The sequence below is a fragment of the Falsibacillus albus genome, assembly GCF_003668575.1.
GTDB classification, from domain to species: domain Bacteria; phylum Bacillota; class Bacilli; order Bacillales; family DSM-25281; genus Falsibacillus; species Falsibacillus albus.
Genome location: NZ_RCVZ01000005.1, coordinates 115,344 through 173,014, shown reverse-complemented (window position 1 = coordinate 173,014; position 57,671 = coordinate 115,344). Strand labels below are relative to the sequence as shown.

Sequence of the window (57,671 nt, the reverse complement as noted above, 5' to 3'; positions counted from 1 at the left end):
TGATGTCAGCGGGTCGGGAGATAAAGTCATCAAACAATCGCCTCAACCAGGTACGAAGGTGGAAGTGGGCTCGACAATCAGAATCTATATGAATTGACGATGGATGTATAATGGCTTTCCCATGGAGTGCCTGGCTCTTCTCATCATGCTATATATAGTAGGATTTTTCGGTTTTTCTGCTGTATATGGTATGCGGGGGCCCGGCACTTTCCTCATGATGGATAAGGACGATCCAAATCGATAAAATTTTTGACAGAATGCAAAAAGGCTGATAGCATCAGAATGATTTTTTATGTAAAATAAATATGATTGCTTTCTTATCTATAGAGGGGATTGAAAAGATGAAATTACATACATTATTAAATTTTTTACCGATGAAAATAAACAAGCCAAATGAGAACCCTGAGATTCATTCGTTGGAGAATGATAATCGAAAAGTTGAAAAGGGAAGTTTATTCATTTGCATTAAAGGGTTTACAAATGACGGGCACAATTTTGCCCAAAATGCTGTAGAATCTGGAGCAGCTGCCGTTTTGTCCGAGCGTCCGCTTGATCTCAATGTGCCTGTCATTGTTGTGAAGGATACAAAACGGGCCATGTCAGTGCTCGCTGACGGCTTTTATGGCCAGCCGACTAAACAGCTTCACCTTATAGGTATAACTGGTACGAATGGCAAGACGACAACAAGCCATCTCATTGATGCAGTGTACCGGCATGCGAAGGTGCCGACCGGATTGATCGGCACGATGTATGTGAAAATGAATGAACGCATCATTGAAACAAAAAATACGACACCAGAAAGCTTGACGCTGCAAAAAACGTTTCATCAGATGAAGGAAGAGAATATTGAAGCGGCCATCATGGAAGTTTCTTCTCATGCTTTGGTACAAGGCAGGGTTCATGGCTGCGACTATAACATTGCCGTTTTTACGAACCTGTCCCAAGATCATCTCGACTACCATAAGACGATGGATGAGTATAGGCATGCGAAAGGACTATTGTTTTCACAGCTTGGAAACACTTATGATCATAAAAGGCCAAAATTTGCAGTGCTGAATGCAGACGATCCTGCATCAGAGTTTTATTTGCAGGACACAGCCGCCCATGTCGTTACATTCGGAATCGAGCATGATGCCGACTTTCAAGCAGTCAATATCCGCATGAACGGCCAGGGGACTACCTTCCAGTTGAAATACCCGGATGGCGAAAGGGAAGTTTCATTAAAGCTGATCGGTAAATTCAGTGTATACAATGCACTGGCTGCCATTGCAGCATGCTATGCATCCGAGCTATCCATTGAAACAATTTTGTCGGCTCTTCAAAAAGTCGAAGGGGTGGCTGGAAGATTCGAATTGGTGGATGAAGGGCAGGATTTCCCGGTGATTGTTGATTATGCGCACACACCCGACAGCCTGGAAAATGTATTGAAGACTGTTAAACAGATTGCAGATAATAAGGTTTTTGTTGTTGTAGGCTGTGGAGGCGACCGGGATAAAACGAAGCGTCCATTAATGGCCAAGATTGCTTGCAAATATGCGACAGATCCGATTTTCACCTCCGACAATCCTCGAAGCGAAGATCCAAATGCGATTCTTGCCGATATGATCGAAGGTGTCAAAGGTAAAAGATATGAGGCCCTGGTAGATCGAAAGGATGCAATCCTGAAAGCTATTGAATCAGCTGAGAAGGGTGATGTCGTCCTGATTGCCGGGAAAGGCCATGAAACTTATCAAATAATTGGGGATGCAGTCCATGACTTCGATGATCGAATAGTAGCAGCTGAAGCAATCCGGAAGAAGTAGTTGTGATGCTGAACTATGGATTTATATATGACTTATATCCAAAGTCGATAGGGATTCAAGATAAAATCATGACGTTCAATACCGTCACCATTTCGGAATCCCATCCTTGCAGCAGGTGCCTTTTCATCCCATTTGATGAATCGCAGTCCTTGCTGACCGCAATCGGGAATGGAGCGATTGCAGCTGTTTGGCAAGAGGAGTGGCCAATACCGGCCTATACGCCCAATCATTTCCCGATGTTTATAGTAACGAACACCAAATGTGCGTATCAGCAGATTTTCGCCGAATACGCAAAGCTTATTGACAAAAATAGAAAAAAAGAGTGGGAAAACATGACTAATTTCGTTTTTTATGCATCAAATCTTCTTAAAGAAGAGATTAAAACATATGATATTGCTGTACAAAAAGATCGTGATAAGCTGATGAAGCTTATTGATGAAAATTGTAGTGAAGGGACGGGGAAATGATGCTGCAACAATTCTTGTTTTTTACAATCCTGATGGGATTCTTAATAACCGTCTTATTATCCCCAGTCTTCATACCGTTCCTGAGAAGGTTGAAGTTTGGTCAGAGTATACGTGAAGAAGGGCCCAAGTCGCATCAAAAAAAATCCGGCACCCCTACGATGGGAGGGATCGTTTTCCTGATTTCGATCACTGTCACCACGTTGGTGATGTCCGGGAAGTTTGCTGAACCGAGTTCAAAAACATTGATGCTTTTGCTTGTTACACTCGGTTTCGGAGTGCTGGGATTCTTGGATGACTTCATAAAAGTCGTCATGAAGCGGAACCTGGGGCTTACATCCAGACAAAAGCTCCTGGGTCAGATTGTCATCGCCGTAATTTTCTATTTGATTTATCGTCAAAGCGGCCTTTCATCGGATTTATCCATTCCATTCACCGATATCACCCTGCATTTAGGATGGTTTTACATCTTCATCGTCATTTTCTGGCTCGTCGGCTTTTCGAACGCTGTCAATTTGACGGATGGCTTGGATGGCTTGGTATCTGGTACGGCTGCCATTGCATTTGGGGCCTTTGCCATCCTGGCGTGGAATTTATCACAATATGATGTAGCCATCTTTTCTGTATCGGTCGTTGGGGCAGTCCTTGGTTTTCTGGTTTTCAATGCACATCCTGCAAAAGTTTTTATGGGGGATACCGGTTCACTGGCATTAGGCGGCGCCATCGCAACCATTGCGATTTTGACAAAGCTGGAGCTTCTGCTTGTCATCATCGGGGGAGTATTTGTAATCGAAACCCTCTCGGTGATCATGCAGGTCATCTCTTTTAAGACGACAGGGAAAAGAATTTTTAAGATGAGTCCATTACACCATCATTATGAGCTGGTTGGCTGGTCTGAATGGCGTGTGGTAGTAACGTTCTGGAGTGTTGGAGTAATCTGTGCCATCCTGGGCATTTATATCGAGGTGTGGATGTAAGTGGAAATGATAACGAAATACAAATATAAAAAAATATTGGTGTTAGGGTTGGCTAAAAGCGGAGTCAGTGCTGCTTCACTTCTTCATAAGCTTGGTGCATTTGTGACGGTAAATGACAAAAAGCCCCTGGCAGAGAATCCGGCGGCGCAAAACCTCCTAGACCAGGGAATAAAGGTTATTTGCGGAGACCACCCGATTGAGCTATTGGACGAAGGCTTTGAATTGATCGTGAAAAACCCTGGGATTCCATATTCAATCCCTCTTGTAGCCGGTGCATTGGAACAGGGGATCCCTGTCATTACGGAAGTAGAGCTTGCCTATGAAATTTCCGAAGCAGATTTTATTGGAATCACCGGAACTAATGGGAAGACAACGACGACCACCCTCATTTTCAATATGCTGGAGAAAGGCGATCTGAACCCTTTGATTGCGGGGAATATCGGGACGGTTGCTTCTGAGGTTGCCCAGAAGGCTGATCGTGATAATCAAATCGTCATTGAATTATCATCCTTTCAGCTGATGGGAATCAGAGAGTTCCGTCCGAAGATCGCTATCATTACCAATCTTTATGAGGCCCATCTTGATTATCATGGAGGACTTGAGGACTATTGGAGAGCAAAGGTTAATATTACGATGAATCAAACAGAAGATGACTTTTTGATTGTCAATGCCGAACAGCCTCAGCTGATGGAAAGGATCAAATCATCGAAAGCGCAAATCGTCCCATTTTCCACTAAGAAATATCTTGAGAAGGGCTGTTCCGTTCATGAAGGAAATGTCATGTTTGATGGTGAGGCCGTCATTCATCTTCATGACATCGCGCTTCCGGGAGAGCATAATCTGGAAAACGTGTTGTCAGCCATTGCTGCAGCAAAGCTAAAGGGAGTGGACAATGAGGCAATCAAGTTCATCCTTTCTACATTTACTGGCGTAAAACACAGAACCCAGTTTGTTTCCGAGTTAAATGGAAGGAAATTCTTCAATGATTCGAAAGCCACGAATATTCTGGCGACCCAAAGTGCTTTGAAGGCATTCGATCAACCGATCATCCTTCTCGCCGGTGGACTTGATAGAGGCAACGATTTTGACGATCTTCTTCCTTTTATGAAAAATGTGAAAGCATTAATTACCTTTGGACAAACAGCTCCAAAGATAGAAGAGATTGGCAGGAGAGCAGGAATAGAAAAGATTCAGCGTGTCGATAATGTTGAAAAGGCAGTGCCTGCAGCCTATGAATGCTCGAATGAAGGGGATGTGATCTTGCTTTCCCCTGCATGTGCAAGCTGGGATCAATATAAAACTTTTGAAGTTCGCGGTGATATTTTCATAAATGCGGTGCATAAGCTTATATAAGAGCTTGGCTAATAGGATGGGCAAAGGGATCATCAATCGCTCCATATGTGCTCAAGCAGGCTCAAAATATAGTCTGTAGAGGTGTTGACAGTTGCCGTTAAAAAAATCGACCCCGGATTTTATCTTGATCATCGCAACGCTTTTCTTGTTAGCAATAGGATTGATCATGGTCTATAGTGCAAGCGCCGTTTGGGCCACATATAAATTCGACGACTCTTTCTTCTTTGCCAAAAGACAATTGTTGTTTGCAGGTGTCGGCATCATTGCCATGTTCTTTATAATGAATATCGATTATTGGACATGGAGAACTTGGGCGAAAATCATTTTGATTATATGCTTTGTCATGCTTCTGATGGTGTTGGTTCCCGGAGTGGGTATGGTCCGGAATGGTTCCAGGAGCTGGATCGGCGTCGGCGCTTTTTCGATCCAGCCATCGGAATTCATGAAGCTTGCCATGATTGCATTTTTAGCAAAATTTTTAGCAGAACGGCAGAAATATATTACATCCTTTAAAAAAGGTCTGGTACCGTCACTTTCCCTTGTATTCATCGCATTTGGCCTGATCATGCTGCAGCCTGACCTTGGAACTGGCACGGTCATGGTTGGGACATGTATCATCATGATTTTTATTTCCGGTGCAAGAATCAGCCATTTTGCTGGTTTGGGCATTCTCGGTGTCCTAGGCTTTGTAGGTTTGATTCTTTCAGCACCATACCGAATCAAGCGGATTACATCATTTCTGGATCCGTGGTCAGATCCCCTGGTCAGTGGATTTCAGATCATCCAATCTTTGTATGCCATCGGTCCAGGAGGGCTATTTGGACTTGGCTTGGGCCAAAGCAGGCAAAAGTTCTTTTATTTGCCAGAGCCGCAAACGGATTTTATCTTTGCCATCTTATCCGAAGAGCTGGGCTTCATCGGGGGGACGCTCGTCTTGCTGTTGTTTGCGCTTCTTCTTTGGAGGGGGATTCGAATCGCACTTGGGGCACCGGATTTATATGGCAGCTTTCTAGCTGTCGGAATCATTTCCATGATTGCGATCCAGGTCATGATCAATATCGGGGTTGTGACCGGGCTGATGCCGGTAACGGGCATAACACTTCCTTTTCTAAGCTATGGAGGTTCTTCGCTTACTCTCATGTTAATGGCGGTTGGGGTATTATTGAATATCAGCCGCTACTCAAGATACTAAAGAAAAAAATTGCCAAGGGAACCCGAAATTGGGTTTCCTTTTCATCTTTTTAAGGATAAAATAGAAAAATATGGTCGAGTGATATTACATTTCAATGACATTCCTATGTGATTAGAACAATGCTGTTTAGAATATAGTAAGATAGGGTAACGGTAAAACGTTGCTCATATACATAGTGCATCTTTGTTTAACACTTAATGAGGTGAAATCATGAAAATTATTGTGAGTGGCGGGGGGACAGGCGGACATATCTATCCTGCCCTGGCTTTTATCAGAACGATTAAACAAAAACATCCAGACACCGAATTCTTATATATCGGCACATCTAAGGGTCTGGAGTCAAAGCTGGTAACCCGCGAGGAGATTCCGTTTAAGTCCATTGAGATCACAGGATTTAAACGATCAATTTCATTTGAAAATGTCAAGACCGTTCTCCGCTTTCTTAAGGGCGTCAAGGAGAGCAGGAAAATAATAAGAGAATTCAAACCTGATATGGTGATCGGGACAGGCGGATATGTTTGCGGTCCTGTCGTTTATGCAGCGGCAAAAGAAAATATCCCATCCATCGTACATGAACAAAATAGTGTGCCGGGCCTGACGAACAAATTCCTGAGCAAGTATGTAGATAAAGTGGCAATCTGTTTTGAATCTGCCACAGGGTTTTTCCCAAAGGAAAAGGTCGTCCTCACAGGAAATCCAAGGGCTTCCGAAGTTGCCGGGATTAAAAAAACAGATATACTTGCAAGGCTTGGATTGACGGATCTAAAACCTTCAGTGCTAATCTTTGGAGGGAGCAGGGGCGCGCGTCCCATCAACGAAGCTGTTGTTGCATCACTTGAATCCTTTGCTCAAAAGCCTTATCAGGTGATCTATGTAACAGGAGATGTCCATTTTGACAAGGTGAAGAAGGAAGCGGAAGCAGCCGGTGAATTGAAAAATGTCGTCATCACTCCATTTTTGCATAATATGCCTGAAGTATTGCGTTCTGTCGATGCAGTCGTTTCCAGGGCGGGTGCGACGTCCATTGCAGAGTTCACTGCATTGGGAGTACCGAGCTTATTAATCCCGAGTCCATATGTTACAAATAATCATCAAGAAAAAAATGCAAGGGCATTGGTTGAAAAAGATGCTGCGAGTCTTTTATTGGAAAGTGAACTGACTTCAGAGAATCTGGTTCGGCATATTGACCAGATCGTTTTGGATGCGGAGAAAAAGAAAAGAATGAGCGAGTCAGCAAAACAGCTTGGCATGCCGGATGCTACATCAAGGCTGTACAATGTCATGCTCCAGCTCACTGGAAATCGTCAAGCGAGGGAGAAATAGACACAATCTGCGATTTTAATGCTCACAATGAAAGCATAAATGGTGGTGGATAAACAGAAAATTATGGATTTCATTCTTTTCTGTTTATAGTCTATAAGCTAAAATAGAGATAAGAGAGCCTTTCTTAATCGTTTTGAATGGAAGGATTTCTGCTACTCCATTCTTTATGTAAGTGAAAAGGTGGATTGTTATGAAAAAAGGAAATATTGTTTCACTGGAAGACCGCATTCCAAAAATAAAGCAGCAAAGGAAGCGAAAAGCAAACCGAAGACTCATTCTACTGCTTTCCATATTCTTTCTGTTGATCGTATGCGTTGCTTATTTTCAATCTCCCTTCAGCAAGGTGAATAAGATTGAAGTAACAGGGAACAGCCTGTTAAGCAATCAGACAATCTTAAAGAATAGCAAAATAAAAAAAGGCATGAATGTCTGGGGCATTAATCGGAAAGAGACGCAAAAGAGATTGACTGAAATGCCTGAAGTAAAAAAAGCAAAAGTAAGTGTCCACCTTCCAAATAATATTACAATACATATTAGTGAATATGGAAAAATTGCTTACTTGGCAAAGGGGACAAGCTTTTTGCCAGTTTTAGAAAATGGGAAGATTATCAGGGATGCCCCTATGAAAGGAATCCCCGTTAATTCTCCTATTCTGTCGGATTTTTTACAAGGAAATGTATTGAATGAAATGGTTAAGGAATTAGGCAAAGTGCCCGATGAAATTGTCAATTCCATCTCGGAAATTCAATACACCCCTAAAAAAACCGATAAATATCATATCACGCTATTTATGAATGATGGATTCGAAGTCAGTGCGACCATCCGTACGTTTGCCGGAAAAATGGTACATTACCCTTCCATCATAAGCCAATTGGATCCAAATAAGAAAGGTGTCATCGACTTGGAAGTCGGCTCCTTTTTCAAAGCTTATGACTCCGAGGGAGAGAATCAAAATGAAAAAAAAGAAGATAAAAGGTAAGCAAGTCGTCCTCTCTCTTGTCACGCTTGTACTCGGGTTTATTCTTGCTTTCTCATACAGCTTAGCAAATAAAGAACAGGCAAAGAATAAAATTACCGATCGGCAATGGGAGCGGGAAGATCAATTGAGAAGCCAGCTGATAGAACAGCAAAAAGCCAATCGAAAGCTTCAGAAAGAGCTGTATGCCAAGCAATCGAAAGTGCTTGACAGTGAGAAGGAGCTTTCCAAGGAAGAACAGGTATTTTACAATTTGGCGGAGGATGCTGAAAAGTATCGGATGTATCTCGGGAAAGTGAAAGTAAAGGGTAAAGGAATCGTCGTCACATTGGAAGATGGTGATTATAATCCAGATGAAGAAAATGTCAATAATTATCTTGTGCACGAACACCATATTTTCAGTGTAATCAACGAACTGTATATTGCAGGGGCTGGTGCGGTGGCGATCAATGGCCAGAGGCTGCAGCATGATTCCTATATATTATGCAATGGTCCAGTCATCACGGTGGACGGGGTTCAACATCCTGCCCCATTCACCATCTCGGCAATAGGGGATCCGGATGTTATGGCTTCAGCGCTGAATATTACAGGAGGCGTGAAAGACCAGCTTGTGAACGATAATATTATTTTCAAGCTGGAAAAGAAAGATCAAATAGTGTTAGAACCTATCCTTGGGGAATCTTCCTAAGGTAGGGTCTTTTCCTTTAAACTAGAAGGCTAGGTGAAAAGGAGTGGCCAAAAGAGTCAAAGTCAGCTTCACATTGATTACAATCATTATCGGTTTCATGCTGGCCATACAATTTCAAACCGTGAAGAAACCTGTAGTCAGAGACACCCGGGATATCTGGGAATTAAGGGAAGCGTTGTTGAAAGAAAAAAAATTACAATCAAATTTAATCAATGAAATTAGATCCAACGAGGAAAAATTGGACAAGTATGAAGCCAATAAGAAGGTGAGCAAGGAAGAAGCCTTGCGGGAAACCCTTGATGAGCTGAAAAAAGAAGCAGGACTAACAGACATAAGCGGTCCCGGGATTGTCCTGACGATCGAACCTGTATACGAAGACGGGCTCCTCGGGAAGAACCTGAAGTCCGTTTCGCCGGATCTTTTGAAAAGAATGGTGAATGAGCTGAATATGTATGACGCCAAGTATATTTCCATCGACAATCAGCGGGTTGTCAATAATACAGTCATACGCGACATCAACGGTGAAACGAAAGTCAATGGCCATACGGTCGGCAAAGTGCCGATTGAGGTCAAGATCATTACCGACGATTGGGAAACGGCCCAGAAGTTGTACAATAGAATGCAGGTATCTCAATCAGCAGATGAATTTTTCCTCGATGATCTGAGGATCAACATTTCTAAACCGAGCAAAAAAGTAAAAATACCTGGCTATCAGGATACAATTAGGATTCGCTACATGGAGCCTGTCAAAGAAAAAGGAGAGAATTAGTATGTGGCTTCCAGTTTTAGGGCTTCTAGTTGGGGTAGTTCTTGGCCTGTTGACCGATATACGGATCCCGGAGGAATACTCTAACTACCTTTCCATCGCAGTTTTGGCTGCACTTGACACCCTTTTCGGGGGAATTAGGGCTCATTTGCAAAATATTTATGATGATCGCGTTTTTGTTTCGGGCTTCTTTTTTAACATTTTGCTAGCCGCAAGTTTGGCTTTTCTAGGTGTACATCTTGGTGTAGACTTGTATTTAGCAGCTGTTTTTGCCTTTGGCGTCCGTCTATTTCAGAACATCGCTGTCATCAGGCGGATTTTGATTAGCAAATGGTCTTCAAATTCTAATGAAAAATCTGAAAAAAATTGATTTTTTAAAAGGGAAAATGTGAGTTTTGCCGAATTACATTATAAGATATATTCAATTTAACGTTAATCATTACAATTGTTGTTCAAAATACGAAAAGTAATGTAGATTTGTTGAAGGAGGTGCCATAGAATGAACAGCAATGAAATATATGTGAGTCTTGACATCGGTACATCCACTGTAAAAGTGATAATTGGAGAAATGGTCAATGATTCCTTAAACATTATCGGTGTTGGAAACGTCCTTTCAGAAGGGATTAGAAAAGGGTCTATTGTCGATATAGACGAAACCGTTCATTCTATAAAAAAAGCAGTCGAGCAAGCAGAGAGAATGATAGGTATGAATATTAACAAAGTGATTGTAGGTGTAGCCGGCAATCACGTCACCCTCCAACCTTGTCACGGAGTAGTGGCAGTATCAAGTGAAAACCGTGAAATATCGGATGATGACGTAGCAAGGGTAATGGATGCGGCCCAAGTCGTTTCCATACCACCAGAACGAGAAATCATTAATGTCATCCCGAAGCAGTTCATTGTTGACGGGCTCGATGAAATAAATGACCCTCGCGGCATGATCGGTGTAAGGCTCGAGATGGAAGGCACCATTATAACAGGTTCCAAAACTATATTACATAATACTCTTCGCTGTGTGGAGCGCGCAGGGCTGGATATTACGGATATTGTTCTGCAGCCACTGGCAGCTGGAGCGATTGCATTATCGAAGGATGAACAAAATCTAGGAGCCGCCCTCATCGATATAGGCGGTGGCTCAACGACTCTTGCTGTTTTTGAGCAAGGTCATTTGAAGGTTACTTCAGTATTGCCGGTAGGCGGCGAGCACATTACCAAAGATTTATCGATTGGCTTGCGGACATCAACCGAAGATGCTGAAAGAATCAAGGCAAAATATGGACATGCATTTTATGACCACGCATCAGAGGAAGAAGTGTTCAGTGTTCCAATTATAGGAAGTGATCAACATCAGCAATTTAATCAATTAGAAATTTCTGATATCATTGAAGCAAGGCTTGAAGAAATCTTCGACCTGGTTCAACATGAATTAAAAAGATTGGGTATTAGAGACTTACCCGGCGGCTATGTCCTTACCGGCGGGATGGCTAACCTCCCAGGAGTTCTTGATCTAGCTCAGCTGGTATTCCAAAATCGCGTAAGAGTTGCGATTCCGGATTACATTGGTGTCCGGGAATCACAATATACTACTGCTGTTGGTTTAATCAAATACGCACACAAGAATGCTAGATTGCAAGGAAGAAACGTAAGTGCTGCTCCCGTTCCTTCTGAAAATGTCGAGAAGAGGCAAGCAAAACAACCACAGCCAAAACCAAGAGTAGAGAAGCAGCCAGAAGAAAAGATTTCGAATAAAATGAAAAAGTTTTTTGGATACTTTTTCGAATAAGACATCGTAGCGGAAATAGACGAATTAGGAGGATTTGTCATGTTGGAGTTTGATACTAATTTAGACCAATTAGCAACTATTAAAGTAATCGGAGTTGGCGGCGGTGGAAACAACGCCGTAAACCGAATGATTGAACATGGGGTTCAAGGTGTAGAATTCATTTCTGTTAATACAGATGCACAAGCATTGAATCTATCAAAAGCTGAAATAAAGATGCAAATAGGGGCCAAGTTGACAAGGGGATTGGGTGCAGGCGCCAATCCAGAGGTCGGCAAAAAAGCCGCTGAAGAAAGCAAGGAGCAAATCGAAGAAGCACTTAAAGGCGCAGATATGGTTTTCGTAACCGCAGGTATGGGAGGCGGAACGGGAACTGGTGCTGCACCGGTCATTGCTCAGATCGCGAAAGATCTTGGCGCTTTGACAGTTGGTGTTGTTACACGCCCATTTACATTTGAAGGCCGAAAGCGTCAAACACAGGCAGCTGGCGGAATTTCTTCCATGAAAGAAGCTGTCGATACACTCATCGTCATTCCCAATGACAGGTTGTTGGAAATTGTTGATAAAAGCACCCCGATGCTTGAGGCATTCCGTGAAGCGGATAACGTCCTTCGACAAGGTGTTCAAGGTATTTCCGATTTAATCGCTGTCCCAGGATTAATCAATCTGGACTTTGCCGATGTAAAGACAATCATGTCCAATAAAGGGTCTGCATTGATGGGAATTGGTGTTGCCACTGGTGAAAGTCGTGCGGCAGAGGCTGCGAAAAAAGCAATTTCCTCTCCGCTGCTTGAAACTTCCATTGATGGAGCACAAGGCGTGCTTATGAATATCACCGGCGGAACGAACCTTAGCTTATATGAGGTTCAAGAAGCGGCGGATATCGTAGCATCTGCATCAGACCAAGAAGTGAACATGATTTTTGGTTCTGTAATTAATGAGAATTTCAAAGATGAAATTGTAGTAACGGTCATTGCAACAGGTTTTAATGAAGAAGTCGTTCAGCCTAAGCAAGTCCGCCCTTCATTCGGTCAAATGAAACAAAATGCGAATCCAACAGTGAAAAGGGAGCCGAAACGCGAAGAAATTCAGCCGGAACCGCAAACACAGCGTTCTACTTCATCCCAGCCGATGGAAGAAACATTGGATATTCCTACATTCCTGCGAAATCGCAATCGACGCCGATAAGAATATGAAAACGAGTGGTGAATGCCACTCGTTTTTTTATTTAGGCTCTTTTCTCATACATTGTTGCTTCAGCTAATAAAGTATGATGGTTTAAACAAAGTTTCAACTTTAAAATAGCGTATATGGGAAAAGAGCTGGAAAACTTTCATTCATCGAACAAAATAGCTATTAAAAAATCAATATTAGAATGTAATAAACATTAATTTGAAAACATCTCCAATAAAATCATCATTCTTCTCCCACAATTTCTCTCAAAAAGATTTGACAAAATTCGAACGAAACTCCAAAAAAATCTTTCGTCCAGCATACAAGAACTGACACACTTCTGACCAGGAGGTGGGATATACTTTTTCTAACCACAAAAAGATAAGCGATAAGGGGGGGAATGGTTGGTAATTTATTTAGATGTGATCTGGCTATTGAATCTTTTAGTAGATAGTTTGATATTATGGATGACCTCTCTTATTTTGAAAAGGCATGTTCCTTGGTGGAGGGTCTTGCTGGGCGGGTTTATTGGCTCATTGATCATTTTACTTCCTATTACACCATGGGGCGGGATTGCAAATGATATCTGGCTGAAATTATCATTCTCTCTGATGATGGTATTGGCAGTCTTTGGCTTTAAACGGGCAAAGTATTATTTAAGCAATTTAATGACCTTTTATTTTTCCACCTTTTTAATAGGCGGCATCCTCATGGGGACTCATTATTTGTTATCTTTCCAGCTCGATTATCAATCTTCAATATTCTTGGCCAGTGTTCGGGGCTTCGGTGATCCGATATCTTGGTTGTTCGTGATATTTGGGATTCCAGCTGCATGGTATTTCTCCAAGAAAAGGATCGAGACCTTTGAAATGGCAAAAATTCAATACGATCAAATTGTATTGGTATCAATAGAACTTAATGGACTTAAGTTCACTTTAAAGGGTTTGATCGACAGCGGGAATAAATTAACCGATCCCATTTCTCAAATGCCTGTGATGATTGTTTCCATCAAGAGCTTACAAGAACATCTGCCTTCACCTATTGTTTCGATAGCCAGGGATCCGGACGCATTTATGGACGGGACCATACAGCTTCCTGATGAATGGCGAGATCGGCTTAGATTTGTGCCGGCACAGGTTGTTGGAAAACAGCATCAATTACTCAGTGCATTCAAGCCGGATTTCATCAAGATAAGCAATCAACAGGAGACATGGACCATAAAGAAGGCGCTAATCTCATTTACGGTGCAACCGTTATCGCAGGATGATGAATTTGACTGCATCGTCCATCCGAAAATGCTTACTGGGATCAGTGTAAAAACGGCCTCATAATGAGCGGTAATATAACTATACTCCGCATTTGTATAAAATAGAAGGAGGAAACAAGTTGAAAAGTTTAAAACTCAAGCTGTCTTATTATTGGTATAAATTATTGATCAAGCTCGGTATTAAATCGGATGAGATCTATTATATCGGCGGGAGCGAAGCACTTCCGCCGCCATTGACCAAAGATGAAGAGGAAGTGCTTCTGAAGAAACTGCCAAAAGGCGATAAAGCTGCACGATCCTTGCTCATCGAAAGAAATCTGAGGCTGGTCGTATATATAGCAAGAAAGTTTGAAAACACCGGCATCAATATCGAGGACTTAATCAGCATAGGAACGATTGGCCTCATTAAAGCGGTAAACACATTCAATCCAGAGAAGAAGATCAAATTGGCTACATATGCTTCCCGCTGCATCGAAAACGAAATATTAATGTATTTGAGAAGAAATAATAAAATAAGATCGGAAGTATCGTTCGATGAGCCGCTCAATATTGACTGGGATGGAAATGAACTTCTCCTATCGGATGTGCTTGGAACGGAAGAAGATATCATAACGAAAGATCTGGAGGCGACAGTCGATCGGAAATTACTCCTGAAGGCATTGCATCAACTATCCGATCGAGAGAAGCAAATCATGGAACTTCGTTTTGGCTTAATAGGGGGGGAAGAAAAGACACAAAAGGACGTTGCGGATATGTTGGGAATATCCCAATCCTACATCTCCCGTCTTGAAAAAAGGATCATAAAAAGACTAAGAAAAGAATTCAACAAAATGGTGTAAAGAAAAGCGGAGCCGGCTCGAACAGAGGCGAAGAGAAGGGAAAATTGGGGTTCGAATTTTTCTTGGACTAAGCAATAATCGAGTAAGGCTAATCTTTATTTTCTATATCGACAAAATAGGATTTCCTGAAAGTATCGATACTTTTAGGGGTCCTATTATTTTTTAAAAAAGATTGAGATGTTCTGGTGAAGCTGTTTTATATATGATTGTCGGTTTAAACAGTTTTTCTTAAAAGAATCATCAAATGAAGTTGATTGCAGCGGAAGGTGCGAGACTCCGGATGGATTAGCGGACAAGGTGAGACCCCGCAGCGGAGTGAGGAGAGGTTGGGCGGTTGTTCGATTAAGTTCGGCACGTCGTGTGCCAACATCGAACGACCTCATGAAAGCAACAAATTTTACCAAGGTAGAATTAGGAAAGATATATTCACAAAAGACTTGTGAAACGTCATTTCGCCATCTAATGTGGATTCGAGCCGGAGGTGCGGATAACGGGCGGATATCGAACTATACATTGGATTATTAGCAAGAACCATTACGGCGAAAAAAATTATAAAAAAATTAGAGGATTCATTACTTGATATGACTAGGTTTTTACATAAAATGGACGAATTGACAGTGTGAAATGGAATAGCTTCGTGCATAAATTTCCCTCCCAAGGAGATACTTAACTTTGTAACAGCAGCTCCTGATAGGAGGGAAAATACTTGACGCGTAATAAAGTAGAAATATGCGGTGTTGACACATCTAAGCTTCCAGTCCTTAAAAATGAGGAAATGAGAGAACTCTTCAAGCAAATGCAGTCTGGAGAACTTTCAGCAAGAGAAAAATTAGTAAATGGAAATTTACGATTAGTCTTGAGCGTTATCCAAAGGTTTAACAACCGTGGGGAATTTGTGGACGACTTATTTCAAGTAGGCTGTATCGGACTCATGAAATCCATAGATAATTTCGATTTGAGCCAAAATGTGAAATTTTCCACCTACGCTGTCCCGATGATCATCGGTGAGATTCGCCGTTATCTGAGGGATAATAATCCAATACGGGTTTCCCGCAGCTTAAGAGACATTGCGTATAAGGCACTGCAAGTAAGGGAGCGGCTAATGAGTGAGACATCTAGAGAGCCGACCGCTGAGGAAATTGCCAGAGTGCTTGATGTTGCCCATGAAGAAGTGGTTTTTGCACTTGATGCCATTCAGGACCCTGTATCATTGTTCGAACCCATTTATAATGATGGTGGTGATCCGATCTTTGTGATGGATCAATTGAGCGATGAGAAAAACAAGGATATCCAATGGATTGAGGAAATTGCTTTAAAAGAGGGCATGAGAAGGTTGAATGAAAGGGAAAAAATGATCATTCGCAAGCGATTCTTCCAAGGTAAAACACAAATGGAAGTGGCAGAAGAAATCGGCATCTCACAAGCTCAAGTGTCGCGGCTTGAGAAAGCTGCAATCAAACAAATGAACAAAAATATTCAATAAACACCAGCCAGCTGTCTTCCAGCTGGCTTTTAAACGTTCTAGACGCTTATCATCATTTTACACTCCGGAAGCATATAGTAGTTAGAGAAGATTCATTTGAGGGGAGAGTAATAAAGATGGTAAGAATATCTGAATTCCAGATAAAAGATGTCGTGAATATTTCTGACGGAAAAAAACTTGGGAATATCGCAGATATAGAAATTAATTTGGATACTGGAAAAATTGAAGCCATCGTAATCGGGACAGGAGGGAAATTGCTCGGTTTTTTTGGAAAGGAAGAGGATGTGGTCGTCCCTTGGAATAATATTGTAAAAATCGGAACCGATGTTATTCTTGTACGCTTCAAGGATCAAAAGTATTCCCAGCAGCAGCTGCAGGAACCTAAATAGTGATAAGAGCTGACCTTTCCCTGTCTCTTGTGTTAAACTAGAGAAAAACAAATGGAGGACCTTGGTAATGAGTGAACCATTTGTACAGGAAAGTACAGAATTCTACGGAATCAAAGAATGGACTGGGAAATATAACGGCCTGACCGCCGGGTTTTCAACAAGGATTGGCGGACATAGCCAAGGAGCCTATGAAGGGCTCAACTGCGGCTTCCATGTGGGAGATCACCTGGAGCTTGTGGCAGAAAACCGAAAGACCCTTTCCTCCTCGATCGGATTACCGGTGGATCATTGGGTAGGTGCTGAACAAACCCATGGCAGCCACATTCAGCAAATTGGGAAAGATGATCGAGGAAAAGGCTCTCTTGACTATGCTTCAAGCATAAAGGACACGGACGGCCTGTATACATGCGTTGAAGGACTTCTGCTCACTTTATGCTTCGCTGATTGCGTCCCGGTTTATTTTATCGAACCGGATAGCCGGATGATCGGCATCGCCCATGCCGGCTGGAAAGGTACGGTAAAAGGGATTGCGGCTGAGATGATCCTTCAGTGGGAAAAACATGGAATCAACAAGGAGAAGATCCAGGTCATGATCGGACCATCCATCTGTCAAGATTGTTATATTGTTGATGATAATGTAATAAAAGAAATTGAAAAATGGCTAGAAGTCAGCGATCAAAAGCCCTATAATGAAATCAGCTTCGCTCAATATGCATTGGATCTCAAAAAGATGAACAGAATCATCTTGGAAAAATCAGGTATTCCAGCCCGAAACATAATGAGTACAAATTATTGTACAAGCTGTCATTCAAAGCACTTCTTTTCACATCGGAAAGACGGTGGAAGTACGGGCAGAATGTTGAGTTTTATCGGCTGGAAAGGAGATTGACATCAATGAAGGTAACAGACAAAATGGCAGTCATACAAGAGGAAATAGATGAAGCATGCAGACGTTCCGGAAGAAATCCCGGAGAAATTGAGATTATTGCTGTAACGAAATATGTTTCCGTAGAAAGAGCAAAGGAAGCATTGTCCGCAGGGTTGAAAAACTTGGGTGAAAATAGGGATGATGGACTCTTGGAAAAATGGGATGCACTTGGGGAAGGGCCGATTTGGCACTTTATCGGGTCCCTCCAAACAAGAAAAGTGAAAAATATCATTAATAAAGTTCAATACATACATTCACTTGACCGTCTTTCATTAGCCAAAGAAATTAATAAGCGAGCGGACAAGCCGATGAAATGTTTTGTCCAGGTAAATACCTCAGGTGAAGAATCAAAGCATGGTTTGGATCCGGAGGATGTAATAAATTTTGTGGAACAGCTTATGGATTTTCCCAATATATCCATTGTCGGTTTGATGACGATGGCTCCATTTTCGGAGGACAGAGATGAAATAAGAAAATGTTTTGCTCAATTAAAGGACATTCAGACAGCCATCAAAAAGCTGCAATTAGCTAATGCACCTTGTGAGGAACTATCAATGGGTATGTCTAATGATTTTCAAATTGCCATCGAAGAAGGTGCCACATTTATACGGATAGGGACATCCTTGGTTGGCGAAAACTCATAGGAGGTGTTGGAAGTGGGATTAAAATCAAAATTTAAAACATTTTTTCTGCTCGATGATGAATATGATGATATGGAAGAAGAAATGATGGAAGAAGAAGAGGTAGAAGCAAGCAAACCTGTCAAACAGCCAGTGACGAACAAACAGAACATCGTGAGCCTCCAAAGTGTACAAAAGGCATCCAAAGTCGTTTTAATTGAACCAAGAGTGTACGCAGAAGCACAGGAAATTGCTGACCATTTAAAAAACAGACGGGCCGTCGTCGTCAACCTGCAGCGAATCCAGCACGATCAAGCTAAACGGATCGTCGATTTTTTAAGTGGCACAGTCTATGCAATCGGCGGAGACATTCAACGGATTGGTTCAAATATTTTCCTTTGTACGCCGGATAATGTGGAGGTATCAGGCAACATTTCGGAATTATTTTCTGAAGCAGATATAGATGATACGAGGTGGTCATAAAACAAATGGCATGGGTATTGGTTATTTTAGGAGACATAATTGAAATTTACTCTTGGGCATTGATTATCTACATATTGATGTCTTGGTTCCCTAATGCGAGGGATACGAGCATTGGCAGGGTATTGACGAAAATCTGCGAGCCTTATTTAGAGCCGTTCAGAAGGATCGTGCCCCCGCTTGGAATGATCGATATTTCTCCGATCGTTGCCTTTATTGTATTGAACCTTGCAAGGCAGGGGATATTCCAGCTGATTCATTGGACAATGTAAGTACGGAAGAGTAATGAACGGAACTAACAGGAAAAGGGTGATGATCTACAACTAGTAGAGATTCACCCTTTATTGATTTAGAATTCAATGAGGCATGAAAGGAAAAATTATGAACAGTCTTTATCAACATTTTCGTCCCGAGGAAAGAGAATTCGTCGATCAGGTGATGGAATGGAGGCAATTCGTCGAAGACAGCTACTCCCCGAAGCTAACGGACTTCCTTGATCCGAGGCAGCAAAAAATCACTGAATCTTTACTTGGTAAAAATCAAGAAATATTCGTACGCTTTAATGGCGGCAGTGCTTATTCTGAAAGAAAGCGCGCCATTATTTATCCTTCCTATTATGAACCACAAGAAGCAGATTTTTCTCTCGGTTTGGCAGAAATCGTCTATCCAAAGAAATTTGTAAGATTGGATCATCGTCAAATTTTAGGAAGCATCATGTCATTGGGGGTTCGACGCGACAAGTTTGGGGATATACTTGTGACACCAGAAAATATTCAGCTTGTTTTTGCCAAAGAGATCGCCGATTATCTGCAAATGCAATTTACACACGTTGGAAAAACGAAGATAGAAATTAAGAATATTGAGTGGGCGGATTTGTCCACCTCAACCGAGGAATGGAAGGAGTCCCAGACTACCGTAAGCTCATTGCGACTGGACGCCGTTCTTTCATCGGTGACCAATAGTTCACGCCAAAAGGTTCAGGCATTAATAAAGGCCGGGCAGGTCAAGGTGAATTGGCGGGTCGTCGAACAGGGGGCGTTTCAGTGTGAGGCAGGGGATATCATTTCTGCACGGGGCTTTGGCAGAAGCAAAATTATGTCGATTGAAGGCATGACAAAAAAAGAAAAATGGAGAATCGTCGTAGGAGTTTTGAAATAATTTTAGAAAATTGAAGGATTTTGCCCACAAACTGTCGAAATATCAGTATAATTAAAACAAATATGAGCAGATGATTTAGTGGAGGTGGCAGCATGCCTTTAACACCGTTGGATATACATAATAAAGAATTCAGCAAAGGATTTCGAGGGTATGACGAAGACGAGGTAAATGAGTTTCTTGATCAGGTCATAAAAGATTATGAATTGCTTATTCGTGAAAAAAAGGAATTAGAAGAAAAGCTTGAATCTATGCATGAGCGTTTAGGTCATTTCACAAATATTGAAGAAACATTGAACAAATCGATTGTTGTCGCACAAGAAGCAGCCGAAGAAGTAAGAAGGCATGCACAAAAAGAATCAAAGCTAATTATTAAAGAAGCAGAAAAGAATGCAGACCGAATCGTGAACGAGTCGCTTTCAAAAGCAAGGAAGATTGCCATTGAAATCGAGGATTTGAAAAAACAATCCAAAGTATTCCGCACACGATTCAAAATGCTGATTGAAGCTCAATTGGACATGCTAAAGAACGATGATTGGGACAAACTAATGGAATTTGAAATCGATGCATCCGAGCTTAAGGTGCTGCAAGAAGATACATTGACTTGACGAATTGAAACGTGTTCACATATAATTTACTAACAAATACTTTCTACTATTATGGAATACGATGAGAGGGACAGTACCATCCTTATCAACTTATATGCGTTTTCAACGCCAGCGAGCCGGAGAATTGGTGGAAGCCCGGTATAAGCAAGGTTTGGGAAAATCACCCTTGAGTGCCTGATATGAACGCTGAAGAAGCCAGTAATGAGGGCGAGTCATTCACGATACGAATGTCAGAGTGGATAAAGCCCTGTGCTTTATCTATTAGGGTGGTACCACGGGAAAAAACCTTCTCGTCCCTTTTGGGGATGAGAAGGTTTTTTATTTTGGCTTTTTTTCTAAAAGATTGTCGTTTTCAACACTTGAAAAGTCACCATGTGATTTTGATTGAAGCGGGTGGTAATCAACTTTGCAAAAAGAGCCATTATTTTTCCCGATGGTGGAAATCATGTATTTATAACAGCAGAATGTTTTTAAATTGTTAAGGAGGAAAGATGATGGAATATAAAGATACTTTACTAATGCCAAAGACTGATTTTCCTATGCGCGGCAATCTTCCAAAAAGAGAGCCTGAGCTTCAAGCGAAGTGGGAAGAGATGAACATATATCAAAAAGTCCAAGAAAGAACGAAGGAACGTCCGCTTTTTGTTTTACATGATGGACCTCCATATGCAAATGGCGACATCCATATGGGGCATGCCTTGAATAAGGTATTGAAGGACTTTATCGTAAGATATAAATCGATGAGCGGATATTCTGCACCTTATGTGCCTGGATGGGATACCCACGGATTGCCAATCGAACAGGCTTTGACGAATAAAGGGGTCAAGCGAAAAGAAATGACTGTGGCTGAATTCAGGAAGCTATGTGCGGAATATGCCTATGAGCAAGTTGACAGCCAGCGCGAGCAGTTTATGCGTCTAGGTGTAAGAGGAGATTGGTTCAACCCTTATATTACACTGGAACCACGTTATGAAGCACAACAAATCAAGGTATTTGGGGATATGGCTAAAAAGGGCTATATCTATAAGGGGCTAAAGCCGGTGTATTGGTCCCCTTCCAGTGAATCTGCATTGGCAGAAGCTGAGATTGAATACCAGGACAAACGATCACCTTCCATCTACGTCGGCTTTGATGTGAAAGATGGCAAGAACGTCCTTGAGGCCGGGACGAAAATGATCATCTGGACGACGACCCCGTGGACCATTCCTGCGAATTTGGGAATTGCGGTCCATAAAGATCTTGACTATGTTGTCGTGAACGAAAATGGCCAAAAGTATGTCGTTGCGAAAGAATTATTGGAGAACGTGACATCCGAGCTGGAATGGGAAAATCCATCCATTGAAAAAACGGTAAAAGGCTCCGAGCTGGAACGGATCACTACTAAGCATCCATTGTATGAGCGTGAATCCCTTGTCATTTTAGGAGAGCACGTAACAACTGATTCAGGTACGGGCTGTGTTCACACTGCGCCGGGTCATGGGGAAGATGACTTCCTCGTCGGAAAACAGTATGGATTGGAAGTCCTCTGCCCAGTAGATGATAAAGGGGTCATGACGGCTGAAGCACCTGGTTTTGAGGGAATGTTCTATGATGAGGCGAATAAACCTATTACTCAAAAACTTGAAGAAGCAGGTGCATTACTCAAATTAAAATTCATCACACACTCCTATCCACATGATTGGCGTACGAAGAAACCGGTCATTTTCCGGGCGACGGCTCAATGGTTTGCGTCCATCGATAAATTCAGAAAAGAATTATTGGATGCAGTAAAGGAAACGAAATGGGTACCGGCCTGGGGAGAAACAAGGTTGTTTAACATGGTCAGGGACCGAGGAGATTGGTGCATCTCCCGTCAACGTGCATGGGGTGTGCCAATCCCGGTATTCTATGCGGAGAACGGTGATTCAATCATTACGGATGAAACAATCGAACATGTATCGCAGCTTTTCCGTGAGCACGGCTCAAATGTTTGGTTTGAAAAAGAAGCAAAAGACTTATTGCCTGAAGGTTTCACTCATCCAGGAAGTCCGAACGGCAAGTTCACGAAAGAACAGGATATCATGGATGTATGGTTCGACTCAGGGTCTTCCCATCAAGCGGTGCTTGAAGAGCGCAGCGACCTTCAACGTCCGGCCGATCTTTACTTGGAAGGCTCAGACCAATATCGCGGTTGGTTCAACTCTTCATTGACAACAGGTGTTGCGGTAACTGGCAAGGCACCATATAAAGGTGTATTGAGCCATGGCTTTGCCCTGGATGGCGATGGGCGGAAGATGAGTAAATCACTCGGCAACGTCATTGTTCCTGCCAAGGTCATGAAACAGCTGGGTGCAGATATTCTCCGCCTATGGGTGGCGTCAGTTGATTATCAAGCAGATGTCCGTGTATCAGATCCGATCTTGAAGCAAGTAGCAGAAGTATATCGGAAAATCCGCAATACTTTCCGTTTCCTTTTGGGCAATCTTGCTGATTTTGATCCAACAAAAGATAAAGTCGCGTATGAGAATCTTCGCGAAGTGGATCAATATATGCTTGTTAAATTGAATGATCTTGTAAAGCATGTACATGATTCTTATGAGAACTATGAGTTTGCCAGCATCTATCATGCTGTAAATAATTTCTGTACATTAGACTTGAGTTCTTTCTACCTTGATTTTGCGAAGGATGTTTTATATATCGAAGCAACCGACAACCCTGAACGTCGTGCCATGCAAACTGTTCTGCATGAAGCACTGGTTGTATTGGCAAAGTTATTGTCTCCGATTCTTTCCCATACGACTGATGAGGTATGGCCATACATTCCAGGCGTTGCCGAAGAAAGTGTTCAGTTGACGGATATGCCAGAGGTGAAGGATCTGCCTGATAGTGAAGCATTGGTGAAGAAATGGGATCGTTTCCTTGATTTAAGGGACGACGTTCTAAAAGCACTTGAAGAAGCACGAAATGAAAAAGTCATCGGGAAGTCATTGACAGCCTATGTTCGTCTTTATGTCAATGGCAGTACAAAGGAATTGCTTGAGAGCATTTCAGAGAACTTGAAGCAGCTTTTCATCGTTTCAGGTTTTGAAATTGCAGGTGCAGTCGATGAGGCTCCAGAACATGCGCTTAAGCTGGATAATGCATCCATCGTAGTCGAGAAAGCTGATGGGGAAACGTGTGAAAGGTGCTGGGTGGTGACACCTGACGTCGGTCAGGATCCAGCTCATCCAACACTATGCCCGCGATGCGCAGAAGTGGTCAAAGAAAACTATTCTCATTTGGCATAAGAAAAGAAATCAAATAAGCACCGTGAAGGAGTGTGTATCCGGTAAGGATACACACTCTGTTTTTTTATGTTTGAACTGATAAAAATTCATCATCACAGGTTAATTGAAGCCAGCACCCTATAGCGAAAATCAACAATATTTTCTTGGAAGGATAGGCTAATTTTTGAAAAGAAATTTCCGGCGCACTTGATGACAAGGGATTTTCATGAGCAGCTGTGGATACAGGTCCATTATTTGTTACCTTTAACAATACTTTCGCTTCCTTCTTCTTTCTATTTCGGGAAACATACTCCCAAGGAGGGAACATGAATGGACAACCAAAAGCAGCAGGTATATCGACAATTGAAACAAGCCCATTTGGATTTGGAAGCCCATCAAACTTCAAATGTGCTGGTACGTCATTTCATTGAACAAGAAAAGTTGGATGTTGCATACGCCTTGGAAAAATGGGAAAAAGGTACGTTTGGAATATGTGAGATGAGCGGAGAGTTGATTCCTTTTGAAATGATCCATTTCTTACCCACAATCAGAACGAAAGATGAATGGACGTCCATTCAAGCAAAGTATGGGAAATCCCGATTGCCCATTTCCCCGTAAGATTCGTTGTTCGGACAGCTTTTATGTGCTAAAATGCAAAGGTAATCATTTCATTTAGAATTCGGAGGTTGCCTTTGTGTATTATATTGTCGCTTTGTTTGTATTACTATTAGATCAAGCAACGAAGTGGATCATCGCCAATAAGATGGAATATCATGAGAGCATTAAAGTAATCGATCACTTCTTGTATATTACGAGCCACCGAAATCAAGGTGCTGCATGGGGAATCCTCCAGGGGCAAATGTGGTTCTTTTATTTAATCACCGTAGTGGTGATCATCGGAATCGTATATTATATACAGAAGCACGCAAAAGGCAAGCCCCTTTTAGGGATGAGTTTAGGATTGATGCTCGGCGGGGCGATCGGAAATTTTATTGATAGAGCCATCAGGCATGAAGTCGTGGATTTTATTGATACATATATTTTCAGTTATGATTTTCCGATCTTTAATGTTGCAGATGCGGCTTTGACTGTCGGCGTCATATTGCTGATGATTTACATGTTCAAAGAAGAGAGAGAAACGAAGGAGAAATCGTATGGAGAAAGTGGAACACAGCATTCAGGAAAATGAACAAGGCGAAAGAATCGACAAGGTGATTTCTTCGATCGATAAAGAATGGTCCAGAACTCAGGTGCAGGCATGGATCAAGGAAGGCGTTGTCAAAGTCAACCAGCAAAAGGTAAAGCCAAATTATAAATGCATGAGTGGCGATCATATCGAGATTACCATACCTGAACCGGAAGTGCTGGACGTACTTCCTGAAGAGATGGAGCTAGATGTATACTATGAAGACACGGATGTAATCGTCGTCAATAAACCGCGTGGAATGGTCGTCCATCCTGCCCCTGGCCATATGAGCGGAACTTTAGTGAATGGCCTGATGCTCCATTGCAAAGATCTTTCTGGAATTAATGGGGTACTGCGTCCAGGAATCGTCCATCGAATTGACAAGGATACCTCCGGTCTTTTAATGGTGGCCAAGAACGATTATTCCCACGAACGGCTGGTTCAACAGCTTGTTGATAAATCAGTGACGAGGAAATATTATGCGATTGTCCATGGCGTGATCCCTCATGATTATGGCACGATTGATGCGCCGATCGGTCGCGACAGCCAGGACAGGCAGAGCATGACGGTCGTCGATGAAGGGAAAAATGCTGTCACGCATTTCAGGGTACTGGAGCGCTTTGACCACTATTCTTTTGTAGAATGTGAGCTTGAAACAGGCAGGACACACCAGATTCGCGTCCATATGAAATATATAGGCTTCCCATTGGCAGGAGATCCGAAATACGGACCGCGCAAAACATTGCCGATCAATGGACAGGCGTTGCATGCGGCTGTTTTGGGATTTGTCCATCCACGAACAGAACAATATATTGAATTTGAAGCCCCGTTGCCTGGAGACTTTCAAAATTTATTGGACAAATTGCGACATGATCGTTGACAACGGTCATGTTTCATATTATCCTTAGGATAACTTAATAAAGAACCTTTAATACAGTCCCGTGAGGCTGGGAAGGAAACGGACAGCTGCTCGAAAATTTCGAGTGCTATTTAGCTAAGGCTAACTATATCCTCTCATCTTTCGGTGAGGGGATTTTCGTTTTCTAGAGGACAATTTAACCATCCGAGGTGATAGAATTGGCACAAAAAGCAGTCGTTTTGGACCAACCTGCGATCAGGCGTGCATTGACGCGGATTGCACATGAAATTATCGAGCGCAATAAAGGCGTTCAGGAATGTGTACTGGTCGGGATCAAGACGAGAGGGATTTTCCTTGCAGACCGGCTAGCTAAGAGGATCGAGGAAATCGAAGGGGAACATGTTCCAGTCGGGGAACTTGACATCACACTCTATCGTGATGACTTGACCACAAAGACGAAGAATCACGAGCCAGAAGTAAAAGGAACAGACATTCCTGTAGATTTTACCGATAAAAAGGTCATCCTTATCGATGATGTGCTCTATACAGGCAGGACAGTTAGGGCCGCGATGGATGCCCTTATGGATATTGGCAGGGCTTCTCAAATCCAGCTTGGCGTATTGGTGGACAGAGGGCATCGTGAGCTGCCAATAAGAGCGGATTATGTGGGGAAGAACATTCCGACCTCAAGTTCCGAAAAGATCGTTGTCGAACTGATCGAATCCGATTCTGTCGACCAAGTAACAATATATGATAAGTAAATAGCGAGACCTTTTAATGTTAGTCCAGAGAGGCTGAAAAAGGGAGAAATTCTGATTCTATGTGCACTTATCACATGCACTCGACTACCCTTTTTGCACCTTCTGGAGCAAAAAGGGTTTTTTAATGAAATCGAAAGGTGGACAACAATCATGACAAAACCAATTTTGGACATAAACGAAAAGCCTTCATCCATACAATGGCTGACTTTAAGCTTGCAGCACTTGTTTGCAATGTTCGGCGCAACGATACTTGTACCTTATTTAGTGGGATTGAGCCCGGCCATCGCCCTGATCTCAAGCGGCATCGGAACGCTTGCTTTCATCTTGGTGACAAAGGGCCAAGTGCCAGCATACTTGGGATCATCATTCGCATACATCGCACCGATCATAGCAGCAAAAGATTTCGGGGGCCCCGGTGCGGCAATGGTCGGAACCTTCATGGCTGGCATTGTATACGGCATCGTTGCCCTGATCATTAAAAAGGCAGGCTACAAGTGGATCATGAGGCTGCTACCGCCGGTGGTCGTCGGACCTGTCATCATCGTCATCGGCCTTGCCCTTGCCAATACAGCGGTGGGGATGGCAATGAATGACCCGGCAAACGGAAAATACAGCATGCTCCATTTCTCGGTTGGACTTGTGACGCTTGCCGCTACCATCGTATTTTCGATCTACGGCAAAGGTATGTTCAATTTGATTCCGATCTTGATGGGCATCATCGTCGGCTACATCTATGCAGTATTCGTCGGGATTGTCGATTTTCAGCCTGTGTTGAAAGCAAGCTGGTTTGAAAGACCAGACTTCTTGATTCCTTTCGTGGATTACAAAATTCATATAAGCACAACAATCATCGCCTTGATGGTGCCTGTCGCAGTCGTGACCCTTTCAGAGCATATCGGCCATCAGCTTGTCCTAAGCAAGGTTGTCGGCAAGGACTTCATCAAAAAACCAGGCCTGCACCGCTCGATAATGGGAGACGGGATGTCAACCATCATCTCCGCGCTGATCGGCGGACCGCCAAAAACAACGTATGGTGAAAATATCGGTGTACTGGCCATCACGAGGGTATACAGTGTATATGTCATCGCAGGAGCGGCTGTATTAGCTACGGTCTTCGGTTTTGTAGGGAAAATTACAGCCTTGATTAGTACAATCCCTACACCGGTCATGGGCGGTGTATCCATCCTCTTATTTGGAATCATTGCATCATCAGGATTGAGAATGCTGGTTGACAGCAAAATAGATTTTGGAGATAAACGCAACCTTGTCATTTCCTCCGTCATCCTTGTCATCGGAATAGGTGGGGCTATGATTCAGATAAAAGGGATTCAGATTCAAGGGATGGCACTGTCCGCATTCGCCGGAGTCCTTTTAAACCTCATACTTCCAGGCAAGGCAAAAGTGGATGATAATTTATTCGAAGAAAATCAAAATTCAATAAAGAAAAGCGAGCATGCAAACGATCATGTCGCCTAGCACCACCTTTTAAAAAAAGTCCAGAGAGGCTTTCAAGGGTGTATGAACAATTAGTGCAGAAATTCTAGGGCAGGAGTGCATCCCCCTACATTCATGCTGCAGGAAATTGTTCACAAAACACCCTGATCCTCTCGATCAGGGTGTTTTTTTATAGGCTGTTTTCTCAAAGATTGTTGTTTTTAACAGGTTCTCTTTAAAATAACTCATCATATGAAGTTGATTGTAGCGGAAGGTACGAGACTCCGGAGGGAACAGCGGACCAGGTGAGACCCCGCAGCGAAACGAGGACCCTTTAGCGGAAATCAACCTTACACCAACCTATGATGAATAGCAATAAACTTTTAGAAATGAGCGTTTTTATAAGAAGCAGCCGAAATGATTTGACCACGAAGGGAGAATGAAAGGAATGGCAATGAAAACGGCAATGAAGCATTTACTGTCGATGGAAGAACTGGACAAAGATGAGATTATTTCAATATTACATGAAGCAAATCGGTTCTCGCTAGGTGAAACGTGGGAGCCAAAAGACAGAAAATTTGTTTCAAACCTATTTTTTGAACCAAGTACAAGGACCAAATGCAGCTTCGAAATGGCCGAAAGAAAATTAGGTTTGGATGTCATTCCTTTTGAAGCTTCTGCCTCAAGCATCTTAAAGGGAGAAACGCTCTATGACACGATCAAGACATTGGAGTCCATCGGGGTGGATGCGGTTGTCATCAGACATGACCAAGACCACTTTTATGAAGAGCTGGTAGGGAAGATAGATATTCCTGTCTTGAACGGCGGCGACGGCTGCGGCCAGCATCCCACTCAGTCGCTGTTGGATTTGCTGACCATCCAACAAGAATTTGGTACATTTCATGGATTGAAAGTCGCTATCGCCGGAGACATTTTACATAGCCGTGTGGCAAGATCAAATGCCCTGGTGTTAAAAAAGCTTGGAGCAGAGGTCGTCTTTTCAGGGCCAACTGAATGGTTCGATCAAGAATATTTGAACTCCGGGAAAGTATGCAGCATGGATGAGGCAGTGGAGTCCTGCGACGTGCTGATGCTGCTCAGGATCCAGCATGAGCGCCATGGAGCTACTTCACACTTGAGTCCGAATGAATACCATCAACAATATGGCCTCACATTACAACGGGAAAGAAGAATGAAAAAGAACAGCATCATCATGCATCCTGCCCCGGTCAATAGAGGGGTCGAGATCGATTCTGATTTAGTGGAATGCGGCCGCTCAAGGATATTCAAACAGATGAAAAATGGCGTCTTTGTCAGAATGGCCGTTCTAAAAAGGGCATTGGAAACAAACTAATAATGCAAAGGAGAGATCGCCGCAATGAACTTGCTAATCAAAAACGGTGCAAAATTGAATGAGGATAATTCTTTATCGCCATTAGAAATCAGGATAATCAATGGGAAAATTGCTGAAATGGGAGAGCGGTTGACCAATGAAGGTGAAAAAGAATGGGATGCAGAAGGGCAGCTCATTTCTGCTGGATTTGTCGATTTACACGTGCATTTACGAGAACCTGGCGGCGAGAAAAAAGAAACGATCGAAACTGGGACATCGGCAGCTGCCAAAGGCGGATTCACCACGATCGCTGCGATGCCGAATACACGTCCAGTCCCTGACCATCCTGAGCAAATGAAGAATTTAATGGAGAAAATTCAAGAAAAAGCGAGTGTAAGGGTCCTTCCATATGGGTCGATTACAATCAGGCAGCTTGGCAGGGAAATGACGGATCTGGAAGGTTTGAAGAGGGAAGGTGCATTTGCTTTCACCGATGATGGCGTCGGTGTGCAGACAGCCTCGATGATGTATGAGGCCATGCAAAAGGCCGCTGCATTGGACATGAGCATTGTCGCGCACTGTGAAGAGAATTCCCTTATTTACGGTGGGGCCGTACATGAAGGCAAGTTTTCCAAACAATACGACCTGCCGGGGATACCATCCATCTGCGAATCCGTTCATATTGCAAGGGACGTCCTTTTGGCAGAAGCTTCTGGCTGCCATTATCATGTATGCCACATTTCAACCAAGGAATCTGTCAGGGTCGTACGGGATGCCAAGAAAGCAGGGATCAATGTGACGGCAGAAGTGACGCCCCATCATCTGCTTCTTTGTGAAGAGGATATACCTGGTGACGATGCAAGCTACAAAATGAATCCACCATTGAGGAGCAGCGAGGACCGTCAAGCATTGATTGAAGGCCTTCTTGACGGGACGATCGATTTCATTGCAACGGATCATGCTCCGCATACGGATGAAGAAAAAGCAGAGGGAATGAAGCAGGCACCATTCGGCATTGTCGGTCTTGAAACGGCATTTCCGCTTTTATATACGAATTTGGTGGAAAAAGGACTTTGCTCACTGAAGCAGCTGATTGAATGGCTGACGATCAAGCCGTCCCTTGCATTCAAGCTTCCTTATGGAAAGCTTGATATCGGGGAAGGAGCAGATATCACATTAATCGATTTGAATAAAACAGCAAAGATTGATCCAGCAAACTTTTTATCAAAAGGAAAAAATACACCATTCAAAGGATGGAATTGCAAAGGATGGCCGACAGCTACTTTTGTGAATGGAGAAATGATCTGGAAAGAGGAGCGTGTTCAAGCATGAAAAGACAACTAATATTGGAAGATGGCACCGTCTTGATAGGTGAAGCTTTTGGAAGCGACAGAGATTCAGTAGGAGAAGTTGTTTTTAATACCGGTATGACAGGCTACCAAGAAATACTGACTGATCCATCATACTGCGGTCAAATCGTCACCTTGACGTATCCTCTTATCGGAAATTATGGGGTCAACCGCGATGATTTCGAGTCAGTTGAGCCAGCGGTAAAAGGCTTCGTCGTAAGGGAAGCAGCTGACTTTCCGTCAAATTGGCGCAATCAAATGAGCATTGATGAATTTTTGAAACTGAAAAACATCCCGGGGATTGCTGGTGTTGATACACGACAGCTGACAAGGATCATCAGGAAATATGGAACATTGAAAGGGGCGATCTGCGGCATTGAACAGTCGCCGGAAAAGGTGATTGAACAATTGAAATCAAGCTCACTGCCGACAGATCAAGTGAAGCAGGTTTCTACGAAGACTTCCTATAGAAGTCCAGGGAGAGGAAAGAGAATCGTACTTGTCGATTATGGGATGAAGCATGGGATTTTAAGAGAGTTGAACAAGCGCGGATGTGATGTGGTCGTCGTTCCATACCATACAAAAGCAGCGGATATTTTGGCGCTTAGCCCGGATGGGATCATGCTCTCGAACGGTCCGGGGGATCCAAAGGATGTGGAAGAAGGCAACAACATGATTCAAGAAATTTTGGGCAAGATCCCTCTTTTCGGAATCTGCCTGGGGCATCAATTATTCGCACTCGCATGCGGAGCGGATACGTATAAGATGAAATTCGGCCATAGGGGGTCCAATCATCCTGTGAAAGACTTGGAAACGGGAAAAATCGCTTTGACATCCCAAAACCACGGCTACTCGGTTAGAGAAGAATCCATCGAAGGGACACGGTTGAAAGTGACGCATACTGCCTTGAACGATGGTTCAATCGAGGGGCTTTTGCACAAGGACTATGCAGCCTTTACTGTCCAATATCATCCCGAAGCGTCGCCGGGACCGGAAGATGCGAACTATTTATTCGACCGCTTTATTGAAATGGTGGAAGCCAACAACAGAAAGGAGCATCAACATGCCTAAACGAAAAGATATTCACAGTATACTAGTCATCGGATCAGGTCCAATCATCATCGGGCAGGCAGCGGAATTTGACTATGCGGGGACGCAGGCTTGCCTGGCTTTGAAGGAGGAGGGATACCGAGTCGTCTTGGTCAACTCCAATCCCGCAACGATCATGACGGATACAGAAGTAGCAGATGCCGTCTATATCGAGCCTTTGACACTGGAATTTGTCAGCCGGATCATTCGTAAAGAAAGGCCAGATGCCATCCTGCCGACGCTTGGCGGACAGACAGGATTGAATTTAACAGTGGAATTATCCAACGCCGGCGTTTTAGAGGAATGCGGAGTGGAGATTCTTGGAACGAAACTTGATGCCATTCAGCAAGCCGAAGACAGGGATTTATTCCGAACACTTATGAATGAGCTCAATGAACCTGTACCAGAGAGTGAAATCATTCATACATTGGAAGAAGCGTTTCAGTTCGTTGAACGAGTGGGATACCCGGTCATTGTCCGTCCTGCATTTACAATGGGAGGAACAGGCGGCGGTATTTGCGAAACGAGGGAAGAATTGATTGAAACCGCAGGAAGCGGGTTGAAAAATAGCCCGGTGACCCAATGCCTTCTTGAAAAAAGCATTGCAGGATTTAAAGAGATAGAATACGAGGTTATGAGAGATGCAGGCGATCATGCCATTGTGGTCTGCAACATGGAAAACATCGATCCTGTCGGCATTCATACAGGCGACTCGATTGTTGTAGCACCAAGCCAGACGTTAAGCGACCGCGAATATCAAATGCTTCGCAATGTATCTCTGAAAATAATCCGAGCTTTGGGGATTGAAGGGGGCTGCAACGTACAGCTGGCGCTTGATCCGCATAGCTTCAATTATTACATCATCGAAGTGAATCCGCGTGTAAGCCGATCTTCTGCATTGGCTTCGAAAGCAACGGGCTATCCGATTGCAAAACTTGCAGCAAAAATAGCGGTCGGCTTGACACTTGATGAAATGATGAACCCCGTAACGGGAAAAACGTATGCATGCTTCGAACCTGCCTTGGACTATGTCGTCACCAAAATTCCCCGCTGGCCATTTGATAAGTTTGAATCGGCCAAACGAAACCTGGGGACACAAATGAAAGCAACCGGTGAAGTCATGGCGATCGGAAGAACGTTTGAAGAATCGATCCTCAAGGCCATCCGTTCATTGGAAAGCAATGTGTATCACCTTGAACTGAATGATGCAAAGCAAATATCGGATGAATTGATGGAAAAACGAATCAGGAAGGCTGGAGATGAGCGGCTGTTCTATATCGGCGAGGCCCTTCGAAGAGGCGCATCGATTGAAACCATCCATGAATGGAGCCAAATCGACCTGTTCTTCTTAAATAAATTCAGCAAAATCATCAAATTTGAAGAGCATGTGCAAAACCATCCTTTTGATGAAGACATTGCACTAGAGGCAAAAAGGCTCGGATTCACGGATTATATATTGTCACATCTATGGGAATGTGAAGAGCTTGAAGTGTATGAGTGGAGAAAACGAATCGATCTTATGCCTGTATATAAAATGGTCGATACATGTGCAGCTGAATTCGAATCTGAAACACCATACTTTTATGGGACATACGAGGAAGAAAATGAATCAATCTCCTCATCACGAAAGAAAATTGTGGTTCTGGGTTCAGGTCCGATCCGCATCGGCCAAGGTGTGGAGTTTGACTACGCGACTGTCCATTCTGTATGGGCGATCAAGGAAGCCGGATATGAAGCCGTCATCATCAACAATAACCCTGAGACGGTTTCCACTGACTTTAGCATCTCTGACAAATTATATTTTGAACCACTGACCATTGAAGATGTCATGCATGTAATTGATTTGGAAAAGCCTGAAGGAGTTGTTGTACAATTTGGCGGGCAAACGGCCATCAATCTTGCCTCGGAGTTAAGCAAAAGGGGAGTCAAGATCCTTGGTACATCCCTGGAGGATATCGATCGTGCCGAAAACAGGGATAAATTCGAAAAAACCTTATCACAGCTGAAGATACCACAGCCTGCCGGGAAAACGGCAGTTTCAGTAGAGGAAGCTGTCCAGATCGCAGAGGAAATCGGCTACCCGGTATTAGTGAGGCCATCCTATGTCCTTGGCGGAAGGGCAATGGAAATCGTCTATGAACAAGAAGAGCTGCTTCACTATATGAAAAATGCGGTAAAGGTCAATCCGGAACACCCTGTTTTAATTGACCGCTATTTATTCGGGAAGGAGATTGAGGTTGACGCCATTTCAGATGGAGAGACCGTCGTCATTCCGGGAATCATGGAGCATATCGAAAGAGCAGGTGTCCATTCCGGGGATTCCATCGCCGTCTATCCACCACAGCAGTTGACTGACCAAATGAAAAAAAACATCGCAGACTATACGGCAAGGCTGGCAAAGGGACTTAATATCATCGGGCTCCTCAATATTCAGTACGTCATTTCAAAAGGTGAATTATTCGTCTTGGAAGTGAATCCGCGTTCGAGCCGTACGGTCCCATTCTTGAGCAAGATTACGAAGGTAAAGATGGCTAACTTGGCGACGAAAGTGATCTTAGGAGAAAAGCTGGCTGATCAAGGCTATCAAACAGGGCTTCTTCCGGAAAGTGAAGATGTTTATGTCAAGGTGCCGGTGTTCTCATTTGCCAAATTAAGAAGAGTCGATATCACGCTCGGGCCGGAGATGAAATCAACAGGTGAAGTAATGGGGAAAGACCGTACGATTGAAAAAGCCCTGTATAAAGGCTTGGTAGCGGCAGGGATGAAGGTGAAGGATTACGGATCTGTCTTGATGACCATTGCGGACAAGGATAAGGAAGAAGGTCTTCAGCTGGCAAAAAGGTTCGTGAATATCGGCTACCACCTTCTTGCTACGAGCGGAACCGCAGCACATTTACAGCAAGCCGGCATACCGGTGAAGGTTGTTGACAAATTGGGTTCAGAAGGCCCGAACCTTCTCGATGTCATCCGCAAAGGAGATGCTCAACTCGTCATCAATACCCTGACGAAAGGGAAACAGCCACAGCGCGACGGATTTAGAATCCGAAGGGAATCCGTTGAAAACGGAATTCCTTGCTTAACATCACTGGACACAGCGGAAGCGATATTAAGGGTGATAGAATCCATGACGTTTTCTGCAGAATCCATGCCGCAATTTTTGGAAACGAACAAGGTGATTCGTTCATGATCAAGCAGGAGAAAATGACCATCACTTGCCAAAGGGAGATTGCTGCCAGCATATATGAACTTACACTTGAGGGGCAGCTTGTCGACCAGATGGTTGAGCCGGGACAGTTCGTGCATTTAAGAGTTTCGGAAGGAATAGATCCATTATTGAGAAGGCCGATTAGCATATCGAAAATACATTCTGATAGACAAGCATTTACGATGATTTATAGAGCTGAGGGGAAAGGAACTCAGCTCTTATCGGAAAAACAAATCGGGGATAAGGTGGATGTATTGGGGCCGCTGGGACATGGGTTCCCGATTGAGAAAAATATGAAAGGGAAAAAAGCGCTATTGGTCGGAGGCGGTATTGGGGTTCCGCCATTATACGAACTTTCACACAGACTCCTTGAAGGTGATATGGATGTTGTCCATGTTTTGGGCTTCCAAAATGAATCCTCCGCTTTTTATATCGACCAATTCTCACAACTTGGGGATACGTATGCTGCAAGTGTGGATGGAACAGTAGGGACAAAGGGGTTTGTAACAAATATATTGGATCAATTGAAGTTTGACTTCGATGTGCTTTATGCGTGCGGGCCTACCCCGATGCTTAAAGCATTGGAAGAGAGGTTCCGTGATAAGCGTGCTTACTTGTCGCTTGAACAAAGGATGGGCTGCGGTATTGGCGCTTGCTTTGCATGCGTCTGTGCCGTAAAGGATGATCCCGAACAATCAGCTTACCGCAAAGTATGCAGCGACGGGCCCGTTTTTCCAATAGGGGAGGTCGTATTATGAATCGACTCGGCATAGAGCTTCCGGGACTGAAGCTTAAAAATCCGATTATGCCTGCATCGGGATGTTTTGGATTCGGACGTGAATTCAGCCAGCTATATGATTTAAGCAAACTTGGCGCCATCATGATCAAAGCGACGACTTTGACGTCTCGGTTTGGAAATCCTACGCCAAGGGTGGCCGAAACCTCCGGTGGGATGCTGAATGCCATCGGTCTTCAAAACCCTGGACTAAAAAAGGTCATGGATGAAGAGCTTCCATGGCTGGAGCAGTATGATGTCCCGATCATCGCAAACGTAGCGGGGTCAATGACGGAGGATTATGTGGAGGTGGCGAAACAAATTTCCACCGCACCTAATGTCCATGCACTGGAGCTCAACATATCCTGTCCGAATGTAAAAACGGGCGGAATCGCCTTCGGTACGGCTCCGGAAATTGCCAAGGAGCTGACAAGCCGTGTCAAAGAAGTGTCATCTGCCCCTGTGTATGTGAAACTTTCGCCAAATGTCGCGAACATTGTCGAGATGGCGCAAGCAGTTGAAGAAGGCGGAGCCGATGGACTCACGATGATCAACACCTTGTTAGGAATGAGACTGGACCTGAAAACAGGCAGACCGATCCTTGCCAATAAATCTGGCGGACTATCTGGGCCAGCGATCAAGCCGGTTTCCATCCGTATGATTTATGAAGTGAGCCAGAAAGTGGGCATTCCAATCATCGGAATGGGAGGCGTCCAGACAGCACAAGATGTAATCGAATATTTTTATGCCGGCGCAAGTGCTGTAGCAGTAGGGACTGCCAACTTCGTCGATCCATTCATCTGTCCATCCATCATTGATGAACTGCCATCACTTTTGGATGAAATTGGAGTGAACCATATTAGCGATCTAACCGGAAGGAGCTGGAAAACCGATGATCAAAAAGCCTATCATCGCGCTTGATTTTTCTAGTATGGACGAAGTGGTCTGTTTTTTGGAAACCTTCACTTCTGACGAGCCTTTGTATGTAAAAGTCGGCATGGAACTTTACTATCAAGCAGGTCCGCAAATCATCGGATTTTTAAAGGAAAAGGGTCATCAAATTTTCCTTGATTTAAAGCTTCATGATATTCCAAACACCGTCTATCAAGCGATGAAAGGCCTTGCACGCCTCGGTGTGGATATGGTGAATGTCCATGCAGCAGGCGGAAAGAAAATGATGGAAGCTGCATTAAAAGGGCTGGAAGATGGGACTTCCATCGGGCAAAAGAGGCCGAAGCTGATTGCGGTCACCCAGCTGACGAGTACTTCCGAGGAAGAGATGCAATATGGTCAGTTAATCAAAGCAACGCTAATGGAATCTGTCATTCATTATGCCAAGCAGGCGCACGAGGCTGGGCTCGATGGCGTTGTCTGTTCGGCGCAAGAAGCCAAACATATACTCCTTGCAACAACAGATCGATTTATGTGCGTGACTCCAGGCATCCGTATGGCTGAAGACGATAAAAATGACCAGCTCAGGGTCATGACACCTTCACAAGCCCGAAAGAACGGGGCCGCGGCGATCGTTGTGGGCAGGTCGATCACGAAGAAAAGCAACCCGAGGATGGCATATGAACAAATCAAAGATGAATGGATGGTGGAAATTGAAAATGAAAAATTATATAGCTGAACAACTATTAAAAGTAGATGCGGTTTCGCTGAAGCCGCACGATCCATTCACATGGTCATCAGGGATAAAATCGCCAATTTATTGCGATAACAGGCTGACTCTTTCTTATCCTGAATTGCGCAAGGAAATCGCCAAAGGGCTCAGCAATTTGGTTTCCGAAGAATTTCCTGCAGCCGAGATGATAGCAGGTACGGCAACAGCAGGAATTCCACATGCGGCTTGGGTAAGTGACATATTAAATCTGCCGATGTGCTACGTCCGCTCAAAAGCAAAGGGGCATGGAAAGGGAAATCAAATTGAAGGCAAGGTTTCTTCTGGCCAAAAAGTGGTAGTGGTGGAAGACTTGATTTCAACTGGAGGGAGCGTCATCACAGCCGTGAACGCCTTAAGAGATTCGGGGTGTGAAGTGCTGGGTGTCGTATCCATCTTTTCTTATGAACTGGCAAAGGGAAAGGAACAGCTTGAACAGCATCAAATTACCTATCATTCGCTATCCGACTATACAAGCCTGCTAGAAACTGCATTGAAGCTAGGCGAAATCCGGGAAGAAGATGTGCAGGAATTGAAGCAGTGGAGAGAAGATCCGGCAGGTTGGGGCAGCAAATTGGTGTAATGCGATAAAAAAGGGGCCGCTCGGTGCGGTCCCTTTTTTATGCTTTCAGCGCGAGGATCTTATCTGCATCAGGAGTGACGTAGACGGTTTGCTGGTTGTCATATATGACAAATCCAGGCTTGGCGCCATTCGGTTTTTTTACATGCCTTACTTGAGTGAAGTCGACAGGGACTGAGCCCGATTCCTTGGCTTTGCTGAAATAGGCAGCAAGCTGAGCGGCATCAAGGATGGTTTCATCACTTGGGTCCTGGCTCCGAATCACTACATGTGAGCCCGGGATGTCCTTGGTATGCAGCCATATGTCATCTCGTCCAGCCACTTTATTGGTCAAATAATCATTTTGCTTGTTATTTTTTCCTACTAGAATGACAGTTCCATCGGAAGAGAGGTATTTTTCCAGCTGTGGCTTAGAATTATTCTTTTTGCTGCCTTTTTTTTGCTTCAGTCTTAAATAGCCTTCCTCTGCCAGCTCCTCTCTGATTTCCTCGATATCCCGTGGGGAAGCTGACTCGATTTGCTGCAGCAGTGCTTCAAAATAGGCAATCTCATCTTCCGCTTTTTTTATTTGCTCTTGAACGATGACAATGGCTTTTTTGGCTTTTTGATATTTTGAAAAATAGCTTTGTGCATTTTCAGAAGGAGTTTTAAGCGGATCGAGTTGGATGGAGATGGTTCCTCCGTTTTCATCGTAATAATTCGAGACTTCGATCGACTCCATTCCTTTATGGACCGCATAAAGGTTTGCTGTCAGCAGTTCACCGTACAATTGATATTTATCCGCATTTTCTGCATCATGCAATGTTTTTTTGAGCTTCTCGATCTTCGTTTCGTTCTTATCCCGTTCATTCTTCATGAACCTTTCCAAATCATGCGCTTGCTGCTTCACACGATCGCGTTCAGCTTTTCCGAAATAAAAGCGGTCGAGCACTTCGCCGAGTGTAGGAAAGGATTTGTCCTCGCCGTTTAAGTGTTCAAGCGGGAAGAGATAAAATGCCTCTTTGCTCTCGGCTAGGGTGATTGCAGGCCGATATTGATATTTCTTAATCTTCTCCATGATTTCCATAAAAGCAGCTGGGAGTGTCTTTATATTTGCGAGCTTGGACCGAAATAGAATCTCTTTGGCCAAGAGTGGAGAAACACCAGAGAAATGCTGAACAATTTGTTTGTCCATTTTTCCCGAATTAAAATCCAATTTTCTGATGACATCCTCCTCTGCTGCTTCTAGAGGATCCATTTTGTCCTGTTGGGGAGGGAGGATATATTCCTGCCCAGGGACCACTGCCCGATAGCTGTTCACCGCATAGGAAACATGCTTGATGCTATCCAATATCATTCCTTTTGTTTTATCGATCAGGATGATATTGCTGTGCCGTCCCATTATTTCCACAATCAGCTGCTTGTAGGATAAATCACCTATCTCATTTCGGCCTTTTACATCAAAGATAATGATCCGATCGAGCCCTACTTGCCTGACATCCTCCAAAATGTAACCTTCTAAATGCTTCCGTAAAAGCATACAGAACATTGGGGGTTCGGACGGGTTGTCATAAGCTGCATCCGAGAGCTGCACCCGTGAATAGCTCGGGTGGGCCGAGAGCAAAACCTTATGATTTTTCCCGTTTGACCGGACGACCATGATGATTTCGTTTTTATATGGCTGGTGAATCTTATTGATCCTCCCGCCTTTGATCGTCTGTGAGAGTTCATGGACCATGGCCCTTGTAAATAATCCGTCAAATGACATTAATGAACATCCTTTTCTATTTATATGATTAATTTAGAAGGCTCTTTACGTAAGATTGCTGCTTTATATCAAACATTGGGCAAGGGGGATATCTGCTGCAGGATCTCGCCTTGGTTAGCATCTGCCGCTCTTGCTTTGATCATAAAATACTTTTAAAACAACAATCTTTTAGTAAATAACCGTAAGTGCTGATTTGCTGCTGGAATCTTGTGATTTTTAGGGATTCAGTTTGAAAAAGACGTTTTTTTATTTAAAAATGACGTCTGCTGGGATATTTTCGATCTCTTCTGTCCAAATAATGTTCAGAAATGTAATATATCGGCCAGTTTAACGGGTTTTTCGGTCTAATTTTGATTATATCGGCCGATTCAGCACATATATCGGTCTAAATTTAAATATATCGGCCGATTTCAGTCAAATATCGGCCAATCGACACTAATCAACAGAATTTGCCGCACCTCAACTTAAGTTCCCTGCTCTTTGTCGATGGTCAAGCCGCCTTCGCTTCGACGTACAGGATGTACTAGTGCAGGCGTTGCCACAGGACGTGGCGAACATAGCCGGCGCTCCATGTTGTCCAGCTCCGGAGGCTATCGACTAGCAGACTTCAGGATTCCCCTTACGATAAGTCAACATCGAATCGTTATCCGCTCTTCGTGTTTCCTTTATCTCGCGGTGCTACGGTCCAATCTCTTCGCCTCTGACCAAGCCGCCTCCGCTTTTCTTTCAACATTATATCATTTTTCTTTTGTTGGCTGAATATGCTTGCTATATGGGAAGGACAACTTCTGGTTTGAAAGAGGAGAGTGAGTTGGTTGGATGAAGTACCATGAGATGGGGGAAAAAGACGTAGAAAAGGCCTTGAATACGAATTTTCAATGTGGGCTCCAGGAAGAGGAAGTAAAGAACCGGCGAAAACAGTTTGGCTGGAATGAGCTAGATGAAGGGGAGAAGCAGTCGGCGTTATTGCTTTTTTTCAGCCAGTTCAAAGATTTTATGGTGCTTGTTTTATTGGCGGCAACGTTGATTTCGGGGCTGCTGGGGGAATATATTGATGCGATTGCAATTATCGCCATCGTTCTGATTAATGGGTTTTTAGGCTTTTTTCAGGAACGGAAGGCAGAAAAGTCCCTTCATGCATTGAAAGAGCTGTCTGCTCCGCAGGTGTATGTCCTCAGGGATAGAGGTTGGCTGAAAATAACCTCTAAAGAAGTAGTTGTGGGGGACGTAATCAAATTTTCGAGCGGCGATCGAATCGGCGCTGATGTGAGGATAATCGAATCGAATAATCTTGAAATAGAGGAATCGGCATTGACAGGCGAATCATTGCCTGTATCCAAAAAGGTCGATATTGTAGCGGGTGAAAATGTAAGCCTGGGCGATTTGGAAAATATGGCTTTCATGGGGACGATGGTGACGCGCGGAAATGGGATCGGCGTGGTCACCTCCATCGGGATGAAAACAGCGATGGGGCAGATCGCCCATATGCTGCAGAATGCACAAGTGATGGTCACTCCGCTTCAAAGGCGGCTTGAACAGCTGGGGAAAATCCTCATCACTTTCGCCTTATTGTTAACGGCCTTGGTTGTGGCCATTGGAGTCATACAGGGGCATGATTTATATACGATGTTTTTGGCTGGTGTTTCATTAGCTGTTGCAGCGATCCCTGAAGGTCTTCCAGCGATCGTCACAGTTGCCTTGTCGCTTGGGGTGCAGCGTATGATCCGGATGAATGCGATTGTCAGAAAGTTACCAGCTGTTGAGACACTTGGCTGTGCCTCGGTGATATGTTCGGATAAGACCGGAACCATGACCCAGAACAAGATGACCGTCACACATATATGGAGCAGCGGTCAAACGTGGAATGTGACAGGAACCGGCTATCATCCAGGAGGTGAATTTTATCAAAGGGATCATAAAGTATTGCCTGGGAACTCCAAGGAATTGCAGCAGCTGTTGACATTTGGGGCATTATGCAATCATGCAGAGCTGAAACAGAAGGAAAATGATTATATCATTGACGGAGACCCGACGGAAGGAGCCCTTCTTGTGGCTGCCATGAAAGCAGGATTAAAAAGGGAGAACCTATTAAAGCAATTTACGGTTGAAAAGGAGTTTCCTTTCGATTCATCAAGGAAAATGATGAGCATGATCATTAAGGATCAGCACGGGAAAAGGTTTGTCATCACAAAAGGCGCACCTGATGTCATTGTAGGTGTAAGTGAGTCTATATTATGGACAGGCAGGCTTCAGCATTTGGGAGGAGAGTCCAGGGAAAAAGTGAATGATGCGGTCGAAGGGCTAGCAATGCAGGCGCTCAGGACAATAGCCATTGCATTCAAGCCGATAGATTCCAAAACGATCATATTGCATGAATCAGAAGCTGAAAAGAATCTGACCTTTATCGGACTCCAAGGAATGATCGATCCTCCTCGTCCCGAGGTTAAAGCAGCAGTGAAAGAATGCAGGGATGCAGGGATCAAAACCGTGATGATTACAGGGGACCATGCCATCACCGCAGAGGCGATTGCCAGACAGCTCGGGATAATAAAAGGAAATGCAAAAGTCCTCGAAGGTAAAGTATTGAATGAGATGACGGTTGAAGAGCTGGAGGAAGAAGTGGAACAAGTCTCCGTCTTTGCCAGGGTGTCGCCGGAGCACAAGCTGAAGATTGTGAAGGCATTGCAAAATCGAGGGCATATTGTCGCGATGACGGGGGATGGTGTCAATGATGCACCTGCCATCAAAACCGCGGATATCGGTGTTTCAATGGGGATTACCGGAACGGATGTTGCGAAGGAGGCATCCGCACTTGTTTTGTTGGACGATAATTTTGCCACGATTAAAGCAGCGATCAAAGAGGGCAGGAACATATATGAAAACATTAGAAAGTTCATCCGATACTTATTGGCTTCGAATGTAGGCGAAATCCTTGTCATGCTGTTTGCCATGATTCTGGCACTTCCGCTTCCACTCGTTCCTATTCAGATTCTATGGGTGAATTTAGTGACGGATGGACTTCCAGCCATGGCGCTGGGTCTCGATAAACCTGAAGAAGATGTAATGAAACGGAAGCCGCGGCATCACAAAGAAGGCGTATTTGCAAGAGGGCTTGGTTGGAAGGTGGTTTCCAGGGGCTTCTTAATCGGGGTTTCCACTTTGATGGCATTCGTGACCATCTACCATCGAAATCCAGATCAATTGGCGTATGCTCAGACAATTGCGTTTGCCACGCTTGTCCTGGCTCAATTGATCCATGTATTTGACTGCCGAAGCGAGAAGTCGGTTTTTGCCCGCAATCCGTTTGGAAATTGGTACTTAGTGGGGGCCGTCATCTCTTCATTGCTCTTGATGCTTATTGTCATCTATACCCCGGCATTGCAGCCCATTTTCCATACAGTCCCGATCATCATGAGAGATTGGCTATTGATAATTGGAATGAGCGCAATCCCTACGTTTTTATTAGCTGGATCATTTTATTTAAGAAAAAAGACTTGAATTATGGTATAATCCTAAAGGTAATAGAGGCTGCTCTATTGCCTTTTCTTTTTAGCTTTCTTTCGAAATGGATGTGATCACGAATGGTGATGAGTATGACGGGGTTTGGCCGTGGAAGGGCAGAATCGTCGCAATATGCGGTTACAGTTGAAATGAAATCTGTGAATCATCGTTTCTGTGAATTTAATATTCGTATGCCAAGGCAATTATTGAGCATAGAGGAAAAAATCAAGAAGAACATCGGCGATATCGTGAAACGTGGCCGAACGGAAGTCTTCATAGCATTCGAAGGCGAAGGTTTAGTGAAACGGAAGTTGCATATTGACTGGGAACTATTAGAGGATTATTATCAATTAGTAAATAAAATCAAGGATACCTTCAACGTACATACTGAAATTGATCTTAAGGATTTAATCAATCGTTCGGATTTTATTTCAATTGAAGAAATGGAAGAAGAGAATGAAATGATCGATTCACTCGTGCTGGAAGCCGTCTACGGTGCAGTGCAAAAACTGTCTGAAATGAGGGCTGCAGAAGGGCAGGCATTGAAAAAAGACCTGCTTCATCAGTTACGGGCCTTCAATCTTGAGCTCAAGAAGCTGAAGGAGTATGCACCTGCGGTTACGGAGAAATATAAGGCTCGACTCGAGAAAAAAGTGTCGGAGTGGATGAACGGGGAAATCGATGAGGCAAGGATCATGACCGAACTCGCCATATTTGCGGATAAGTCGGACATCAGTGAGGAAATGACAAGGCTTGATAGCCATATTGCACAGTTCAGACAAGCGCTAGATCAGAAGCAACCGATTGGGCGGAAGCTGGATTTCATGATTCAGGAAATGAATCGGGAAGTGAATACGATCGGCTCAAAGGCAAATGACTCGAATATTTCTCATACTGTTGTGGAATTGAAAACATATTTGGAGAAAATGAGAGAACAAGTTCAGAATATTGAATGATAATTGATTAAAACGGCCGTTTGACGGTCAAACTAGATTATTATTGATCGGAGGAACAACATGTCCATTAAACTAATAAACATCGGATTTGGCAATATTGTTTCCGCAAATCGAATAGTTTCCATTGTTAGTCCAGAGTCCGCCCCAATCAAACGGCTTATCCAAGATGCCCGCGACCGAGGATCATTGATTGATGCGACCTACGGGCGCAGAACGCGAGCCGTGATCATCACTGACAGCGACCATGTCATTCTTTCCGCGGTCCAGCCGGAAACCGTCGCGCATCGTCTTGCAGATAAAGAAGATATAAATGAAGAAGGGTAGGACATAATTTCATGAAAGAAAAGGGTTTGTTAATTGTTCTTTCAGGACCTTCAGGTGTTGGGAAAGGAACCGTCAGAAAGGCAATTTTTTCACAGGAAAATACAAAATTTGAATATTCCATCTCTATGACAACACGGCTGCCTCGTGAAGGGGAAGTGGATGGAGTAGATTATTTCTTCAAGTCAAGGGAGGAATTCGAGTCCCTGATCGAGCAAGGAAAGCTTTTGGAATATGCTGAGTATGTGGGTAATTATTATGGTACGCCAGTGGATTATGTGAGAGAGACAATGGATGACGGCAACGACGTATTCTTGGAAATTGAAGTCCAAGGCGCAAAGCAGGTACGGGATAAATTCCCGGATGGATTATTCATCTTTCTTGCTCCGCCGAGCTTATCGGAGCTCCAAAACCGCATTGTCACAAGGGGTACTGAATCCGAAGAATTAATCCGAAACCGGATGGACACTGCTCGCTCAGAAATTGAAATGATGAATTTATATGATTATGTCGTTGAGAATAATGAAGTGGCCACCGCCGTTGAAAAAATCAATTCCATCGTTCAAGCTGAGCATTGCCGCAGGGAACGAGTTGAAAAACGCTATAAAAAAATGTTGGAGGTAGAATAATATGCTTTATCCATCGATTGACTCTTTATTAAACAAAATCGATTCAAAATATTCCTTGGTGACAATCGCCGCTAAAAGGGCGCGCAAGCTGCAGGAGAAAAGTCCTTTGACATTGGACAAAACCGTTTCCCATAAATATGTAGGAAAAGCATTGGAAGAAATTCATGCAAATAACCTTACGATGAAAAAAGGTGTGGAAGTTTCAGACTAATAGCTAATTCTATGTATTCGAAAAAATAACAACCTATTGATAGGTTGTTATTTTCATTTTGTCATTTGGCGATGTATCAATTAAGTGCAAAAGATCAAAAAAACATTCATAATGAAAGTACGAATTTATTGAATTTGGGGGATGCACGATGTTGAAAGGCAAAAATATTCTATTATGTGTGACCGGTGGGATCGCTGCCTATAAAGCAGCTGCGCTGACCAGCAAAATCAAGCAGGCTGGTGCAGATATTAAAGTGATCATGAGTGATTCTGCCCGTCAGTTCATTGCACCTTTGACTTTCCAGGCGTTATCAAGGAATGAGGTTTATTTTGATACCTTCGATGAAAAAAATCCGGAAGTCATTGCCCATATCGACCTCGCAGATTGGCCTGATTTGATCATTGTCGCGCCGGCAACCGCAAATGTAATCGGCAAGCTTGCAAATGGGATTGCGGACAATATGATCACAACGACCCTTCTCGCTACGAAAGCCCCAGTATGGATTGCGCCGGCAATGAATGTCAATATGTATGATCATCCCGCTGTGCAAAAAAACATTCAAACCCTTGATCGATACGGGTATCAATTCATTGAACCGAGTGAAGGCTATCTGGCGTGCGGATGGGTCGGAAAAGGCAGGCTGGAAGAACCGGAAAAGATCGTTTCATTAATTGAAGGCTTTTTTCATGACAGGTCCAAAGGCATGCTCAAAGGGAAGCGAATCATTGTCACAGCAGGAGCGACAAAGGAAAAAATTGATCCGATTCGCTATTTTACGAATAGATCGAGTGGGAAAATGGGGTTTGCTATTGCTGGAGAAGCCGCAAAAGAGGGCGCAGAAGTGCTTCTGGTCACGAATTCTTCCCTACCCGCACCGGATGGAGTCACCATCCTGCCAGCCGAAACTGCCGAAGATATGTATCATGAAGTCATGAAACATGCTCCCGAAGCGGATATCATCATCAAGAGTGCCGCTGTAGCGGATTACAAGCCAAAATACATATACGGCCATAAAATGAAAAAACAGGATGGCGATTTAGTGATTGAGTTGGAGCGGACAAAGGATATCTTGAAAGACTTGGGGGAGAAAAAAGAACATCAATTCCTTGTCGGATTTGCTGCAGAAACTGAAAATATCGACCAGTATGCGATGAAGAAGCTCCAGCAAAAAAACGCGGATATCATCGTGGCAAATAACGTGACCCAGGAAGGGGCAGGCTTTGCCGGTGATACGAATATCGTCACTATTTATAAGCGAGATGGTTCAAAGAAGGAGTTGTCGCTTATGAGTAAACGGATGGTAGCGAAGGAATTGTTGAATGAAATCGTCCAATCAATGAAAAGGGATCGATGAAAGTGGAAATAGCAAGTGTGATTGTAGATGTGCCTGCGATGCAGACGGACAGGATCTTTGATTACGAAATTCCTGCGAAGTGGGTCGGTGCCATCCATCCGGGAATGCGTGTCGTTGTTCCATTCGGACCTAGGAAAATACAAGGATTTGTTGTAGGAATAAAGCGAAATACGGATGTGAAAAAGCTTAAAGAAATTGAAGAACCGATGGATTTGACTCCTGTTCTCAATGAAGAGCTGTTGAATCTGGCACATTGGCTCACGGAAAAAACATTAAGCTTTAAAATATCCGTATTTCAAGCAATGCTTCCCGCGGCGATGAAGGCAAAATACGAAAAGATCATCCGGGTAGTCGATCAAACAGCCCTCCCATCTGATCTGGAGGGAATATTCAATGGGAAAGATGGACTGCCTTGGGCTGAGATAGAGGATAAAGGGCTGCTCTCAAACATTCAATCAGAAATAAAAAATGGAAGCCTTGAAGTCCTCTATTTAGTAAAGAATAAGGCGAAGAAGAAAACGGTGCGAGAGATATTCTGCCAGCTGGACCACGACGATTTGAAAGAACAAGTTCTTGGATTATCAGGGAATGCGGTGAAGCAAAAGGTAGTTTTAGAATGGTTTTTAAAGAGTGAATCGACGGAAGTTTCAGCAAAGGAGCTTATGGAGGATACTGGCGCAACACAGTCAACCATCCGTGGTTTGATAAAAAAAGGATTATTGGGAGAAAGGCAGAAGGAAATTTACCGCGATCCATTTGAGAATAGACAGTTTAAAAGAACGAAGCCCTTTCAACTGACGGATGAACAGTCAAATGCGATAGGTCCCATTTTAAAATCGATTGAAAATCGGACACATGAAACTTTCTTATTATACGGTGTGACGGGGAGCGGAAAAACAGAGGTCTACTTACAATCGATCCAAAAAGTATTGAATGACGGCAAGGAAGCGATTGTACTTGTTCCGGAAATCTCCTTGACCCCGCAAATGGTGCATCGCTTCAAAGGAAGATTTGGAGACGCTGTTGCAGTGCTTCACAGCGGCCTCTCCGTAGGGGAAAAATATGATGAATGGCGAAAGATTCAGCGGAAAGAAGTCAAGGTGGTCGTCGGTGCCCGATCGGCTATTTTTGCCCCATTTGAAAATTTGGGGATCATCATCATCGATGAAGAGCATGAGACAAGCTACAAGCAGGAGGAAAACCCTCGATACCATGCCCGTGAGGTTGCCATTCATAGAGGGGTACAAAACCATTGCCCTATCATATTAGGAAGCGCCACTCCATCTCTGGAAACATTCGCCCGCGCCAAAAAAGGGGTCTATACGCTTCTATCATTATCCAAAAGGATGAATGATCAAGCGATGCCTTCGGTTTCCATTGTGGATATGAGAGAGGAGCTGCGGGGCGGCAATCGCTCCATGTTCTCAACTGAATTATTTGAGAAGCTAAAAGACAGGTTGGAAAAAAAGGAGCAGTCAGTCCTGTTTTTAAACAAGCGTGGGCATTCTTCATTTATCATGTGCAGGGATTGCGGGCACGTATCCCAATGTCCCCATTGTGATATTTCGCTGACCTATCATCGGTATTCAGAACAAATGAAATGCCATTACTGCGGGTTTGAAGAACGGGTACCAATGAATTGCCCTGAATGCTCCAGTGAGCACATCCGTTACTTTGGAACAGGGACGCAAAAGGTCGAGGAAGAACTTTCCAAGCTAATACCAGAAGCCAGGGTCATCAGGATGGATGTGGACACAACGAGCCGAAAAGGGGCACACGAAAAGCTCCTGAACCAGTTCGAAGACGGAAAGGCGGATATATTATTAGGGACGCAAATGATCGCCAAGGGTCTGGATTTCCCGAACATCACACTTGTCGGTGTATTGAGTGCTGATACAATGCTGCACCTTCCTGATTTCAGGGCTTCGGAGAAAACCTTCCAGCTCCTCACACAAGTAAGCGGAAGGGCAGGCAGGCATGAGTTGGAAGGGGAAGTGGTCATCCAGACATATACTCCTGAACACTATAGCATCGTATTGGCAGGGGATCAGGATTACGATCGGTTTTACCATCAGGAAATGATGATGAGAAAGATGGGATCCTATCCGCCATTCTATTATTTGTCATTGATTAATATCAGCCACGAAGAATTGCTGAAAGTTGTAAGCACCGCAGAGAAGATCACCAAATATGTACAATCGAGATTATCCAGTGAAGCTATTGTCCTTGGACCGGTAGCTTCTCCGATTCCTAGGATCAAGAATAGATATCGCTACCAATGTTTGATAAAATACAAGCGTGAACCAGGACTGGTTGAAACATTGAAAAAAGTGATTGAACATTATCAATCACAAGCCTCAAATGGTTTGGCGATCTCGATCGATATCAATCCTTATATGATGATGTGAAATGATAAAGGCACTTTTCGTATAGTTGCTATCCGTCAAAGGTTGTTTCTTTAGAATAACTCATTATATTATGTTGATTGGAGCGGAAGGAGCGAGACTCCGGAGGCTCAGCAGGCAAGGAGAGATTCTTTGGATCATCCTTCAGCGGAAATCAACTGAAATCATCCTTTGATGAGTTGCAAAAAACCTTTATGAAAAAAGCCAAGAAAAAAGATGAATGGGGGAACACCTATGGCTGTGCTTCAAATCGTTGAACACCCGGCTGCAGTATTGGAAGCAAAATGCAGGAAAGTGAATGAATATGATGAGAAACTTCATCAACTGCTTGATGATATGTATGAAACGATGGTCGAAGCAGACGGTGTAGGGTTAGCCGCACCTCAAATCGGAATCGACCAACAAATCGCCATTGTCGAAATTGACGAAGAGTCGGGTACAATCGAAATGGTCAATCCGGAAATACTGGAAACGAAGGGCGAGCAGCTTGGAATCGAAGGCTGCCTAAGCTTTCCAAACCTTTATGGGGAGGTTAGCCGTCCATACTACGTAAGAATAAAGGCGTTTGATCGTAATGGCCAAGCCTATTTATTGGAAGCGGAAGATTTCTTGGCAAGGGCCATACAACATGAAATCGATCATTTGCATGGGATTTTATTCACTTCGAAAGTTAACAAATATATCGATGAAGCAGAATTGGAAAGGTATGAAGAAGTATGACAAAGATTGTATTTATGGGAACACCCGACTTTTCGGTGCCGGTACTGCAGCAAATCTTAAATGACGGCTATGAATTGATCGGGGTAGTGACACAGCCCGACCGTCCTGTCGGGAGGAAAAAGGTCATGACACCTCCACCTGTGAAAGCTGAGGCAGAAAAGCACGGGATTCCTGTTTATCAGCCAGAAAAAATCAAGCAGCAGTCGGAGATGGAAAAGATCATTGAGCTGAAACCGGATTTAATCGTAACAGCGGCATTCGGCCAGATTCTTCCGAAAGAACTCCTGGATGCGCCTAAATATGGCTGTATCAATGTGCATGCCTCCTTGCTTCCTGAACTCCGTGGAGGAGCACCGATTCATTATTCCATCCTCCAAGGAAAGAAGAAAACAGGGATCACCATCATGTATATGGTTGAAAAGCTGGATGCAGGGGATATCCTCACACAAGTGGAAGTACCGATTGAAGAGAATGATAACGTAGGAAGTTTGCATGACAAGCTGAGCGAAGCAGGTGCCAAGCTGCTTTCAGAAACACTCCCGGAACTACTGGAAGGAAAGCTGGAATCGATTCCTCAGGACGATTCAAAAGCGACCTTCGCTTCCAATATTAAACGTGAACAAGAGAAGATCGATTGGACCAAGACGGGAGAAGAGATTTATAACCACATAAGAGGTTTAAATCCATGGCCAGTTGCCTACTCTATTCTTGACGGTGCACCTATGAAGATTTGGTGGGGAGAAAAGGCTCATACTTACAAACAGGTGAAGCCCGGCGTCATCCTTGACATCGATCATGACGGTATCGTAGTGGGGACCGGGAACAGTACGGCAATAAAACTGACAGAGATCCAGCCTTCAGGAAAGAAAAAAATGTCTGCCGAATCATACTTGCGCGGAGCAGGGGCTGGTATTGAAGCAGGAATGAAATTTGGTGAATGAACATAATGGGCAATCAGAAAAAAAACGTCCGTGATGCTGCATTGGATGTCATCGAAGCAGTGGAAAAAAATCAATCATACAGCAATCTTTTGCTGAATCATGCCATCGAGCGGAACAAGCTTGAGGGGCCGGATGTAGGGTTATTGACTGAAATCGTCTATGGCACCATCCAAAGAAAATTAACGTTGGACTATTATTTAAACCCATTTTTGAAGAATAGGAAAAAACTCGAAGGATGGGTGCTAAATCTTTTGAGGCTTTCTCTTTACCAAATCGTCTATTTGGATAAAATTCCTGAGAGGGCAGCTATATATGAAGCGGTGGAAATCGCGAAAAAAAGAGGACATAAAGGGATATCCAGCATGGTGAATGGCGTGTTGAGAAATCTTCAGCGCAAAGGGATCCCGAGCATGGATGAAATCAAGGATCCAATTGAAAGAATCTCCATTGAAACGAGCAACCCATATTGGTTGACAGAAAGATGGGTGGAGATGTTCGGCTTGGATAAGACAATGGAAATGTGTAAAGCCAACCTAATTGCACCCAATCAAACAGTCCGGGTAAACACAACGAAGATTTCCCGAGATGAACTTGTACGGATTCTCAATGAGGAAGGCTTCGTAGTCGAAAAGAGCCCCCTCCTCCCGGAAGCGATCCAAAGCCTGCGTGGGAATGTCGCACATTCAGATGCATATAAACAAGGATTGTGCACGATTCAGGATGAAAGCTCCATGATGGTAGCCTATGCACTTCAACTTGAAGACCAATTGAATGTGCTGGATGCTTGTGCAGCACCAGGTGGAAAGTCGACGCATATCGCAGAGAAGCTTCATGGAACCGGCAATGTAGTTTCCCTTGATCTCCATGAACATAAAGTGAAATTGATAGTACAAAATGCAAAAAGGCTGGGTCTGGAGAACATAGCAGGTCACACACTTGACAGCAGGAAAGTCCAGGAAAAATTCAAAGAAGGAACCTTTGACAGAATCCTCGTGGATGCACCATGCTCAGGCTTGGGGGTTCTGAGAAGGAAGCCGGATATCAAATATTCGAAAAAAGCTTCCGATATTCAAGCACTGCAGAAGATTCAACATGCAATACTGGATGCGGTCGCCCCTCTATTAAAGAAAGATGGCATACTTGTATACAGCACTTGCACAGTGGATCAATGGGAAAATGAAAAAGCCGTCCAGGATTTTCTCGACAGCCACAGCGACTTTGAACCTATTGCACTCAGTAACCTTCCAGAACCTGTTCATCCTTTTGCCAATGGGCACCAAATGCAAATTTTCCCTCAAGACTTTGGCGGTGATGGATTTTATATAGCGAGTGTAAGTAAGAAATAAAAAACAAAGTTTTTTGAAAAGTTTCTTTCTTGCAGGAGAATTGGAATCATGAGTCGTAAAAGTAAAAAAGCGGTTATATGGGAATACTTATACATTTTATTCTTTAGATCGATCCTGAACGAGATATGTCCAAACAACAAGAAAAAGTCTTTTAGCGTAAATTTGCGTTGAAGTCCATGGATGATGCCCAATGGCATTGGTTGACATCTCCATGCAGGAATGCAGCATGTGGTCAACTTCGTATCAAGGAGACAAAGGAAGAAGCGAGGTGACGGTTATGAAAGCTGTCTTTAAAACAGATCACGGTAAATTGCGCCTTCATAATGAAGATAATGGAGGGGTGTTTTGGAATGAAGAGAACGACCTCCTTGCCGTTGTGGCAGATGGGATGGGCGGTCATAATGCCGGGGATGTTGCAAGTGAAATGACGAAAGAGAAGATAAGCGAGCTTTGGAGTCAAAGCAGTAAAGTGAATGCGCCATCCGAAGCTGAATCATGGCTGACTGACCAAGTAAAGGTGATCAATCGACATATATATGAGCATGCCAATCAGAATCCAGATTGTGAAGGTATGGGGACAACGCTGGTTGCCGCAATCTGCCATGAAAGGTTTGTCACAATTGCCCATATCGGGGACAGCCGTGTCTATATACTGAATGATCTCGGGCTGCAGCAGTTGACGAGCGATCATTCCTTAGTGAATGAATTGGTTAGGTTGGGTCAGATCTCAAAAGAAGATGCTGAACATCATCCACGCAAACATTGGATCCTTAAATCGCTTGGAACTGAACCGAATGTGGAAGCAGATATTAAAACGATTACGTTTGAAGAAGGCGATATTCTGTTGTTATGCTCTGATGGCTTATCGAATAAATTATCAGAGGGTGAGATGGGCCAAATCCTTCAAGAATCGATTTCCTTGGAGGAAAAAGCTGATCGAATGATCGGCTTGGCAAATGAATATGGGGGAGAAGATAATATCACTCTAGTCATTGTTGAATATCAAGCCGGCAGCGAAAGCGGGTGAAGTAGATGTTAATTGGAAAAAGAATCAGCGGCCGTTACAAGATTCTAGATATGATCGGCGGCGGCGGAATGGCAAATGTCTACTTGGCAAGGGATATGATTTTAGACCGGGACGTTGCAGTGAAAATATTGCGCTTGGATTTTGCAAATGAAGAAGAATTCATTAAAAGATTTCAAAGGGAAGCGCAGTCTGCTACGAGCATTGTACATCCTAATATCGTCAGTATTTATGATGTAGGCGAAGAGGATGATATCTATTATATCGTCATGGAATATGTTGAGGGCATGACGCTTAAACAATACATAGCACAAAACTATCCGATATCCATTGAAAAATCGGTGGATATCATGAAGCAGCTGACGTCTGCGATAACCCATGCGCACGAAAACCATATCGTCCACCGGGATATCAAGCCGCATAATATTCTTGTCGACCATGATGGGAATGTGAAAATCACTGACTTCGGAATTGCCATGGCCTTAAGCGCCACTTCCATCACCCAGACCAACTCGGTGTTGGGGTCTGTCCATTATTTATCCCCGGAACAAGCCAGGGGAGGGATGGCGACGAAAAAGTCGGATATTTATTCACTCGGGATCGTCATGTTTGAATTGTTGACTGGCAGGCTGCCGTTTTCGGGGGAATCGGCGGTTTCGATTGCTTTGAAGCATCTTCAATCAGAAACCCCATCTCCGAGGCGCTGGAACGATCAAGTTCCTCAGAGTGTCGAGAATATTGTGCTGAAGGCGACTGCAAAGGATCCGTTTCAGCGATACGAAAGCGTCGAAGCAATGGAAGCGGATTTGGATACAGCCTTGAATCCGGATCGACTGAATGAGCCGAAATTCTTCATCCCTGTGGATGATGATGCAACGAAAGCCATTCCTGTCATCACGAATGATAGACCATATAACCTTGACGAAACACGGGTTCATGAAGCTGTCGATAATGATGTCGAGGATACGGCACCTGTGACAACGGGGAAAAAGGATTCTAAGAAAAATAAAAAAAAGAAGAAGAAATGGCCATGGGTGGTGACCGGTATTCTTGCCATACTGATCTTGGGATTACTGGCTTTTTTATACCTTCCCGGCATGCTTGGCCCAAAAAGGGTTGAAGTTCCCGATGTCCAGGGAATGTCTTTGGAAAAAGCGATTTCTTCCATTTATGAAGCTGGTTTTGACCCGGGAAAAAGCATTCAAATTCCCGATGATACCGTTCCAGAAGGGGATGTGATCAAAACGGATCCTACTGGCGGGAACTACGCCACAGAAGGCAGCAAAATCAAGCTTTACATCAGCACAGGCAAAGAAAAGGTCACAATGGATGACTACAATGGCCAGCAATTCGATCAAGTCAAACCTATCCTTGAAGCAAAAGGTTTTAAGGTGAAAGAGGAAACGCAAAACAGTAATGAAGACGTAGGAACGATCATCGATCAGGATCCGAATGAAGGCGATGAAGTCATCCCGGAAGAAACGGAAATTACTTTTACCGTCAGCAAGGGTCCAGCGGAATTTCCGCTGGAGGACCTTACAAACTATCCTGAAAATGCAGTAAAGAATTATATCGACCGAGAAGGGCTTTCGGCCGAGGAGAAAGAAGACTATTCAGATACTGTTCCAAAAGGACAGGTCATGTCACAGGATCCCGCTCCAAATACAAAAGTGAAGAAAGGCGATCATATTATAGTAACATTCTCTAAAGGTCCTAAAGAGATTCCGCCAAAAACGAAAGAAAAAAACGTGACCGTCAAATATGAGCCGACAGAGGATGGAAAGCCGCAAACCGTTCAAGTCTATATTGAGGATATGAACCGAAAGATATCAGATTTAGACCAATCATATGATATAACTGAAGACAAGGATATCCATATGGAATTCACTTTAAAGCAGGGAGAAACTGGTCATTATAGAATTGTCAGGGACGGTACCGTGTATGAAGAAGGCGAGGTTCCCAATCCAGAAGAATAAGCTTCCTTAAGGAGATGTGTTATGCCAGAAGGAAAAATCATAAAGGCATTGAGTGGTTTTTATTACGTGATTGACAAGGACGATAACGTGACGCAATGTCGCGGAAGAGGCAACTTCCGAAAAAATAAAATCACACCGCTTGTCGGCGACCATGTCGTCTTTCAAGCGGAAAATGATCAAGAAGGATATATCATGGAGGTACTGAAAAGAAAGAATGAATTGGTCAGGCCTCCGATTGCGAACGTCGATCAGGCGATACTGGTTTTTTCGGCGGTTGAACCGGATTTCAATCCGGGTTTGTTGAATCGCTTCCTTGTACTAGTGGAATCAAATGAAATCACACCGCTGATCTGCATTACCAAAATTGATTTATTGCAAGATGCCGAATCAGAAGAAATTGCGGAGTATGTGAAGGATTATCAATCGATCGGGTATTCCGTCCTGTTGACTTCTTCTGAAACGGAAGAAGGGTTGGAGATTTTGAAACCTCATTTGCAGGATCAAATTTCTGTATTCGCAGGGCAGTCAGGTGTTGGGAAGTCATCTTTGCTCAATGCAATCGATCCAGAGCTTCAACTGAAAACGAGTGGCATCTCTTCGCATTTAGGGCGCGGAAAGCACACGACGCGCCACGTTGAATTAATAAAGATCGGAAATGGCCTCGTCGCAGACACTCCTGGTTTCAGCTCGCTGGAATTCCAGGAGCTTGAAGTGGAACAGCTCGGACACTGCTTTCCAGAAATATCGAAGGCAAGCCAGGACTGCAAATTCCGCGGCTGCCTTCATATGAATGAACCAAAATGTGCAGTGAAGGAAGCGGTGGAAATGGGTGACATTGCATCGTATCGCTACGACAGCTATAAACAGTTTTTTGAGGAAATAAAAGATAGAAAGCCGAGGTATTGATATGAAAATTGCCCCATCGATCCTATCTGCAAACTTTGCAAAATTGGGAGAAGAAATAAAGGACGTTGAACTTGGTGGTGCAGACTATATCCACGTCGACGTGATGGATGGCCACTTTGTACCGAATATCACCATTGGTCCATTGATTGTGGAGGCAATCCGGCCGATCACAAAGCTGCCGCTTGATGTCCATCTCATGATCGAGAACCCGGATGCATTTCTTGATGCCTTTGCCAAAGCAGGGGCCGATTACATTTCCGTCCATGCAGAAGCCTGCAAGCATCTGCATCGGACCATTCAACATATCAAATCCCTTGGCGTCAAAGCAGGCGTCGTGTTGAATCCGGCAACTCCGGTTGAAATGATCGAACACGTCATTGAGGATGTTGACTTGGTGCTGCTCATGACGGTTAATCCGGGCTTCGGAGGGCAAAAGTTCATTCATTCCGTCCTTCCGAAAATAGAGAAAGTGAGCCGACTGGTCAAGGAGAAAAATTTAAATGTTGAAATCGAAGTTGATGGAGGCGTCAACTCCGAAACGATCAAACTTTGTGCACAGGCAGGTGCTGATGTATTTGTCGCGGGTTCTGCCATTTATAATCATGAAGACAGAAAATCGGCAATTGAAAAATTGAAATCCGGTATATAAGAAAACAAAGAGGCTGGCGCAGAACACAATCTAGTATTCCTATGAAGGAAGCTAATGTTGATGCGGCAGTCTTTTTTCCATAAGGCTCATTTCTCAATGGGTGCAATTTTCAAAGGTTTTTCTAAAATAATCATTACCAATGGGTGTTGATTGGAGGGGAAGGTGCTAGACTCCGAAAGGCTCACCGCCAGCCTCTTGGGTAATCGACCTTCAGGGGAAATCAACCTTGCACAACTTTTGAAGAATAGCAGCCTTACCTATTTAGAAGAAATGCAGGTGAGCATAAAAAATGAAAATCAATATTTTAGCAGGTGGTCCAGAACAGTTCATACCCCCACTGGAAGCCTGTGATAAGGATACTTATTGGATTGGAGTGGATCATGGGGTTTATCGGCTTTTATCAAAAGGGATTCATCCACATGGGGCATTCGGGGATTTTGACTCTGTTTCCGAAGAAGAATGGAACAGCATTCAAGCAGCCAATTTAAAACAATTCCAAGTGTTCACCCCTGAAAAAGACGAGACGGATATGGAGCTTGCCCTTAATTGGGCCATTGAACAAAAACCCAGCTCGATCAACATATTCGGCGCTACTGGAGGGCGATTGGACCATTATATGGCCAATGCGATGCTGTTATCGAAAGAACCTTTTCTTTCCTGGCCTTCCCCCATTGAAATGATCGACAGAAAGAACATCATATCAGTGCATCCAGCAGGTGAATATTCTTTGGAAGCAATCAATGGAATGAGCTATGTTTCGTATATCCCGATCACCTCGGAGGTAAAGGGCATAACCTTGAAAGGCTTTCGCTATCCTTTAAGTAATAGACATATTTTTCGCGGCTCAACACTATGTATTAGTAATGAACTTATACAAAATCATGGTACTTTTTCGTTTTCAGAAGGCATATTAATGATGGTAAGAAGTCGGGACTGACTTCCGTTGCCGAATTAATCTGCTTACAAATCTTCATGGTTTGAATAAGATGTATGGATAACAATTGAATGTAGAGGTTTAGAAGGATGGGGAGGGACAATCATGAAATTTTATACGATTAAATTGCCAAAAATACTGGGTGGTTTAGTCAGGGCCATGCTCGGGACCTTTAAGAAAGGCTGAAATAGTTAAAAGGCTTGCAAAGGGGAAAGAGGCCGGGGAAATCATGGTTCCGAATTTCCTTGGAATGATTTAAATGTGAAATAAAGATCAATGAGGTGCATCCGATCAGGTGCGCCTTTTTGTGTT

At 43.7% G+C, this 57,671-nt stretch carries 55 protein-coding genes (1 of these 55 only partly in view); 53 read left to right on the top strand and 2 right to left on the bottom strand.

The window, feature by feature from the left end:
• The 24 genes from D9X91_RS09445 to ileS form a co-directional block, all read left to right on the top strand.
• Positions 1–97: the 3' portion of a stage V sporulation protein D gene (locus tag D9X91_RS09445; RefSeq protein WP_121680460.1), read on the top strand. Its footprint begins 1,775 nt before the window's first position; 97 of the gene's 1,872 nt are visible here — the last part of the coding sequence; its start codon lies beyond the left edge, outside the window; the stop codon is at positions 95–97.
• A 244-nt stretch (positions 98–341) separates the two neighbouring features.
• Entirely contained in the window at positions 342–1,802 is a 1,461-nt protein-coding gene (locus tag D9X91_RS09440) for a UDP-N-acetylmuramoyl-L-alanyl-D-glutamate--2,6-diaminopimelate ligase (protein ID WP_121680359.1), read from the top strand.
• A gap of 5 nt (positions 1,803–1,807) precedes the next feature.
• Positions 1,808–2,269 carry a hypothetical protein gene (locus D9X91_RS09435; RefSeq protein ID WP_148709061.1) on the top strand — a complete coding sequence of 154 codons (462 nt, stop codon included), beginning with the start codon at positions 1,808–1,810 and terminating at the stop codon, positions 2,267–2,269.
• On the top strand, positions 2,269–3,243 hold the full coding sequence (gene mraY / locus D9X91_RS09430) for a phospho-N-acetylmuramoyl-pentapeptide-transferase (RefSeq protein WP_121680459.1): 975 nt from the start codon (positions 2,269–2,271) through the stop codon (positions 3,241–3,243). The genes D9X91_RS09435 and mraY overlap by 1 nt, the downstream gene beginning before the upstream one ends.
• Positions 3,244–3,249: 6 nt before the next feature.
• Entirely contained in the window at positions 3,250–4,596 is a 1,347-nt protein-coding gene (gene murD / locus D9X91_RS09425) for a UDP-N-acetylmuramoyl-L-alanine--D-glutamate ligase (protein ID WP_407644184.1), read from the top strand.
• A 91-nt stretch (positions 4,597–4,687) separates the two neighbouring features.
• On the top strand, positions 4,688–5,788 hold the full coding sequence (gene spoVE, locus D9X91_RS09420) for a stage V sporulation protein E (RefSeq protein ID WP_121680356.1): 1,101 nt from the start codon (positions 4,688–4,690) through the stop codon (positions 5,786–5,788).
• A 210-nt stretch (positions 5,789–5,998) separates the two neighbouring features.
• Positions 5,999–7,111 carry an undecaprenyldiphospho-muramoylpentapeptide beta-N-acetylglucosaminyltransferase gene (gene murG / locus D9X91_RS09415; protein ID WP_121680355.1) on the top strand — a complete coding sequence of 371 codons (1,113 nt, stop codon included), beginning with the start codon at positions 5,999–6,001 and terminating at the stop codon, positions 7,109–7,111.
• Between the two features lie 190 nt (positions 7,112–7,301).
• Positions 7,302–8,090 carry a cell division protein FtsQ/DivIB gene (locus D9X91_RS09410; RefSeq protein ID WP_121680354.1) on the top strand — a complete coding sequence of 263 codons (789 nt, stop codon included), beginning with the start codon at positions 7,302–7,304 and terminating at the stop codon, positions 8,088–8,090.
• Positions 8,065–8,775, top strand: coding sequence for a DUF881 domain-containing protein (locus D9X91_RS09405; protein ID WP_121680353.1), 711 nt, complete (start codon positions 8,065–8,067; stop codon positions 8,773–8,775). Before D9X91_RS09410 ends, D9X91_RS09405 begins: the two co-directional genes overlap by 26 nt.
• A 43-nt stretch (positions 8,776–8,818) precedes the next feature.
• Positions 8,819–9,544 (top strand): DUF881 domain-containing protein, encoded by a 726-nt coding sequence (locus D9X91_RS09400; RefSeq protein WP_121680352.1) that lies wholly within the window; start codon positions 8,819–8,821, stop codon positions 9,542–9,544.
• A gap of 1 nt (position 9,545) precedes the next feature.
• Positions 9,546–9,911: a small basic family protein gene (locus tag D9X91_RS09395; RefSeq protein ID WP_121680351.1), complete on the top strand. Its 366-nt coding sequence runs from the start codon at positions 9,546–9,548 to the stop codon at positions 9,909–9,911.
• Positions 9,912–10,040: 129 nt separating this feature from the next.
• Complete coding sequence (gene ftsA / locus D9X91_RS09390) at positions 10,041–11,324, top strand: cell division protein FtsA (protein ID WP_121680350.1); 1,284 nt, start codon at positions 10,041–10,043, stop codon at positions 11,322–11,324.
• A 39-nt stretch (positions 11,325–11,363) separates the two neighbouring features.
• On the top strand, positions 11,364–12,509 hold the full coding sequence (ftsZ, locus tag D9X91_RS09385) for a cell division protein FtsZ (RefSeq protein WP_121680349.1): 1,146 nt from the start codon (positions 11,364–11,366) through the stop codon (positions 12,507–12,509).
• A gap of 389 nt (positions 12,510–12,898) precedes the next feature.
• A complete protein-coding gene (spoIIGA, locus tag D9X91_RS09380) occupies positions 12,899–13,825 on the top strand; it encodes a sigma-E processing peptidase SpoIIGA (RefSeq protein WP_121680348.1) in 927 nt (308 codons plus the stop codon).
• Between the two features lie 55 nt (positions 13,826–13,880).
• On the top strand, positions 13,881–14,600 hold the full coding sequence (gene sigE, locus D9X91_RS09375) for an RNA polymerase sporulation sigma factor SigE (RefSeq protein WP_121680347.1): 720 nt from the start codon (positions 13,881–13,883) through the stop codon (positions 14,598–14,600).
• Positions 14,601–15,306: 706 nt separating this feature from the next.
• Complete coding sequence (sigG, locus tag D9X91_RS09370; RefSeq protein WP_121680346.1) at positions 15,307–16,083, top strand: RNA polymerase sporulation sigma factor SigG; 777 nt, start codon at positions 15,307–15,309, stop codon at positions 16,081–16,083.
• A gap of 116 nt (positions 16,084–16,199) precedes the next feature.
• Positions 16,200–16,472 carry a YlmC/YmxH family sporulation protein gene (locus D9X91_RS09365; RefSeq protein ID WP_121680345.1) on the top strand — a complete coding sequence of 91 codons (273 nt, stop codon included), beginning with the start codon at positions 16,200–16,202 and terminating at the stop codon, positions 16,470–16,472.
• A gap of 67 nt (positions 16,473–16,539) precedes the next feature.
• Positions 16,540–17,361 (top strand): peptidoglycan editing factor PgeF, encoded by an 822-nt coding sequence (gene pgeF, locus D9X91_RS09360; RefSeq protein ID WP_121680344.1) that lies wholly within the window; start codon positions 16,540–16,542, stop codon positions 17,359–17,361.
• A 5-nt stretch (positions 17,362–17,366) separates the two neighbouring features.
• Positions 17,367–18,044 (top strand): YggS family pyridoxal phosphate-dependent enzyme, encoded by a 678-nt coding sequence (locus D9X91_RS09355; RefSeq protein ID WP_121680343.1) that lies wholly within the window; start codon positions 17,367–17,369, stop codon positions 18,042–18,044.
• Positions 18,045–18,056: 12 nt separating this feature from the next.
• Complete coding sequence (locus D9X91_RS09350; protein WP_121680342.1) at positions 18,057–18,503, top strand: cell division protein SepF; 447 nt, start codon at positions 18,057–18,059, stop codon at positions 18,501–18,503.
• A 5-nt stretch (positions 18,504–18,508) separates the two neighbouring features.
• On the top strand, positions 18,509–18,772 hold the full coding sequence (locus D9X91_RS09345) for a YggT family protein (protein ID WP_121680341.1): 264 nt from the start codon (positions 18,509–18,511) through the stop codon (positions 18,770–18,772).
• A 94-nt stretch (positions 18,773–18,866) separates the two neighbouring features.
• A complete protein-coding gene (locus D9X91_RS09340) occupies positions 18,867–19,658 on the top strand; it encodes a YlmH family RNA-binding protein (protein WP_233569755.1) in 792 nt (263 codons plus the stop codon).
• A gap of 92 nt (positions 19,659–19,750) precedes the next feature.
• On the top strand, positions 19,751–20,263 hold the full coding sequence (locus tag D9X91_RS09335) for a DivIVA domain-containing protein (RefSeq protein ID WP_121680340.1): 513 nt from the start codon (positions 19,751–19,753) through the stop codon (positions 20,261–20,263).
• Positions 20,264–20,757: 494 nt separating this feature from the next.
• Positions 20,758–23,529 (top strand): isoleucine--tRNA ligase, encoded by a 2,772-nt coding sequence (gene ileS, locus D9X91_RS09330; RefSeq protein ID WP_121680339.1) that lies wholly within the window; start codon positions 20,758–20,760, stop codon positions 23,527–23,529.
• A 64-nt stretch (positions 23,530–23,593) separates the two neighbouring features.
• Here the strand turns inward: ileS and D9X91_RS09325 are convergent, their stop codons facing one another.
• Positions 23,594–23,779 (bottom strand): hypothetical protein, encoded by a 186-nt coding sequence (locus D9X91_RS09325; protein ID WP_148709060.1) that lies wholly within the window; start codon positions 23,777–23,779, stop codon positions 23,594–23,596.
• Positions 23,780–23,838: 59 nt separating this feature from the next.
• Between D9X91_RS09325 and D9X91_RS09320 the strand changes: the two genes are divergently transcribed.
• The 13 genes from D9X91_RS09320 (at position 23,839) to pyrE (ending at position 37,742) form a co-directional block, all read left to right on the top strand.
• A complete protein-coding gene (locus D9X91_RS09320) occupies positions 23,839–24,126 on the top strand; it encodes a hypothetical protein (protein WP_121680337.1) in 288 nt (95 codons plus the stop codon).
• A gap of 76 nt (positions 24,127–24,202) precedes the next feature.
• Positions 24,203–24,697, top strand: a complete 495-nt coding sequence (gene lspA / locus D9X91_RS09315) for a signal peptidase II (RefSeq protein ID WP_121680336.1) — start codon at positions 24,203–24,205, stop codon at positions 24,695–24,697.
• Entirely contained in the window at positions 24,663–25,574 is a 912-nt protein-coding gene (locus D9X91_RS09310) for an RluA family pseudouridine synthase (protein ID WP_121680335.1), read from the top strand. The genes lspA and D9X91_RS09310 overlap by 35 nt, the downstream gene beginning before the upstream one ends.
• 197 nt (positions 25,575–25,771) lie before the next feature.
• A complete protein-coding gene (gene pyrR / locus D9X91_RS09305; RefSeq protein WP_121680334.1) occupies positions 25,772–26,314 on the top strand; it encodes a bifunctional pyr operon transcriptional regulator/uracil phosphoribosyltransferase PyrR in 543 nt (180 codons plus the stop codon).
• A gap of 150 nt (positions 26,315–26,464) precedes the next feature.
• Positions 26,465–27,790: a solute carrier family 23 protein gene (locus D9X91_RS09300; RefSeq protein ID WP_121680333.1), complete on the top strand. Its 1,326-nt coding sequence runs from the start codon at positions 26,465–26,467 to the stop codon at positions 27,788–27,790.
• A 424-nt stretch (positions 27,791–28,214) separates the two neighbouring features.
• Positions 28,215–29,102, top strand: coding sequence for an aspartate carbamoyltransferase catalytic subunit (locus D9X91_RS09295; RefSeq protein ID WP_121680457.1), 888 nt, complete (start codon positions 28,215–28,217; stop codon positions 29,100–29,102).
• 24 nt (positions 29,103–29,126) lie between these two features.
• Positions 29,127–30,413, top strand: coding sequence for a dihydroorotase (locus D9X91_RS09290; RefSeq protein ID WP_121680332.1), 1,287 nt, complete (start codon positions 29,127–29,129; stop codon positions 30,411–30,413).
• A complete protein-coding gene (locus D9X91_RS09285) occupies positions 30,410–31,501 on the top strand; it encodes a carbamoyl phosphate synthase small subunit (protein ID WP_121680331.1) in 1,092 nt (363 codons plus the stop codon). Before D9X91_RS09290 ends, D9X91_RS09285 begins: the two co-directional genes overlap by 4 nt.
• Positions 31,494–34,706: a carbamoyl-phosphate synthase large subunit gene (gene carB / locus D9X91_RS09280; protein WP_121680330.1), complete on the top strand. Its 3,213-nt coding sequence runs from the start codon at positions 31,494–31,496 to the stop codon at positions 34,704–34,706. Before D9X91_RS09285 ends, carB begins: the two co-directional genes overlap by 8 nt.
• Complete coding sequence (locus tag D9X91_RS09275; protein WP_121680329.1) at positions 34,703–35,482, top strand: dihydroorotate dehydrogenase electron transfer subunit; 780 nt, start codon at positions 34,703–34,705, stop codon at positions 35,480–35,482. The genes carB and D9X91_RS09275 overlap by 4 nt, the downstream gene beginning before the upstream one ends.
• Positions 35,479–36,420 carry a dihydroorotate dehydrogenase gene (locus D9X91_RS09270; protein WP_121680328.1) on the top strand — a complete coding sequence of 314 codons (942 nt, stop codon included), beginning with the start codon at positions 35,479–35,481 and terminating at the stop codon, positions 36,418–36,420. The genes D9X91_RS09275 and D9X91_RS09270 overlap by 4 nt, the downstream gene beginning before the upstream one ends.
• Positions 36,392–37,129, top strand: coding sequence for an orotidine-5'-phosphate decarboxylase (pyrF, locus tag D9X91_RS09265; RefSeq protein WP_121680327.1), 738 nt, complete (start codon positions 36,392–36,394; stop codon positions 37,127–37,129). The genes D9X91_RS09270 and pyrF overlap by 29 nt, the downstream gene beginning before the upstream one ends.
• Positions 37,110–37,742 carry an orotate phosphoribosyltransferase gene (gene pyrE / locus D9X91_RS09260; RefSeq protein WP_121680326.1) on the top strand — a complete coding sequence of 211 codons (633 nt, stop codon included), beginning with the start codon at positions 37,110–37,112 and terminating at the stop codon, positions 37,740–37,742. Before pyrF ends, pyrE begins: the two co-directional genes overlap by 20 nt.
• A gap of 37 nt (positions 37,743–37,779) precedes the next feature.
• Here the strand turns inward: pyrE and D9X91_RS09255 are convergent, their stop codons facing one another.
• Complete coding sequence (locus tag D9X91_RS09255) at positions 37,780–39,486, bottom strand: Rqc2 family fibronectin-binding protein (RefSeq protein ID WP_121680325.1); 1,707 nt, start codon at positions 39,484–39,486, stop codon at positions 37,780–37,782.
• An 819-nt stretch (positions 39,487–40,305) separates the two neighbouring features.
• Here D9X91_RS09255 and D9X91_RS09250 point away from each other — a divergent pair.
• The 16 genes from D9X91_RS09250 to spoVM all read left to right on the top strand — a co-directional run bounded on the left by D9X91_RS09250 (position 40,306) and on the right by spoVM (position 57,545).
• Positions 40,306–42,984 carry a cation-translocating P-type ATPase gene (locus D9X91_RS09250; RefSeq protein ID WP_121680324.1) on the top strand — a complete coding sequence of 893 codons (2,679 nt, stop codon included), beginning with the start codon at positions 40,306–40,308 and terminating at the stop codon, positions 42,982–42,984.
• Between the two features lie 83 nt (positions 42,985–43,067).
• Positions 43,068–43,943, top strand: a complete 876-nt coding sequence (locus D9X91_RS09245; protein ID WP_121680323.1) for a YicC/YloC family endoribonuclease — start codon at positions 43,068–43,070, stop codon at positions 43,941–43,943.
• A 60-nt stretch (positions 43,944–44,003) separates the two neighbouring features.
• The gene (gene remA / locus D9X91_RS09240) at positions 44,004–44,267 is read left to right on the top strand and encodes an extracellular matrix/biofilm regulator RemA (protein WP_121680322.1); all 264 of its coding nucleotides are present in this window, start codon (positions 44,004–44,006) and stop codon (positions 44,265–44,267) included.
• An 11-nt stretch (positions 44,268–44,278) separates the two neighbouring features.
• Positions 44,279–44,893: a guanylate kinase gene (gmk, locus tag D9X91_RS09235; RefSeq protein ID WP_121680321.1), complete on the top strand. Its 615-nt coding sequence runs from the start codon at positions 44,279–44,281 to the stop codon at positions 44,891–44,893.
• Position 44,894: 1 nt separating this feature from the next.
• A complete protein-coding gene (rpoZ, locus tag D9X91_RS09230; RefSeq protein ID WP_121680320.1) occupies positions 44,895–45,104 on the top strand; it encodes a DNA-directed RNA polymerase subunit omega in 210 nt (69 codons plus the stop codon).
• Between the two features lie 148 nt (positions 45,105–45,252).
• On the top strand, positions 45,253–46,458 hold the full coding sequence (gene coaBC, locus D9X91_RS09225; protein WP_121680319.1) for a bifunctional phosphopantothenoylcysteine decarboxylase/phosphopantothenate--cysteine ligase CoaBC: 1,206 nt from the start codon (positions 45,253–45,255) through the stop codon (positions 46,456–46,458).
• 2 nt (positions 46,459–46,460) lie between these two features.
• Positions 46,461–48,866, top strand: a complete 2,406-nt coding sequence (gene priA / locus D9X91_RS09220) for a primosomal protein N' (RefSeq protein WP_121680456.1) — start codon at positions 46,461–46,463, stop codon at positions 48,864–48,866.
• A 231-nt stretch (positions 48,867–49,097) separates the two neighbouring features.
• Positions 49,098–49,583 carry a peptide deformylase gene (gene def / locus D9X91_RS09215; protein WP_121680318.1) on the top strand — a complete coding sequence of 162 codons (486 nt, stop codon included), beginning with the start codon at positions 49,098–49,100 and terminating at the stop codon, positions 49,581–49,583.
• Positions 49,580–50,524: a methionyl-tRNA formyltransferase gene (fmt, locus tag D9X91_RS09210; RefSeq protein WP_121680317.1), complete on the top strand. Its 945-nt coding sequence runs from the start codon at positions 49,580–49,582 to the stop codon at positions 50,522–50,524. The genes def and fmt overlap by 4 nt, the downstream gene beginning before the upstream one ends.
• A gap of 5 nt (positions 50,525–50,529) precedes the next feature.
• Positions 50,530–51,870 (top strand): 16S rRNA (cytosine(967)-C(5))-methyltransferase RsmB, encoded by a 1,341-nt coding sequence (gene rsmB / locus D9X91_RS09205; RefSeq protein ID WP_121680316.1) that lies wholly within the window; start codon positions 50,530–50,532, stop codon positions 51,868–51,870.
• 277 nt (positions 51,871–52,147) lie between these two features.
• The gene (locus tag D9X91_RS09200) at positions 52,148–52,897 is read left to right on the top strand and encodes a Stp1/IreP family PP2C-type Ser/Thr phosphatase (protein ID WP_121680455.1); all 750 of its coding nucleotides are present in this window, start codon (positions 52,148–52,150) and stop codon (positions 52,895–52,897) included.
• A 5-nt stretch (positions 52,898–52,902) separates the two neighbouring features.
• Positions 52,903–54,870, top strand: coding sequence for a Stk1 family PASTA domain-containing Ser/Thr kinase (gene pknB / locus D9X91_RS09195; RefSeq protein WP_121680315.1), 1,968 nt, complete (start codon positions 52,903–52,905; stop codon positions 54,868–54,870).
• A 21-nt stretch (positions 54,871–54,891) separates the two neighbouring features.
• Entirely contained in the window at positions 54,892–55,776 is an 885-nt protein-coding gene (rsgA, locus tag D9X91_RS09190; protein WP_121680314.1) for a ribosome small subunit-dependent GTPase A, read from the top strand.
• Between the two features lies 1 nt (position 55,777).
• Positions 55,778–56,425: a ribulose-phosphate 3-epimerase gene (gene rpe, locus D9X91_RS09185; protein WP_121680313.1), complete on the top strand. Its 648-nt coding sequence runs from the start codon at positions 55,778–55,780 to the stop codon at positions 56,423–56,425.
• Positions 56,426–56,714: 289 nt separating this feature from the next.
• Entirely contained in the window at positions 56,715–57,362 is a 648-nt protein-coding gene (locus D9X91_RS09180) for a thiamine diphosphokinase (RefSeq protein WP_121680312.1), read from the top strand.
• 102 nt (positions 57,363–57,464) lie between these two features.
• A complete protein-coding gene (spoVM, locus tag D9X91_RS09175; protein WP_121680311.1) occupies positions 57,465–57,545 on the top strand; it encodes a stage V sporulation protein SpoVM in 81 nt (26 codons plus the stop codon).
• The last annotated feature ends 126 nt before the right edge of the window (positions 57,546–57,671 follow it).

Coding starts and splice junctions, on each gene's coding strand:
- ftsZ (WP_121680349.1), top strand. CDS start 11,364: ATGTTGGAGTTTGATACTAATTTAGACCAATTAGCAACTATTAAAGTA.
- D9X91_RS09250 (WP_121680324.1), top strand. CDS start 40,306: ATGAAGTACCATGAGATGGGGGAAAAAGACGTAGAAAAGGCCTTGAAT.
- D9X91_RS09310 (WP_121680335.1), top strand. CDS start 24,663: ATGGAGAAAGTGGAACACAGCATTCAGGAAAATGAACAAGGCGAAAGA.
- D9X91_RS09395 (WP_121680351.1), top strand. CDS start 9,546: ATGTGGCTTCCAGTTTTAGGGCTTCTAGTTGGGGTAGTTCTTGGCCTG.
- D9X91_RS09295 (WP_121680457.1), top strand. CDS start 28,215: ATGAAGCATTTACTGTCGATGGAAGAACTGGACAAAGATGAGATTATT.
- D9X91_RS09300 (WP_121680333.1), top strand. CDS start 26,465: ATGACAAAACCAATTTTGGACATAAACGAAAAGCCTTCATCCATACAA.
- pknB (WP_121680315.1), top strand. CDS start 52,903: ATGTTAATTGGAAAAAGAATCAGCGGCCGTTACAAGATTCTAGATATG.
- rpoZ (WP_121680320.1), top strand. CDS start 44,895: ATGCTTTATCCATCGATTGACTCTTTATTAAACAAAATCGATTCAAAA.
- D9X91_RS09255 (WP_121680325.1), bottom strand. CDS start 39,486: ATGTCATTTGACGGATTATTTACAAGGGCCATGGTCCATGAACTCTCA.
- mraY (WP_121680459.1), top strand. CDS start 2,269: ATGCTGCAACAATTCTTGTTTTTTACAATCCTGATGGGATTCTTAATA.
- D9X91_RS09345 (WP_121680341.1), top strand. CDS start 18,509: ATGGCATGGGTATTGGTTATTTTAGGAGACATAATTGAAATTTACTCT.
- D9X91_RS09355 (WP_121680343.1), top strand. CDS start 17,367: ATGAAGGTAACAGACAAAATGGCAGTCATACAAGAGGAAATAGATGAA.
- rsgA (WP_121680314.1), top strand. CDS start 54,892: ATGCCAGAAGGAAAAATCATAAAGGCATTGAGTGGTTTTTATTACGTG.
- D9X91_RS09245 (WP_121680323.1), top strand. CDS start 43,068: ATGGTGATGAGTATGACGGGGTTTGGCCGTGGAAGGGCAGAATCGTCG.
- D9X91_RS09285 (WP_121680331.1), top strand. CDS start 30,410: ATGAAAAGACAACTAATATTGGAAGATGGCACCGTCTTGATAGGTGAA.
- coaBC (WP_121680319.1), top strand. CDS start 45,253: ATGTTGAAAGGCAAAAATATTCTATTATGTGTGACCGGTGGGATCGCT.
- ftsA (WP_121680350.1), top strand. CDS start 10,041: ATGAACAGCAATGAAATATATGTGAGTCTTGACATCGGTACATCCACT.
- fmt (WP_121680317.1), top strand. CDS start 49,580: ATGACAAAGATTGTATTTATGGGAACACCCGACTTTTCGGTGCCGGTA.
- D9X91_RS09180 (WP_121680312.1), top strand. CDS start 56,715: ATGAAAATCAATATTTTAGCAGGTGGTCCAGAACAGTTCATACCCCCA.
- carB (WP_121680330.1), top strand. CDS start 31,494: ATGCCTAAACGAAAAGATATTCACAGTATACTAGTCATCGGATCAGGT.
- rpe (WP_121680313.1), top strand. CDS start 55,778: ATGAAAATTGCCCCATCGATCCTATCTGCAAACTTTGCAAAATTGGGA.
- D9X91_RS09335 (WP_121680340.1), top strand. CDS start 19,751: ATGCCTTTAACACCGTTGGATATACATAATAAAGAATTCAGCAAAGGA.
- remA (WP_121680322.1), top strand. CDS start 44,004: ATGTCCATTAAACTAATAAACATCGGATTTGGCAATATTGTTTCCGCA.
- D9X91_RS09440 (WP_121680359.1), top strand. CDS start 342: ATGAAATTACATACATTATTAAATTTTTTACCGATGAAAATAAACAAG.
- gmk (WP_121680321.1), top strand. CDS start 44,279: ATGAAAGAAAAGGGTTTGTTAATTGTTCTTTCAGGACCTTCAGGTGTT.
- D9X91_RS09290 (WP_121680332.1), top strand. CDS start 29,127: ATGAACTTGCTAATCAAAAACGGTGCAAAATTGAATGAGGATAATTCT.
- ileS (WP_121680339.1), top strand. CDS start 20,758: ATGGAATATAAAGATACTTTACTAATGCCAAAGACTGATTTTCCTATG.
- D9X91_RS09365 (WP_121680345.1), top strand. CDS start 16,200: ATGGTAAGAATATCTGAATTCCAGATAAAAGATGTCGTGAATATTTCT.
- pyrE (WP_121680326.1), top strand. CDS start 37,110: ATGAAAAATTATATAGCTGAACAACTATTAAAAGTAGATGCGGTTTCG.
- D9X91_RS09270 (WP_121680328.1), top strand. CDS start 35,479: ATGAATCGACTCGGCATAGAGCTTCCGGGACTGAAGCTTAAAAATCCG.
- D9X91_RS09320 (WP_121680337.1), top strand. CDS start 23,839: ATGGACAACCAAAAGCAGCAGGTATATCGACAATTGAAACAAGCCCAT.
- D9X91_RS09200 (WP_121680455.1), top strand. CDS start 52,148: ATGAAAGCTGTCTTTAAAACAGATCACGGTAAATTGCGCCTTCATAAT.
- rsmB (WP_121680316.1), top strand. CDS start 50,530: ATGGGCAATCAGAAAAAAAACGTCCGTGATGCTGCATTGGATGTCATC.
- D9X91_RS09340 (WP_233569755.1), top strand. CDS start 18,867: ATGAAAGGAAAAATTATGAACAGTCTTTATCAACATTTTCGTCCCGAG.
- D9X91_RS09275 (WP_121680329.1), top strand. CDS start 34,703: ATGATCAAGCAGGAGAAAATGACCATCACTTGCCAAAGGGAGATTGCT.
- pgeF (WP_121680344.1), top strand. CDS start 16,540: ATGAGTGAACCATTTGTACAGGAAAGTACAGAATTCTACGGAATCAAA.
- murD (WP_407644184.1), top strand. CDS start 3,250: ATGATAACGAAATACAAATATAAAAAAATATTGGTGTTAGGGTTGGCT.
- D9X91_RS09410 (WP_121680354.1), top strand. CDS start 7,302: ATGAAAAAAGGAAATATTGTTTCACTGGAAGACCGCATTCCAAAAATA.
- D9X91_RS09405 (WP_121680353.1), top strand. CDS start 8,065: ATGAAAAAAAAGAAGATAAAAGGTAAGCAAGTCGTCCTCTCTCTTGTC.
- pyrF (WP_121680327.1), top strand. CDS start 36,392: ATGATCAAAAAGCCTATCATCGCGCTTGATTTTTCTAGTATGGACGAA.
- murG (WP_121680355.1), top strand. CDS start 5,999: ATGAAAATTATTGTGAGTGGCGGGGGGACAGGCGGACATATCTATCCT.
- def (WP_121680318.1), top strand. CDS start 49,098: ATGGCTGTGCTTCAAATCGTTGAACACCCGGCTGCAGTATTGGAAGCA.
- D9X91_RS09435 (WP_148709061.1), top strand. CDS start 1,808: ATGCTGAACTATGGATTTATATATGACTTATATCCAAAGTCGATAGGG.
- spoVM (WP_121680311.1), top strand. CDS start 57,465: ATGAAATTTTATACGATTAAATTGCCAAAAATACTGGGTGGTTTAGTC.